This window comes from Stenotrophomonas testudinis (genome assembly GCF_024499815.1).
GTDB lineage: Bacteria > Pseudomonadota > Gammaproteobacteria > Xanthomonadales > Xanthomonadaceae > Stenotrophomonas.
Map to the genome: position 1 here is coordinate 1 of NZ_JAMOKY010000039.1, position 43,096 is coordinate 43,096.

The following is a 43,096-nucleotide window of genomic DNA, read 5'->3' on the forward strand; positions in this document are numbered from 1 at the left end:
GTTGGGCAGGACGCCCAACCCCGGTCTTGCCGTGTGCGCAGGACAGCGCACACGAGCAAGGCGCCATCGAGCCCCCATGGACGGGTTCACGGCGTGTCCTGCAGCGGCCCACCCATCCCGCCCATCACGTATCGAACAAGGCGCTGCACGGAGCGCTTGAAACCCAAAAAACTCACTCTTCGGCCAACATCTCCGTCAGCTTCGCGCGCGCCGACTTCGCCAGCTTCTTGTTCTCCAGCGCGAAACGGATCGTGGCTTCAACCAGGCCCAGATGGGTGCCGCAGTCGAAACGGGTGCCTTCGAAGCGATAGGCATCCACTTCCTCGGTCGCCAGCAGCGAAGCGATCGCATCGGTCAGCTGGATCTCGCCGCCGGCGCCGGTGCCGGTGGATTCCAGCAGCTCGAAGATCTTCGGGCTCAGCACGTACCGGCCGACCACGGCCAGGTCGCTCGGTGCGTCCTCCGGCTTCGGCTTTTCCACGATCTCCGAGATGCGGCCCTTGCGGCCGTCGAACGCCTCGGTCGCCACGATGCCGTAGCTCGCGGTGTTCTCGTGCGGCACGTCTTCCACCGCGATCACGCTGGCACCGCTGGCCTCGTTGAGGTCGGCCATCTGCTTCAGCGCGCCGTCGCCGCGGTTCCAGATCAGGTCGTCGGGCAGCAGCACGGCGAACGGTTCGTCACCGATCACCGCCTTCGCACACAGCACCGCATGGCCCAGGCCCAGCGCTTCGGCCTGGGTCACAAAGACCGCGCGCACACCCTCGGGCAACACGTGGCGGATCATCTCGAGCTGCTCGTGCTTGCCCGCACGCTCCAGCTTCTGCTCAAGCTCGTACGCCTTGTCGAAGTAATCGGCGACGGCGTGCTTGTAGCGGTTGGTGATGAAGATCAGGGTGTCACAACCTGCCTCGATGGCCTCATCAACGGCATATTGGATAAGCGGACGATCGATGATCGGCAGCATTTCCTTCGGAACCGTCTTGGTTGCCGGCAAAAAGCGCGTCCCGAGCCCTGCCACTGGAAAAACAGCCTTACGAATTCGCTTGCTCATTTAGTGCCTATTGGCCTCACGTGCCGGAAAGGGAACCACTTTAGCGGAGGAGATGTAAGCGTCCTGTTCAATCGGAGAGAACTCCGGCATGGTCGCGAACAGGATGTCCCGAATCGTATCAGTGTCGTACTCGGCGATAGCGTCACGCAGTCTCGGCACGTTGCCCAGCACGATGTCGCGCGAGAACGTGCGCACGCCGGCTTCCAGCACCTTGGGGTGCGAGGTCGGCCGGTAATCCTCGTCCGAATAGAACAGGGTCTCGTGCAGCTTCTCGCCCGGGCGCAGCCCGGTATAGATGATCGGAATGTCCTTGTACGGCTGCTTGCCGGCCAGACGGATCAGCTGCTCGGCGAGCACGCGGATCGGCACCGGCTCACCCATGTCCAGGGTGTAGATGGCACCGTGCGACGCCGATGCCGCCGCCTGCAGGATCAACTGGCAGGCTTCGGGGATCGTCATGAAGTAACGGGTCACTTCCGGATCGGTCACCGTGATCGGGCCGCCGCGCAGGATCTGCTCGCGGAACAGCGGCACCACGCTGCCGGCCGAGTCGAGCACGTTGCCGAAGCGCACGGTCACAAAACGGGTGCGCGTCGACTTCTGGTCCAGGCTCTGGCAGATCATCTCGGCGTAGCGCTTGCTGGCGCCCAGTGCGTTGACCGGGTCGACCGCCTTGTCGGTGGAGATGAACACGAAATGCTCGACGCCCGCTTCCATGCACGCCCGCGCCACGTTCTCGGTCGCCAGGATGTTGTTGCGCACGGCTTCGCGCAGCTGGCGCTCCAGCACCGGCACATGCTTGTACGCGGCCGCATGGAACGCGGTATCGACCGGGTGCAACGACAGCGCGTGGCGCATCACCGCCGGGTCGCCGACGTCGCCGAGCACGGCTTCGATCTCTACGTCTGGGAAGCTGCGGCGCAGCTCGGCCTCGATGGTCAGCAGCAGCAGCTCGCTCATTTCCAGCATGACGATGCGCCCGGCACCGTGGCGCGCGCACTGGCGGCACAACTCCGAACCGATCGAGCCGCCGGCACCGGTGACCATCACCGTGCGCCCGCCCAGCCAACCGCGGATCAGGTTCCAGTCCGGCATGATCGGCTTGCGGCCGAGCAGGTCCTCGATGGCCACTTCCTTCAGCTGGCCCGGCAGTGACTGGCCCTGGAGGATGTCGCTCAGCTTGGGCACGGTGCGGAACGGGATGCCGGTGCTCTCGCAGATGGCCACCACGCGTTGCATGCCCACCGCATCCAACGACGGAATGGCGATGACCAGCAGCTTGGCCGCGGTTTCGCGGGCCACGGCCGGGGCATCATCGAGGGTGCCCAGGATCGGCAGGCTCTGCAGCTTGGCGCCACGCAGGTGCGGGGCATCATCCAGCAGGCCGACCGGCTCGAAGTTGCCCGACCGGCGCAGGTCGCGCACGAGGGTCTCGGCGGCCTGGCCGGCGCCCAGGATCAGCACGCGACGCGCGGTCGAATCGGACTGCAGCGCCTGGTAATCCTTCCACGCGCGGTACAGCAGGCGCGGCGCGCCCAGCAGCGCCGACAGCGCGAACGGATAGATCACCAGCACCGACAGCGGCACGCCGTTGAAACGCTTCCAGGCCAATACCAGGACGATGGCGACCAGGCCGACGAAACTGGCCTTGAAGATGTTCAGCAGGTCGCTGACGCTGGCGAACCGCCACAGGCCGCGGTACAGGCCCACGCGCCAGAAGACGATGCCCTGCAGCGCCAGCACCAGCGTCGTATCCACGTTCCACAGGGGCAGCGACGGGGCGTCAGGCAGGATGGAGTAACGGCCGGCATGCAGCAGCTGCCAACAGGCCCAGACCATGAACAGGTCATGGCAGACGATGGCCGTGCGAGGCAACAGGCCAAGAATTCTGTCCCGCCAGGGTGAAGACATATTTCGCGTAATTCCTTATCGGTTGCGCAATCCATTGCGCAGGAGGAGCCAAAGCAGGGCCTGCGCGGAAATCCACGCGACCGCTACGACAGCCTCCCACCTAGGCTGCAATCTGGTGCAAACATAGAACACTGTGATGCTGAACAGGCCTACAACAAAGTACATCCCTGTTACCTGGGCGTGGCTGGCTCCTGCCTGCACCGCGCGTTGGTAGACGTGCTGGGTGTGGGGTTCCATCCAGCGCTGTCCGGAAAGGATGCGCGCCAACAGCGTGAAGCCCGCGTCCACGAGGAACGGGGAAATGGGCACCAGCAGCAGCAACCAGTTGATTTCCGTACGTAGCGCGGCCACGGCCAGCACCACCGAGACCGCATAGCCCAGCGCGCCACTGCCCACATCGCCCATGAAAATGCGCGCTTTCGGGAAGTTGAATGGCAGAAAACCCACGCAGGCCAGGCCCAGCACGATGGCGACAAGCGAATACGGCCACGGCAGCACGATGGCGAAGCCAAGTGCAGCAACGACCGCCTGGCTGCTGGCGATGCCGTTGATCCCATCCATGAAGTTCCAGATGTTGATCAGCGAGGCGGTGAACACCAGTACCAGCAGGGCCAGCAGCCAGCTGCCGCCCTGCACCTTGACCAGCGCGGCCAGCAGGCCGGCGGCGATGAAATGGACCAGCAGGCGGCGCAGCGCCGGCAGGGGCCGGTGGTCGTCCCACCAGCCGATGCCCGCCACCAGCACCAGGCCGAGGCTGGCGACCAGCAGGCTGGGCATCGCCACCGGCCACGCCCACATGGCAGCAACCGCGGCCACCAGCAGGCTGATGACGATGGCGATGCCACCGCCGCGCGGGGTCGCCACGCTATGGCTGCGGCGTTCGCCGGGCTGGTCCATCAGCCGGCGGCGCAGCGCGTAGCCACGCGCCGCCCAGGTCAGTGCGGCGCTGAGCAGGGCCAGCCCCAGCAGCGCGGCCATCACCAGCCAAGCCATGGCTCAGAGCACCGCGTAGTTCAGCAGCGGCTTGACCGTGCCCCATTCCTTGCAGCTCGGGCACTGCCAGTGGTGGGTACGCGCACCGAAGCCGCAGCGCGTGCAGCGGTAGGCCGGGTTGCGCACCAGCAGCTGGTCGGTGATGTGCTTGAGGTCGTGCAGGGTGGCGGTGGAGTCCGCGCCTTCGGCCAAGGTCAGGTCGATCAGCGCCGATTCGCCGCGCACCGACGGGCGATCCTTCAGCTGCCGGCCCAGGTAGGCGCGCGCCGGAGCCACACCCTCCTGCTCTTCCATCAGGCGGGTCAGTGCCAGCACCGGGGCGATGCCGCGGTAGTGCTCGGCCATCTCCGACAGGAACGCACGCGCGCCGCCGAGGTCGCCCACCTTGCGGTAGTTCTCCATCAGCGCCGGCAGCAGCTCGGGCAGGTACTCGGGATCGTTGCGCGCGGCACGCTCGAAGGCGCGCACGGCGGCCTCGGCATTGCCGGCATCGGTTTCCAGGCGGCCTTCGATGATGCCGGCACGCACCGACATCGCATCGGCCTGGTAGGCGCGGGCGATGGCCGCCCTCGCCTCTTCCAGTTTGCCGGCGCCACGGAAGCGCTCGGCCAGCTCGCATTCGAACTGCCCGATCAGCTTGCCCATCGGCTCGCCGGTGACATCCTCGAAGCGGGTGGCGTTGTCGATGGCCTTTTCCCAGTCGCGCTCGGCCTGGTAGATGCCGATCAGGTGCTTGAGCGCCTGCGGTGCACGCTGGTCCAGCTGGGCCAGTTCGGTGAACACGGTTTCGGCGCGGTCCAGCAGGCCGGACTTCATGTAGTCCTCACCCAGCGCCAGCAGGGCCTGCACGCGCTGCGCGTCGCTCAGGTCGTTGCGGTTGACCAGACCCTGGTGCAAGCGGATCGCGCGGTCCACTTCACCGCGACGGCGGAACAGGTGGCCCAGCGCGACCTGGGTCTCGAAGGTTTCCTTGTCCAGCTCGGCGATGTGCAGGAACAGCTCGATGGCCTTGTCCGGCTGCTCGTTGAGCAGATAGTTCAGGCCGCGGAAATAGGTGCTGGACAGGTGGCTGACCTGGTTGTCGCCATGGCGTTGCCCGCCGCGCCGTCCAATGACCCAGCCGGCCAGCGCCGCCAAGGGAAGGAACAGGAAGAACCAGAACCACTCGGAAACGAATTCCATCTTCGATCAACGTCCATCAAACGATTGGGAGGGGGCCACCGGCGCCGACGGTGCAACCGCCGACTTGTTGGCACGGCGCAGCTGGCTGTAGAGCGGAATGACCACGCTTACCAGCACCAGGCCAGCACCGACCACGACACCGATCAGCAGGGCGGCAATCAGCGCCACGCCGACGGACGTGTTCAATTGGGTAAACAGCAGGTTGATCGACATGGCCGTCATGTTGACGGCACCGATGATCAGACCAAGGATCAGAACAGCCAGCAGGACCAGCAGACGAAAAACTTTCATGCGACAGCTCCAGTGGCAGGAGGTCGTAGCTTATCCGACTCGCCGCGGTATTCGCACGCGGTGACGCGACGGGACACTCAGGCCGGATCGGCGTCCAGCGGCAGCACGCTGCTGACCCGCTCACGCAGTTCCTTGCCCGGCTTGAAATGTGGAACGTGCTTGCCCGGCAGGGCGACCGATTCGCCGGTCTTGGGGTTGCGGCCCAGGCGCGGCGGACGGTAGTGCAGCGAGAAGCTGCCAAAGCCACGGATTTCGATGCGATCGCCTGCAGAAAGGGAACCGCCCATCATTTCCAGCAACGACTTCACCGCCAGATCGACATCATCGGCCTTCAGGTGCGCCTGGCGGCGCGCGAGGATTTCGATCAGTTCGGATTTGGTCATTGCCGGCTCACATCAGGGGTCACTCACCCTGAAACGGCCCGGGCAGGATGCCCGGGCCGTCCAGGAAACAACGTACAGCGTAAGGCCGATTACTCGGACTTGTTGCCGCTCAGCTGTGCACGCAGCAGCGCGCCCAGCTGGGTGGTGCCGCTGGCAGCCGAGGAGGACTGGTATTCCTCCAGCACTTCGCGCATTTCCGCGTCGTCCTTGGCCTTGATCGACAGCTGCAGGGTGCGGCCCTTGCGGTCCATGCCAACGAACTTGGCTTCGACCTTGTCGCCGACCTTCAGGTGCTGGGTGGCATCGTCAACGCGCTCGTTGGCGATGTCGCGTGCCGAGACGTAACCTTCGATGCCGTCAGCCAGCTCGATGATCGCGCCCTTGGCGTCGACTTCCTTCACCACGCCTTCGACCTTGGAGCCCTTCGGATTGGCAGCCATGTACTGGCCGAACGGATCCTGCTCCAGCTGCTTCACGCCCAGGGAGATGCGCTCGCGCTCCGGATCGACAGCCAGAACGACGGCGTCCAGGGTATCGCCCTTCTTGAAGTTGCGAACGATGTCTTCGCCAGTGGTCGCCCAGCTGATGTCGGACAGGTGAACCAGGCCGTCGATGCCGCCGTCCAGGCCGATGAAGATGCCGAAGTCGGTGATCGACTTGATCTGGCCCGACACCTTGTCACCCTTCTTGTGGGTGGCAGCGAAGGTTTCCCACGGATTGGCGGCAACCTGCTTCATGCCCAGCGAGATACGGCGACGCTCTTCATCGACGTCCAGCACCATCACTTCGACTTCGTCACCAACCTGCACAACCTTGGACGGGTTGACGTTCTTGTTGGTCCAATCCATCTCGGAGACGTGCACCAGGCCTTCGACGCCCGGCTCGATCTCAACGAACGCGCCGTAATCGGTGACGTTGGAGACCTTGCCGAAGACGCGGCTGTTGGCCGGGTAACGACGGGCGATGTTATCCCACGGATCTTCGCCCAGCTGCTTCAGGCCCAGCGAAACGCGGTTGCGCTCGCGGTCGAACTTCAGCACGCGCACGTCCAGCTCGTCGCCGACGTTCACGACTTCGGACGGATGGCGCACGCGCTTCCATGCCATGTCGGTGATGTGCAGCAGGCCGTCGATACCACCCAGGTCCACGAACGCGCCGTAGTCGGTCAGGTTCTTGACGACACCCTTCAGGATCGCGCCTTCCTGCAGCTTGTCCATCAGCTGCTCGCGCTCTTCCGAGTGCTCGCTTTCGACGACAGCGCGGCGCGAAACCACGACGTTGTTACGCTTGCGGTCCAGCTTGATGAGCTTGAACTCGAGTTCCTTGCCTTCCAGGTAGGCCGGATCGCGCACCGGGCGCACATCGACCAGGGAACCCGGCAGGAAGGCGCGGACATCCTTGATGTCCACGGTGAAACCACCCTTGACCTTGCCGCTGATGCGGCCGGTGATGGTTTCGTTCTTTTCCAACGCTTCTTCCAGCTCGTCCCACACCATCGCGCGCTTGGCCTTCTCGCGCGACAGGACGGTTTCGCCGAAGCCGTTCTCGATGGAGTCGAGGGCGACCTTGACGATGTCGCCTTCGGCGACGTCGATTTCGCCAGCGTCGTTACGGAACTGTTCGATCGGCACGATGCCTTCGGACTTCAGGCCAGCGTTGATCACCACGACGTCGCCGCGGACTTCAACAACGGTACCGCTGACGATGGCGCCCGGCTTCAGCTTGGCCAGGTTGGCCTGGCTGGCTTCAAACAGTTCGGCAAATGATTCGGTCATTAGATTTACTCTGTTGGACACATGGGTCGGTTGGCTTCCTTCCGGGGACATGCCCCACTGAAGACCGTTACCGCCCGCCTGTTGGTCGACCCCGGAAAAGCAGGTCGTGTGTAGTAGGAAAACCGCCACGCATCATTGCGCGACGGAGCTGGTACAGCACTGCTATGCGCGACCACCACCGGTGTTGCTGGTGGCACTCCCGCGCGAACGGATCAGGCAGCCGGAACCGGAAGCAGATCCATCACTCGGGCAACGACATCATCGATGCCGATGCCTGTGGTGTCGATGAGGACAGCATCGTCTGCCGGCTTCAGGGGCGCCACGGTACGCTGGGCATCACGGGCGTCGCGGGCCATGATCTCGCGCAGGAGGTCTTCAAAGTTAACAGAAACCCCCTTGTCTTTCAACTGCTTATGCCGGCGTTCGGCGCGCTCCTCGGCACTGGCGGTCAGGAAGACCTTGTAGGGAGCGTCCTTGAAGATCACCGTGCCCATGTCGCGGCCGTCGGCGACCAGGCCCGGCAGCTCCCTGAATGCGCGCTGGCGCTCCTTCAGGGCTGCACGGACCTCAGGAATGGCGGCAATGGCCGAGGCCAGCGCGCCGGTGGTCTCCAGGCGCAGCTCGTCGGTGGCGTCGGTGCCGTTGACCATGACCCGCATCGATTCACCCTGTTCAACAAACTGAACGTGGGTGTCGAAGGTGCAGCGCACCAGTGCCGAGGCATCGGAGGTATCGATGTCGGCCCAGCTCGCGGCCACGCCCACCGCCCGGTACAGGGCGCCTGAATCCAGGTAATGCCAGCCCAGGCGGCGCGCCACGATGCGGCTGATGGTACCCTTGCCGGCCCCCGAAGGGCCGTCGATGGTCAGGACGGGAGCGAGTGGATTCATGGGGGTCCTAGCGCGTGTGAAGGGGCCATTCTAGCCCCTGCCCAAGGCCCCGCGCAGAGACTTTCGCGCAACCACTTGAAACGACGACAAAAAGCCCGGTAGAATGGCGGGCTTGAACGAGCGCCAACTGCCGATTGTCTTGCGCATATCGCGGCCACGCTCCACCCGAACAACTACTGTTTACGCCGAGGTATGCCATGAAAATCCTGTCCTCCCTGAAGTCGGCGAAGGCCCGTCACCGCGACTGCAAGGTCGTCCGTCGTCGTGGCAAGATCTTCGTCATCTGCAAGTCGAACCCGCGTTTCAAGGCGCGTCAGCGCTAAGCCTCACGGCCTCCGGGCCGCGGCTGGTCCCACGCGGGACCGACCCGATGCAAAAAACCGCCTTCGGGCGGTTTTTTGTTGCACGCAGCTTTTTTTCCTGCCGTTTTTTGCTGTAATCGCCTTTCTTGACCACTGGGGAGTAGATCGAGATGAAGCGTTACCTGAGCACGTTGGCCGTCCTGGCCACCCTGGCCGCCGCCACGCCGGCGCTGGCCGATACCCTGCTGGTCGACCGCGCCGCTGAAAAGCCGGCCGGTGCCCTGCCCGTCCGTGGCCAGAGCATGCAGCAGGTGCAGTCGCAGTTCGGCGCGCCGAGCGAGCAGCTGCAGCCGCGCGGCGGGCAGAAGCGCCAGTGGCCGACCATCAACCGCTGGGTCTACCCGCAGTTCACTGTCTACTTCGAGAAGCAGAAGGTGATCGACGTGGTGGCCAACAAGGCGGATCCGAACGAGATCGGCCCGAAGCCGCCGATCCGCTGAACCCCCTACCCGCCGCTGGCGGGCCTGTGTAGCGAGACCATGAACCAGACCCTTCGTTTTCCTGCCGAATGGGAAGCCCAGAGCGGCGTCCTGATTGCCTGGCCCACCGCCGACACCGACTGGGCCGACCGCCTGGGCCAGGTGGAGGAGACCTACATCGCGCTGGTCGCGGCCATCACCCGCTTCCAGCCGGTGCTGATCTGCGTGGCCGACGACGATGTGGAGACCTATGCCGAAATGCGGCTGCGCTCCAACCGCATCGACATGGAGCGGGTCCGCTTCACCACGGCGGCCTATGACGATACCTGGCTGCGCGACTCCGGCCCGATCACCCTGCGCCGCGCCGACGGCAGCTTCCAGCTGCTGGACTTCCGCTTCACCGGCTGGGGCGGCAAGTTCGACGCCACCCTGGACGACCAGCTGGTAGGCGCGCTCGACCAGGCCGGCGTGTTCAACGACGCACCGGTGCGCAGCATTCCGTTCGCGCTGGAAGGCGGCGGCATCGAGACCGACGGTGAAGGCACCCTGCTGACCACCTGGAAGTGCCTGCACGAGCGCCACCCGGACCGCGACCGCGCCAGCCTGACCGCGGACCTGGCCGACTGGCTGCAGCAGGACCGCGTGCTGTGGCTGGACCACGGCTACCTGGAAGGCGACGACACCGACGCCCACATCGATACCCTCGCCCGTTTCGCCTCGCCTGACAGCATCGTCTACCAGGCCTGCGACGACGAGGCCGACTCGCATTACGCCGAACTGCAGGCGATGGGCAACGAGCTGGCCGCGCTGCGCACCAAGGATGGCCAGCCGTACCGCCTGTTCCCGCTGCCGTGGGCACAGCCGGTGATCGACGAAGGCCGCCGCCTGGCTGCGTCGTACGCCAATTACCTGATCGTCAACGGCGCGGTGCTGATGCCGGCCTACGGCGACCCGGCCGATGACCTGGCACGCGACGTGCTGGCCCAGGCCCACCCGGGCCGCGAGATCGTGCAGGTACCCTGCCGCTCGCTGATCTGGCAGAACGGCAGCCTGCACTGCATCACCATGCAGCTGCCGGAAGGGCTGTTGAAGGCCTGACGGATGCCGCTGGGCCCCGCCCGGCGCTCCCCTTGTAGAGTCGAGCCATGCTCGACTGGCTTTTTGTAGAACCGAGCCCACGCTCGGCTGGCCGCTCGCGCGATCGAAGCAGAACGCAGCCGAGCATGGGCTCGGCTCTGCAACACCGGCCATTCAGCGCGCGACACGCCGTCGCCGTCCATCCGCGCTAACATGCTGGTTTTCCCCCGCAGGAACACCCCGCATGAACTCGCGCAGCCCCCTTACCGTCGCCCTGATCCAGGAGCGCAACCACGGTGACGCCGCCGCCAACCTGGCGGTGATCGAAGCACGCGTGGCCGAGGCGGCTGCGCAGGGCGCGAAACTGGTGCTGCTGCAGGAACTGCACAACGGCCCGTACTTCTGCCAGCACGAGTCGGTCGACGAGTTCGACCTGGCCGAGCCGATTCCGGGCCCGAGCACCGAGCGCCTGGGCGCACTGGCGAAGAAGCATGGCGTGGTGCTGGTCGGCTCGCTGTTCGAGCGCCGCGCCGCCGGCCTGTACCACAACACCGCCGTGGTCTTCGAGAAGGACGGCACCCTGCTGGGCAAGTACCGCAAGATGCACATCCCGGATGATCCGGGCTTCTACGAGAAGTTCTACTTCACCCCGGGCGACATCGGCTTCACCCCGATCGACACCTCGGTGGGCCGCCTTGGCGTGCTGGTGTGCTGGGACCAGTGGTACCCGGAAGCGGCGCGCCTGATGGCGCTGGCCGGTGCCGAACTGCTGCTCTACCCCACCGCCATCGGTTGGGACCCGGACGACGTGCAGGACGAGAAGACCCGCCAGCGCGATGCCTGGGTGCTGAGCCACCGCGGCCACGCCGTGGCCAACGGCCTGCCGGTGCTGAGCTGCAACCGCGTGGGCCACGAAGCCTCGCCGCTGGGCGCGTCGGGCATCCAGTTCTGGGGCAACAGCCACGTGCTCGGCCCGCAGGGCGAATTCATCGCCGAAGCCGGCACCGATGCCACCGTGCTGGTCTGCGACGTGGACCTGCAGCGCAGCGAGCATGTGCGCCGCATCTGGCCGTTCCTGCGCGACCGTCGCATCGATGCGTACGGTGACCTGCTCAAGCGCTACATCGACTGAGCCGGAGACCTGCCATGGCCGTCCTCATCCGTGATGCCGGCCCGGCCGACATCGCTGCGATCACCGCGATCTACGCGGTGGAAGTCACCGATTTCGTCAACACCTACGAGTACGACGTGCCCGACCAGGCCGAGATGCTGCGCCGCATGCGCGACATGCTCGACCGGGGCTTCCCCTACCTGGTCGCCGAGATCGACGGCCAGGTCGCGGGCTACGCCTACGCCAACACCTACCGCACCCGCGTCGCCTACCAGTGGACCGTGGAGAACTCGGTCTACGTCGATGCCGCCTTCCAGGGCAAGGGCGTGGGAACCGGCCTGCTGCAGGCGCTGATCGATGCCTGCGTGGCGCGCGGCTACCGGCAGATGGTGGCGGTGATCGGCGAGCCGACCAATACCGCATCCATCAAGCTGCACGAACGCTTCGGCTTCCACCTGGTGGGCGTGTTCAAGGGCCTGGGCCGCAAGCACGGCCGCTGGCTGGACACCGTGCAGATGCAGCGCGCGCTCGGCGATGGCGCCGACACCGCACCTTCCAATGAATGAATCCATGACTGAAACCCTTCCCGAAACCGGCGACGATCTGTTCGCCGGCCAGCCGGTGCGCGTCGTTGAACGCGACGGCGTGCGTTACACCCTGCTGGGCACCGCCCATGTGTCCCACGCCAGCGTCGAGGCGGTGGAAAAGGCCATCGACAGCGGCCGCTTCGATGCGGTGGCGGTCGAGCTGGACCCGCAGCGTCTGCAGGCGCTGAGCGACCCGGATACGCTGGCCAAGCTGGACCTGGTGGAGGTGATCCGCAAGGGCCGCGTGGCCCTGTTTGCTGCCAACCTGGCGCTGTCGGCCTACCAGCGCCGCCTGGCCGAACAGCTGGGCATCGAGCCCGGTGCCGAGCTGAAGCGCGCGGTGGACCTGGCGCGCGAGCGCGGCCTGCCGGTGCAGCTGATCGACCGCGAAGTCGGCCTGACCTTCCGCCGCGCCTCGCAGCGTCTTGGCTTCTTCGGCAAGCTGAAGCTGGTGGCCGGTCTCGGCGCCGGCCTGTTCTCCTCGGAGGAAGTGGGCGAGAACGAGATCGAGAAGCTCAAGCAAGGCGACATGCTGGAATCGAGCTTTGGTGAGTTCGCCAGCGAAAGCCCGGCACTGTACGAAACCATCATCGGCGAGCGCGACCGCTACATGGCCACGCGCCTGCGTGAGGAACACAACCCGCAGCTGCGCGAAGTGCTGGCCGTGGTCGGCGCCGGGCATCTGGCCGGCCTGGCCCGCTACCTGGAAACCGACACCGCCGAACCGGTGCCGCTGCGCGCGGAGCTGGAAGCGGTGCCGAAGAAGCGCAACATTCCGTGGTTCACCTTGGGCATCCTGGCCATCGTGATCACCGGTGTGGGCGTGGGCTTCTACCGTGGCGGCCTGGGCGTGGGCACCGAACTGCTGGCGACGTGGGCGATGTACACCGGCGGCCTGGCCGGCATCGGCTGCCTGCTGGCCGGCAGCCACCCGCTGAGCATCCTGACCGCGATCGCAGTGGCACCGTTCAAGCCGTTCCGCCTGAGCATTCCGACCGGTGCGTTCTCGGCGCTGGTCGAAGCGCGCCTGCGAAAGCCGGCCTACGAGGACTTCCTCAAGCTGCGTGACGATGCGCAGAGCCTGAAGGGCTGGTACCGCAACCGCGTCACCCGTGTGGTGCTGACCTTCATGCTGACCAACCTAGGCAGCATGCTCGGCCTGTGGCTGACCGCCGGCAAGGTATGGGGGAAGGTGGCGGGGTAACGCCCCGCCAGCGCCTGGTTACACTCGTTTCCAAAGGAGGAACACAGCGATGGATGCATACGACGCGCTGATGCGCGATGGTTACGTGGTGGTACGGCAGGCCATCGCGCCGGCCGTGGTTGAAGATATCAATGCCCGCATCGCGCTGTTCAAGCGGCGCAATGCGAAGGCGGTCTCGCGTAACCTGGATGACCACCAGCGCCTGTACCGCGTGGTCAACTTGCACCTGGTGGTGGATGCCATCACGGGGCTGCTCACCCACAACCCGGCGATCGACGTCTGCGACCGTTTTCTGGGCGAGGCCACCACGCTCTACACCAGCCTCTACTACGAACGCGGCTCCGAGCAGGCGCTGCATCGCGATACGCCGATGTTCTGCACCTCGCCGGGCGAGAAGTACCTGGGCGTGTGGACGGCGCTGGATGCGGTTGATGATGCCAATGGCCCGCTCCGCGTGGTGCCCGGCAGCCACCTGCTGCCGCCCATCGACCTGCAGGCGCTGCGTCGCGAGGTGTTCGGAGACGGGCCGGTCAGCCCGATGGCCAGCGAGGGCTGGAACGCCTACCAGGCAGCGGTTGCGCGCCAGTGCGAGGAAGCCGGCCTGCAGTCACAGCCGGTGCACGTACAGGCGGGTGATGTGATCGTCTGGCATCCGCAACTGTTCCATGGCGGCGCCCCGCATCCGTCCGCCGGCACCCGCCGCAGCGTGGTGATGCACGTGACCCCGAAGTCGATGCCGGTCGGCCACATGGATGTCTTCTATGGCCAGACGCCGCCGCCGGAAAAGGCGCCGTGGCGCTACTACCGGCGCGGCCGGCGCGAGATCGCCCGCTTCGGCCATGTTGATTTCGGGCATGAGTACACCCGGCGCACGCTGTTCCTGCGCAAAGCCTGAAAAAAAGGGGAGACCGCCCCACTACGACCGGTCTCCCCCCACCACAAACACGTTGTCGTGCGTTACACGCGGGCAGCGCCCGGTTCCACGATGTCCAGCCCGCGCGCGCGACGGATCAGGCGCGTGACCGCACTGCGCAGGTCATCCAGCACCGCGTAGATGGTCGGCAGGAACAGCAGGCTGACCACAGTCGAGAACGCCAGGCCGCCGGCAATCGCGCGCGCCATCGGGGCGTATTCCGGACCATCGCCGAACATCTGCGTGTTGGTCAGCGAGATCGGCACCATCGCCAGGATCGCCGTGCCCATCGTCATCATGATCGGCCGCAGGCGCTCGCGTGAGCCTTCCACCAGCGCCTGGGTGCGGCCCATGCCGCCGCGGCGCAGGTTGTTGATGTGCTCGATCATCACGATGCCGTTGTTCACCACCACGCCCATCAGCACCAGGATGCCGATGAAGGACATGATCCCGAACGAGGTACCGGTGATCCAGAACAGCCAGAACACGCCGAAGATCGAGAACAGCACGCCGCTCATGATCGCCGCCGGGAACAGCAGCGACTCGAACACCGCCGCCATCACCACGTAGATCATCACCAGCGCGATGAGCAGGTTGAACACCATCTGCTGCATCGCCTCGTTGTCGTTGCCGTAGTCACCGCCATCGAAAGTGAAGCCATAGCCGGCCGGGAAGCTCATCGGCGTGAGCACCGCTTCCATGGCCTTGCGGCCATCGGGTGCGGTGACCTTCTCGGCCAGGTTGGCCTTGATGGTCAGGGTGGTCTGGCGGTTGGTGCGGCCGATCTGGGTGGCCGAGGAACCCACGTCCACGCTGACCAGGCTGAGCAGCGGCACGCTGCGGCCATCACCGGTACGCACGCTGTAGCTGGCCAGGTCTTCGGGGCTGCTCTGCTCGGCGCCGGCAAAGCGCACCCATACCGGCACTTCATTGTCGCCACGACGGAACTCGCGCAGCGGCGCACCCCGCAGGGCCAGGCCGACGAAGCTGGCCACCTGCTCGGCGTTGAAGCCGAACGCCGCGGCGCGCTCGCGGTCGACGTGCACCTTCAGCTCGCCGCCCTTTTCGCCATTGTCGATGCGCACGTCGCGCAGCTCGGGGCGCTGGGCCAGCAGCGGCAGCACTTCCTGACCGATCTCCTGCAGCATGCTGCTGGAGTCACCCACCAGCTGCACCTGCACGCCCTGGTTGCCGTTGCCCCCATCGCCGCCCTGGTTGCCGACGAAGTAATCGGTACGCGCCGACTTCGGCAGGCCCTTGCGGATCTCCTCCTGCAGCGCCTTGATGTCCTTGGCGTACTTCTCGTCGATGGTCACCGTGGTCGAGCTGCCTTCCTGCTCGCTGTACCAGGAATAGACCTGCTGCACGTGCAGGCGCTCGCGGTTCTGTTCCACCCAGGCTTCGACGCGGGCCACTTCCTCGGACATCTGCCGGTAGGTGTAGGCGCCCTTCCACATGTAGCCGATGAAGATGTCCTTGCCACCACCGCCGCCGAACATGTCGACCTTGGTCAGCTTCATCGGCACCAGGCTGACCAGCACCACCAGCAGGATGCCGAGCAGGCTCCAGCCGCGATGGCGGAGCGACCAGTCCAGCAGGCGCGCATAACGGCGCTGCAGGCGGGCGATGACGCCGGTCTGAGAGTGCAGCAGCTTGGGCGTGGCCATGCGCGCGGACAGCATCGGGATCAGGCTGACCGCCACCAGCCACGAGGCCAGCAGCGAGACCGAGATGGTGATCGCGATCTGCGCCATGAAGATGCTGATGTTGTTGGTCTCGCCGAACAGGTTGGGCACGAACACGATACAGTGGCAGAGCGTGCCGGCGCTGAGTGCGATGGCCACGTTGCGGGTGCCGATGATCGAGGCCAGCCGCGGCTGCCCCGGCATGCGCTCGCGTTCCTGGTAGATGCTTTCCACCACCACTACGGCGTTGTCCACCAGCATGCCCACGGCCAGCAGCAGGCCCATCATGGTCAGGATGTTCAGCGTCACCCCGGCGAAGTACATGAAGCCCAGGGTGATGGTGAAGCAGATCGGGATGGCCAGGGTCACCATCAGGGTGGACGGCCAGTGGCGCAGGAAGAAGAACAGCACGGTGACCGACAGGATCAGGCCGACCGCACCGGCCTCGGCCAGTTCCAGCAGCGAGGAGGTGACCGCCTTGCCCTGGTTGTCGATGACCTTGATCTGCACGTCGCGCATCGAGTCCTGCGCGCGGATCGCTTCGACCTCGGCCAGGGCAGCGCGCGAGACATCCACCAGGTTGGCGCTGCGTTCCTTGAAGATGTCCAGGCCGATGGCCGGGTTGCCGTCGAGGCGACGCCCGTAGTTCATCCGCGCCGGCTTCAGCCGCACCTCGGCGATGTCGCCCAGGCGCAGGCCCTTGGCGTTGATCACCAGGTCACGCATTTCCTGCAGGTCGGTGATCTCGCCCACCGGCTGCACGCGCACGCGCTGGCCGTTGTCGTTGATCTGCCCGGCCGAGATCGAGAAGTTGAGCGTGCGCAGGCGGTCGCTGAGTTCGTTGATGCTCAGGCCGTGCGCGCTGAGCCGATCGGGATCGATGGCGATCTCGACCTCGTTCGGCGGTGCGCCGGTGATGTCCACGCGGGCCACGCCCGGGATGCGCTCGATGCGCCGCTTGAACTCGCGGTCGAGCATGTCATAGGCGGAGGTCAGGTCGGTGGCACTGGCCAGGCGCACCTTCAGCACCGGCTGGTCGCTGCTGGACCACTTGAACACGTTGTAGCGCTGCAGGTCGTCGGGCAGGTCGCTGCGGATCGCATCGATGCGTTCGCGGGCATCGGAGGCGGCGATGGCGATGTCGCGGTCCCAGTCGCTGAACTCGATGAAGATCGAGGCCGCTTCCGAAGTGGCCTGCGAGCGCATGCGCTTGATGCCGGTCATCGTCGCCAGTGATTCCTCCACCGGCCGGATAATGGTCCGCTCGACCTCTTCCGGGGTCGAGCCGCTGTACGGGATCTGCACGAACAGGAAAGGCGCGGAGATGTCCGGCAACGCTTCCAGCGGCAGCCGGAACGAGGCGATCAGGCCGACCACCACCAGCGACACGAAACACATGATGGTGGTGACCGGGCGGCGGATGGAGAACTCGGCGACGCTCATGCCGGTTCCTCCGCGCCGCCGCGGTGGCCACCCTCGGCCGCGTGCAGGCCTTCACCGGCATGCTTGCGGCCGCGCTCGCGGTAGTAGGCATCGCCGCGGCGGTCCATCAGGTCGTAGACCACCGGGATGACCAGCAGGGTCAGCAGGGTCGACACCAGCAGGCCGCCAATGACGGTGATCGCCATCGGCGCGCGCACTTCGGCGCCCTCGCCCATCGCCACCGCCAGCGGCAGGAAGCCGAACAGCGTGCACAGAGTGGTCATGATGATCGGCCGCAGGCGCGAACGCGCACCTTCCACCAGCGCCTCGTGCTTGGCCACGCCGGCCTCGCGAAGCTGGTTGACCTTGTCGATCAGGATGATGGCGTTCTTGGTGACCAGGCCAACCAGCAGGATCAGGCCGATGAACACCACCACCGAGATCGGCTTGCCGGTCAGCATCAGTGCCAGGATCGCGCCGACCAGGGCCAGCGGAATGGTGAACAGGATGACGAACGGATGCAGCAGCGATTCGAACTGCGAGGCCATCACCAGGTAGACCAGGAAGATGGCCAGGCCGAAGGCGAAGATCAGCGACGTGGCGGCCTGTGCCAGCTCCTCGCCCTGGCCGCCGATATGCAGGCCGACGCCCGCACCCAGCGGCTGCTCGGCCACCATGTGCTGTACTTCGCGCATGGCCGCGCCCAGGTCGATGTCGCGCAGGTTGGCCGAGACCACGGCCACGCGGGTCTGGTCGGCGCGATGGATCTCGCTGGGGCCGGTGGTGGCGACCACGTCGGCGACGGCGTCCAGGGTGACCGGGCGACTGCTGCCCGGGTTGACGATCAGCCGGCGGATGCTGTCCACGCTGGCACGGTCACCTTCCTGCGCGCGCACCAGCACGTCGATCTTGCGGTCGCGGAAGCTGTAGCGGGTGGCCACGTCGCCACGCACCTTCTTCACCACCACATCGGCGATCTGGCGGGTGGTAAGACCCAGCGCACCGGCGCGTTCCTGGTCGAAGCGGATCTGGATTTCCGGGAAGCCCTCTTCCACCGTCGACTTCACGTCGGCGTAGTGGGCATTACCGCGCAGCAGCGCGGCCAGACGCTGGCCGGCCTGCTCGAGGGTGGCCATGTCCTGCCCGCGCAGCTCGATTTCCAGCGGCGTGGAGAAGCTGAACAGTGCCGGCCGCGCGAAGTCGACCTGCGCACCGGGGTGCTGGCCCATGGTGTCGCGCAGGCGCTCGGTGATCTCCGCCTCGGTGCGGGCGTTGCCGCCGCCTTCCATCACCACGGTCAGCTTGCCGATGTTCTCGCCGCTCTCGGTCGGGCTGGCATCCAGCCGCGTACCGCTGCCGCTGACGCCGTACAGCGAGGCCACGCCTTCACCATTGCCGTGGGCCAGCTGCAGCTCGCGCACCAGTGCGTCGGTCTGCTTCAGCGGGGTGCCGGCCGGCAGCTTCACGGTCATTTCGAAACGGTCCTGGGCCAGCTGCGGAATCAGGTCGGCACCCAGCATCGGCACCAAGGCCATGGTGCCAACGAAGGCCAGCGCGGCCATCGACAGCACTTTGCCTGGGTGCGCCAACGCGTTGGGCAGCAGGCGCAGGTAGCCGCGTTCGGCACCGGCGTAGGGCTTCATCGCGATGTCGCTGGCCTTGCGCATGACCGGCCCGACCACGGCGACCACGCCGCGCCACACGCGCACCACCAGCCAGGCCAGGGCGAAGAAACTCCAGCGCACGCCGGCCACGAAGCCACGACGGCCCAGCGCCACCGGCTTCTGCCAGCGGCTTTCCGGACGCCACGCTTCGGCGGCGGCTTCTTCCGGGAAGGCCAGCGGCGGCCGGCCCTTCAGAGAGCTCAGCATCGGGATCAGGGTCATCGACACCAGCAGCGAGATCGCGATGGCGATGGCCACGGTCAGCGCCTGGTCGCGGAACAGCTGGCCGGCGATGCCATCGACGAACACCAGCGGCAGGAACACCGCGATGGTGGTAAGGGTTGAGGCGACCACTGCCATGCTGACTTCGCGGGTGCCGACGATGGCCGCCTGCAGGATGCCCAGGCCGCGTTCGCGCGCCTTGGCGATGCTTTCCAGCACCACGATCGAGTCATCCACCACCAGGCCGGTGGCCAGCGCCAGGCCGCCCAGCGACATCACGTTCAAGCTCAGGCCGAGCTGGCCCATGAAGAAGAACGTGGCGATGATCGAGACCGGCAGCGACAGGCTGATCACGAAGGTCGACCAGCCATCGCGCAGGAACAGGAAGATGATCAGGATGGCCAGCAGGCCGCCGATCACCGCATCCTTCTTGACGTCACTGATGGCGTGCTCGATGAAGCGCGACTGGTCCTCGATGGTGGTCAGTTCCGCATCGCCGGGGAAGGTGGCCTTGATCTGCTCCAGGCGCTTGCGCAGCGCCTCGGCGGTGGCCACGGTATTGGCGTCGCCTTCCTTGTAGATCGCCAGCTCGACCGATTCCTTGCCGCCCAGGCGGATGATGGCTTCGCGTTCCTTGTAGCCCTGGCGCACGCTGGCCACGTCCTTCAGGCGCACCGGCACGCCGTTGGCGACCACGCTGGAACCACCACCGGACGAGGCACTCTGCGCCGCCGACGCCGCAGCGACTGCCGCAGCCGAGCCGGTGGACGCGGCAATGTTGAACATCTGCTGCAGGGCCGAATCGGCCGCGCTGCCGTTGGACGACTGGGTGGTGACCAGCAGGTTGCGGATATCTTCCAGATCGGCGAACTGGTTGACGGTACGCACGAGGAAGCGCTGCGAGCCCTCCTCCAGGCGGCCGCCGGAGATGTTGATGTTCTCTTCCTTCAACCGCTTGATGACGGTGTCAATGGGCAGGTTCAGCTGGGCCAGCTTCTGCTGGTCGATGTCCACCTGGATCTCATCCTCCAGGCCACCGCCCACCTTTACCGCGGCCACGCCGGTCACCGGTTCCAGCTTCTTCTTCAGGTCTTCGTCGGCATAGCGGCGCAGGCCGGTCAGTTCGCGGATCGCGTCTTCATCGCTGGCCGGGGTGGCCTTGGTCGACAGCACCAGGCGCATGATCGGCTCGGTGGACGGATTGAAGCGCAGCAGCACCGGAGCCTTGGCCTCCAGTGGCAGGTTCAGCGCTTCCATCTTGTCGCGCACCTCCAGGCTGGCCTGGTCCATGTTGGTGCCCCAGGCGAACTCGAGCACGACATCGCTCTGCCCAGTGCGCGAGACCGACTTCAGCTTGCGCAGGTTCTTGACCACGCCCACGGCTTCTTCCACCGGCTGGGTGATCAGGCTTTCGATTTCGGTCGGTGCCGCGCCGGTGTATTCGGTGCGCACGGTGAGCGTGGGATAGCTCAGGTCCGGCAGCAGGTTGACCTTGAGGTTGCCCAGCGCGATCAGGCCGAACAGCAGCAGCGTGACCGTGCACATGGCGATGGTGACGCGGCGGCGGGTGGCGAATTCCACCAGGCCACCGCGCATGCCGGCAGCGGCGCCGTCGCCGGCCGGCGAGGCACCGTGGTCGTGTCCCGGGGCGCTCATTGCTGGCTCCCGGCCTTGTCTGCGGGCTTGGCGGCGGCGGTGACCGCAGCCGGCTTTGCCTTCGGGTTGGCCTTGGGATCGGCGATGACCTGCACGGCGGTGCCGTCACGCAGGGCGACCTTGCCGGCGGTGACGATCTGGTCGCCGGCAGCCAGGCCGTCGCGGATTTCCACCCACGGCCCTTCGGCATAGCCCAGCTTGACCGGCACGCGAGCCACCTTGCCTTCGCGCACGCGGAACACGGCCGGCTCGCCGTCGTCCAGCAGGGCCAGGCGCGGCACCACCAGGGCGTCGGCGCGCTGGTCGTAATCGATGCGGATGCGCCCGAACATACCCGGCTGCAGCGCGTGCTCGGTGCCGTTGAAGGCGCTGACCACGCGGAAGGTGCCGCTGCCCGAATCCACCACCGGAGCGATCCGGTCCACCGTGCCGGTGAAGCGCTTGCCCGGCAGTGCGTCGGCCGACAGCACGACCGGCTGGCCGGCGCGCAGGGTGGCCAGCTCGCGCTCGGGCACGTTCAGGGTGGCCTCCAGCTGCGAGTTGTCGACGATGCGGAAGATCGGCGTGTTGATCTGCACGAAGTTGCCGGTCTTGATCGACCGCGAGGCGATCACACCGGAGATCGGCGCCACCACCGTGGTGTAGGACAGTTCCAGCGTGGCCAGGCGGTACTGCGCGCGCATGTTTTCCAGGTCGTAGCGCAGCTGGTCGACGTCGGAGGCACTGACCATCTGCTGGCCAACCAGCTTCTGTGCACGCTGGTAGTTGTTTTCCAGCTTGCGCATCTGCGCCTCGCTCTGCGCGACGGCCAGGCGTGCGCGGTCCGGGTCCAGGCGCACCAGCGGCTGGCCGGCGGTGACCCGCTGGCCCTCCTCGACCAGCACGGCCAGGGCCACGCCGGAGGTCTTGGCCACCACCTGCGATTCGGCGCGAGGTTCCAGTGCGGCGGTGCCAGTGTAGCTGGCGGCTACGGCGCGGTGGCTGGCCACGGCCACTTCCACCGGCACGGCGTCGACCTTCTTCTCGTCCTTGGTTTCAGCCGCCTTGGCATCGGCGCTGGGGCCGGCAGCGCAGCCGCCCAGCAGCAGGGAGGTGGAGATCAGCAGGGCAGCGGCACAGAGTCCAGTGCGGCGGCCGGGCAGGAAGATTGGGTGCGACATCGTCAGATCCTTGGAGGATGCGTGGGCAGGTGTGGTAGCAAAGTAATGCACCACTTCACGGCAACACCATATCCCAAAGGTCATGGTGTCTTCACGCCGCTGGTCGGCCCGCCCCCCATTTCAGCTAGATGAAACCTGAGGCTATACTCGGGTCGTTCCGTACCCCACGCCGGAACGACCAGACCCGAATCCCCGGATAACGACATCATGCGCCCGCAGCCGCTCGCCGCTTGTCTCGCTCTGGCCGTCCTCCTGCCCCTCGGGGCCGCCGCACAGCCCGCTTCTGCTCCTGCAGCACCCGCCCCGGCTCCTGCCCAGGCCACCCCGCCCGCTGCCGTCGCTCCGGCCGGCAACTTCGACAATGGCCGGGTGCTCGCCTATACCTGCCAGGGCTGCCACGGCATCACCGGTTACAAGAACGCGTACCCCAGCTATCGGGTACCGAAGATCGGTGGCCAGACCCAGCAGTACCTGACCCAGGCCCTGACCGAATATCGCCAGGGCAAGCGCCGGCATCCGACGATGCAGGCGCAGTCGATGAGTTTCAGCGAACAGGAGATCGCCGATCTCGCTGTTTACCTGTCCACCGTCAAGTAAGGCCCGCCCATGTCGAAAGCCGCGCACACGATGCGTCACGCCATCGCCCTGTCCGTTGCCCTGCTGCTGGCGGCCTGCTCGCAGTCGCAGGTGGAAAGCAGTGAGAAGTCGGCCGGCGATCCCGGCCATGCCAGTGGCGAACACGGTTCGTCCTCCTCGGCCGGCCTGCCGCCGGGCCGCGAGGCCGCCGGTGAAGCCCGGGCCAAGGTGAAGGGGAAAGCGACCAACCAGAGCTGCATTGATTGCCACGGTGCCGACGGCAATGCGCCGATCGACCCGACCTACCCCAAGCTGGGTGGGCAGTACGGCGATTACCTGGCCCATGCCCTGCAGGCCTACCGTGCCGGCGACCGCCAGCATGCGTTGATGACCCCGCAGGCGAAGGATCTGAGCGACCAGGACATCGCCGACCTGGCCGCGTACTTCGGCAGCCGGCCGAGCCAGCTGCGGGATCTGCACGGGGTGAAGTAGCGCCGGGCGTATGCTCGGCTGCCCTTGGGTAGCGCCGGGCCATGCCCGGCGGAATGCAGGAGCGCCGCGCTGCGCGCTCGCGGGGCATGGCCCCGCGCTACCCGTATATCGCGTCGTGAACCAACACCGCGCCGGGCGGGCGCGGCGCGGCTCGGCTCGGCTCGGCAATCAGCCTTCCAGCTCTTCCCAGCGCGCGTACGCCGCATCCAGCTCGGCCTGGACCTTGGCCAGCTGCTGGGTATGCGCGGTCACTTCGGCGCTGCTGCGGGTGTAGAACGACGGGTCGTTCATTGCTGCGGTCAGGCCGTCCACGTCGCCTTCCAGCTTCTCGATGGTCTTGGGCAGCTGTTCCAGCTCGCGCGCTTCTTTGTAGGCCAGCTTGCGCCTGGGCGCGGCCGGGGCCGCCGCCGCAGCAGCGGCCGGCGCAGCAGCAGCCGGCTTGGCCACCGGCGCCGCCGCAGGCGCGGCCACGCTGGCGGCATAGCGCTGCCAGTCGGTATAGCCACCCACGTATTCGCCAATCACGCCGTCGCCTTCCATCACCAGCGTAGAGGTCACCACGTTGTCGATGAAGTCACGATCGTGGCTGACCAGCAGCAGGGTGCCGGTGTAGTCGCCCAGCAGCTCTTCCAGCAGCTCCAGGGTTTCCACGTCGAGGTCGTTGGTCGGTTCGTCCATCACCAGCAGGTTGGAGGGCTGCGCGAACAGCTTGGCCAGCAGCAGGCGATTGCGCTCACCACCGGACAGGCGGGTGATCGGCGCACGCGCACGCTCGGGGGTGAACATGAAGTCCTGCAGGTAGGCATGCACGTGCTTGCGCTTGCCGTTGAACTCGAGGAAATCGCGGCCTTCGGCCACGTTCTCGATCGCGCTCCAGTCTTCGCGCAGCACCGCACGGTACTGGTCGAAATAGGCGATCTGCAGGTTGGTGCCGGCGTTGACCTCACCCTTCTGCGGCTGCAGTTCGCCCAGCAGCAGCTTCAGCAGCGTGGTCTTGCCGCTGCCGTTGGGGCCGATCAGACCGATGCGGTCGCCACGCAGGATGGTGGTGGTGAAGTCGCGGACCATGGTGCGCTCGCCGAAGGCGAACGAAATGTCCTTGACGTCGATGACTTTCTTGCCGGAGCTGACGCCCTGTGCGGCTTCCATCTTGACGTTGCCGCTGAGTTCGCGGCGCTCGGAACGCTCGTTGCGCATCGCCTTCAGGCGGCGCACGCGGCCTTCGTCGCGGGTGCGGCGGGCCTTGATCCCTTGGCGGATCCACACTTCTTCCTGCGCCAGCAGCTTGTCGAAGCGGGCGTTTTCCTGGGCCTGCGCGTTCAGGCGTTCCTCGCGGCGGCGCTCGTAGTTGGCCCAGTCGCCCGGCCAGCTGGTGACCTGGCCGCGGTCGATCTCGACGATGCGGGTGGCCAGCGCGCGCAGGAAGCGGCGGTCATGGGTGACGAACACCACGCTGCCGCTCCAGCCCTTGAGGAAGGCTTCCAGCCAGTCGATGGCCTCGATGTCGAGGTGGTTGGTCGGTTCGTCCAGCAGCAGCACGTCCGGGCTGGACACCAGCGCGCGGGCCAGCAGCACGCGGCGCTTCATGCCGCCGGACAGGCGGCCGAATTCGGCCTCGCCATCCAGGTCGAGCTTGGTCAGGGTTTCGCTGACGCGCTGGTCCAGGCCCCAGCCGTTGGCGGCATCGATCTTGGCCTGGACGTTGCCCAGGGCTTCACCGTCGAAGACCTCGGCATGGCTGAGGTGGTGGAATTCGGCCAGCCACTGGCCCAGTTCGCCCAGGCCATCGGCCACGACGTCGAACACCGAGCCGGCCGCGCCATGCGGCACTTCCTGCTCCAGGCGGGTCACGCGGACGCCCTGCTGCACGCGGACTTCGCCGTCATCAGGCTTGTGGTCGCCGGACAGCAGCTTGAGCAGGGTGGATTTGCCGGCGCCGTTGCGGCCGATCAGGGCGATGCGTTCGCCCGGCTCGATCGACAGTTCGGCCTTTTCCAGCAACAACGGGCCGCCGACGCTGAAGTCGACGTTCTGTAGGGTAATCAGAGGCATCCCACTATTGTACGGGTTGGCGGGCGCCCGCCGGAATCTCGGCGGTAGAGTCGACCGTTGCATTCCCCCAGCCATGGCTGCAACCCGGTCAGGGCACACAGGTACAATGTGCCATGACTGACTTTTCGACCCTGCCGCTGAGCCCGGCCCTGCAGCCCGGCCTGGACGCCCTCGGCTACACCACCCTTACGCCTATCCAGGCGCAGAGCCTGCCGGCGATCCTCGATCGCCGCGATGTGATCGCCCAGGCGCCGACCGGCAGCGGCAAGACCGCCGCCTTCGGCCTGGGCCTGCTGCAGGCCATCGATCCCAGCCTGATCCGCGTGCAGGCGCTGGTGCTGTGCCCGACCCGCGAGCTGGCCGACCAGGTCGCCAAGCAGATCCGCAAGCTGGCCACCGGCATCCCCAACCTGAAGCTGCTGCTGCTGGTCGGTGGCGTGCCGCTGGGCCCGCAGCTGGCCTCGCTGGAAGGCCACGACCCGCATGTGGTGGTCGGCACCCCCGGCCGCGTGCAGGAACTGGCCCGCAAGCGTGCCCTGAACCTGGGCGCGGTGCGCACCCTTGTGCTGGACGAAGCCGACCGCATGCTGGACATGGGCTTTGAAGAGCCGATCCGCGAGATAGCCGGCCGCACCCACAAGGACCGGCAGAGCCTGCTGTTCTCGGCCACCTTCCCCGACAGCATCCGCGAGATCGCCCGCGACCTGCTGCGCGATGCGCTGGAAGTGACCGTGGAAGGCGCCGACCAGGCCCCGGCCATCCGCCACCTGTTCTGCGAAGTGGAACCGGCCCACCGGCAGAAGGCGCTGGCCGGCCTGCTGCTGAAATACACGCCGGAATCGGCGGTGGTGTTCTGCAACACCCGCAAGGACGTGGACGAGGTCGCCAACTCGCTGCAGCAGTTCGGCTTCTCGGCGCTGGCCCTGCATGGCGACATGGAGCAGCGTGACCGCGAGGAAGTGCTGCTCCGCCTGGCCAACCGCAGCTGCAACGTGCTGGTGGCCAGCGACGTGGCCGCACGCGGGCTGGATGTGGAAGAGCTGGCGGCTGTGATCAACTACGAGCTGCCCACCGACGTGGAGAGCTACCAGCACCGCGTGGGCCGCACCGGCCGCGCCGGTGCCAGCGGCCTGGCGATCAGCCTGGTGGCCGGTCGCGAGAAGACCCGCGCCGAGGCCGTCGAAGCCCATCTGGGCCAGCCGCTGGACTGGCAGAAGACGCCGCTGGCGACCTCGCGCCCGGCCGAGCTGCCGCAGGCGGCGATGCGCACCTTGCGCATCGATGGTGGCAAGACCGACAAGCTGCGCCCGGGCGACATCCTCGGCGCGCTGACCGGCGATGCCGGCCTGTCGGGCAAGCACATCGGCAAGATCGCGATCTTCCCGACCCGCTCCTACGTGGCCATCGCCCGTGAGCAGGTCAATAAGGCGGTTGCCAAGCTGGAAGCCGGCAAGATCAAGGGCCGTCGCTTCCGCGTGCGGATGATGTAACGATCAAGGTATCGGCCGGGCATGGCCCGGCGCTACCTGCAGGCTGTTGGTAGCGCCGGGCCATGCCCGGCTAAGCAATCAGAACACCAGTTCGGTGTGCAGCGGCAGATCCGCTTCCCAGCGGCCGCGGCCACCCAGGCCGTCCAGCTCGACCAGCACGCCGGCGCCGACCACTTCAACGCCCAGGCGGCGCACCAGCGACAGCGCGGCACCCAGCGTGCCGCCGGTGGCCAGCACGTCATCGATGATGGCCACGCGCGCGCCGGCCGGCAGCGCGTCGGCATGCACTTCGATGCAGTCGCTGCGGTACTCCAGGGTGTATTCCTCGCGCAGCACCTTGCCCGGCAGCTTGCCCGGCTTGCGCACCGGCACGAAGCCCACGCCCAGTTCCAGCGCCATGGCGGCGCCCAGGATGAAACCACGCGATTCGATGCCGACGATGGCATCCAGCTGCTGCCCGCGCCAGCGGTCGGCCATGGCCGTGATCGCGCCGCGGAAGTCCTCGCCGTGGGCGAGCAGCGGCATGATGTCCTTGAACAGGATGCCGGGCTTCGGGAAATCGGCGATATCGCGCAGGCGCGAGGCCCAGGCGGGGACAGCCACGGTGGCGTCGGTCATTGCAGCTACCAGCTTGTATGGCGGCATAGGGTAACCGGTTCGCCGCGACCCTGCCCGTTCCCGGCACCACCGCGCCGCTGCGTTCCACGCATGGCCTCGCAGCATCACACAAAAATCGCACACCTGTGCGATAATCGCCCTAACCGGTCATTCACCCCGCCTGCGTCATAAGCAGGCAGACGCCTGCCCGCCGCCATGGCCCGCAGCCGCCCGGGATGCCGACGGCCCCCGCCACGCCTGGCGCGCGCGGGGCTTTCCCGCCTCCGCGCGGGTTTTTCGCAATGAGGTTCATGCAACGTGGACGAGACGACGAAAGTTCCGGCCCTGTGCCGTGTGCTGGTGGTCCTGCTGGGCATCCTGGTGACCCTGTTCGGCCTGGTTCTGCTGGTCGGTGGTGTTCGCCTGGTAATGCTGGGGGGCAGTTGGTATTTCCTGCTGATGGGTGCGGTGTCGGCCGTGGCCGGCGTACTGCTGGTGATGCGCCGGCCGAACGGTGCGCTGCTGTACGGCCTGGCCTTCGTGGCCACGCTGGTGTGGGCGCTGGTGGATGCAGGCTGGGAGTTCTGGCCGCTGGTCTCGCGCCTGGTGATGCCGGCCGTGCTCGCCCTGCTGGTCGCACTGGCCTGGCCGGTACTGCGCCGCAGCCGCGGCCAGGTCGCCGGCCGTGGCGCCTACGGCGTGGCTGCGGTGCTGCTGATCGGCCTGCTGGGCACGGCCTTCTCCGCCTTCCAGCCGCGCCCGGTGCAGACCGCACAGGGCACCACGCCGCCGGTGGTGCCGGTGGCCAAGGGCGCTGAACAGCGCGACTGGATGCACTGGGGCAACACCACCGCCGGCACCCGCTTCGCCGCGCTGGACCAGATCACCCCGGCCAACGTGAAGGAACTGCAGGTCGCCTGGACCGCGCACACCGGTGACGTGCCCGAAAGCAACGGCTTCGGTGCCGAGGACCAGAACACCCCGCTGCAGATTGGCGACACCCTGTACCTGTGCACCCCGCACAACCAGGTGATCGCCATCGACGCCGACTCCGGCAAGCAGCGCTGGGCCTTCGATCCCAAGGCCACCGCGCCGAACTGGCAGCGCTGCCGTGGCTTGGGCTACTTCGACGCGACCACGGCACCGGCAGCTGCAACGTCGGCTGCGCCGGAACCCGCGCCGCAGCCGGCCACCGAGACCGCCAGCACCGGCCCGGCCCTGTGCGAAAAGCGCATCCTGATGACCTCCATCGATGCGCGCCTGTTCGCGCTGGATGCGAAGACCGGCGCGCTGTGCCCGGACTTCGGCAGCAACGGCGTGGTCGACCTGAAGACCGGCATGGGCGAGATCAAGCCCGGCTTCTACACGCTCACCGCCGCCCCGCTGGTGGCCGGCGATCTGATCGTGGTCGGCGGCCGTGTGGCCGACAACATCGAAGTGGGTGAACCGTCCGGCGTGGTGCGTGCATACAACGTGCGTACCGGCGCGCTGGCCTGGGTCTGGGACCTGTCGAAGGAAACGCCGGACGTGCCGTTGGATCCGTCGATCCACTACACGCGCGCCACGCCGAATGTGTGGACCTCGATGGCCTACGACCCGCAGCTGGGCCTGGTCTACCTGCCCACCGGCAACACCACGCCGGACCAGTGGGCCGGCGAGCGCACCCCGCAGGATGACAAGTACAGCTCGGCTGTTGTCGCGCTGGACGTCGCCACCGGCAAGGAGCGTTGGGTCTACCAGACCGTGCACCACGATCTGTGGGATTACGACCTGCCGGCGCAGCCGACCCTGACCGACGTGCCCGACGGCAAGGGCGGCACCCTGCCGGCCCTGCTGCAGATCACCAAGGCCGGGCAGATCTTCATGCTCAACCGCCAGACCGGCGTGCCGATCAGCGAAGTGCGCAACATCCCGGCGCCGCAGGGCAATGCCGAAGGCGAACGCTATGCCGCGACCCAGCCGCTTTCGGTGGGCCTGCCGCAGATCGGCGCACAGACGCTGACCGAGTCGGACATGTGGGGTGCGACCCCGATCGACCAGATGCTGTGCCGCATCCAGTTCAAGCAGTTCCGCTACGACGGCATGTACACGCCGCCGGGCGAAGACCTCGCGCTGCAGTGGCCGGGTTCGCTGGGTGGCATGAACTGGGGCAGTGCCTCGGTCGACCCGACCACCGGCTACCTGTTCGTCAATGACATGCGCCTGGGCCTGTGGACCAAGCTGATCCCGCGTGCACAGATGACCAGCGGCGCCGGTGGCGTGGAAATGGGTGCGGCTTCGCAGACCGGTACGCCGTACGGCTCGCTGCGCGACCGCTTCCTGTCCAAGCTGGGCATCCCCTGCCAGAAGCCGCCGTTCGGCACGATGTCGGCGATCAACCTGGCCACCCGCCAGCTGGTCTGGCAGGTGCCGGTGGGCACGGTGAAGGACACCGGGCCGATGGGCATCAAGATGGGCCTGCCGATTCCGATCGGCATGCCGACCCTGGGTGGTTCGCTGGCTACGCAGTCGGGCCTGCTGTTCTTCGCCGGTACGCAGGATTACTACCTGCGCGCCTACGACAGCCGCACCGGCGAGGAAGTGTGGAAGGCCCGCATGCCGGTCGGCAGCCAGGGCACGCCGATGACCTACGTCTCGCCGAAGACCGGTCGCCAGTACGTGGTGATTTCCGCCGGTGGCGCACGCCAGTCGCCGGACCGTGGCGACTATGTGATCGCCTACGCGCTGCCCGAGCGCAGGTAAACCGTGCCACGCGGTGCAGCCTGCCAGGCTGCGCCGCGTGGGTACCGGTTGCCGGTTCCAGCGCTTACCATGCAAGGTCGAACCTGATGAAAGCTGCTGCCATGCCTGCCGTTCCTCCCAGCCGTCGCCCCAAGCGCCCGCCTGCGCCACCGCAGGATCGTGGCCTGGCCCATGAGCTGATGCAGCAGATCCAGGACAACCAGGGCGATCCGGATTTCATGACCTCGCTCGGCCGCGGCCTGGCCGTGCTGAGCGTGTTCTCGCAGCATCCACGCGAAGTGACGATGTCGCAGATCAGCACCGATACGGGCATCTCGCGCGCAGCGGTACGGCGCGTGCTGTACACGCTGGAAAAGCTCGGTTACGTCGGCGAGCAGGGCCGTGGCTTCGTGCTGCTGCCGCGCGTGCTGGGCATGGGCGGCGCCTATGTCGCCTCGTCGTCGATGACCGCGGCGGCACAACCGGTACTGGATGCGCTGCGCGATGACGTGCACGAATCCTGCTCGCTGGGCGTGCTCGACGGTGATGACATCCTGTACGTGGCGCGCGCGGAAACCGTGCGCATCATGTCGATCGGCCTGCGTGCGGGCAGCCGCCTGCCGGCGTACTGCACCTCGATGGGCCGCGTGCTGCTGTCGGCGCTGCCGCGCGACACGCTGGAAGGCTACCTGGAACGCAATCCGCTGCGGCCGCGTACCGAACGCACGGTCACCCGCATGGACGATTTCCTCGACCTGCTGGAAAAGGTGCGTCGCGAAGGCGTTTCGCTGGTCGACCAGGAGCTGGAGATCGGTCTGCGCTCGATCGCTGTGCCGGTGCATTCGCGCAGCGGCGAGGTGGTGGCCGCGCTGAACATCGGCACCCAGGCGGGCCGCATCGGCCTGGGCGTGATGCAGACCCAGCTGCTGCCACGCCTGCGCGAGGCGGCACAGCGGTTGGGTACGTTGTTGAATTGAGGCAAAGCCGCCGGGCATGGCCCGGCGGATTCCGTATCAACGTTCCGAAGCCTGCTCTTCCAGGATCGGCTTGGCCAGCGCGAACGCGTGGTTGGCCGCGGGCACGCCGCAGTAGATCGCCGCCTGCAGCAGCACTTCCTTGATCTCCTCCGGCGTCACCCCGTTGTTGCGGGCGGCGCGGATATGCAGCTTGAATTCCTCGTCGTGGCCCAGCGCCACCATCATCACGATGGTCAGCAGCGAGCGCGTATGCCGCGGCAGTCCCTCGCGCGTCCACACCGTGCCCCACGCCGTGCGGGTGATGAAGTCCTGGAATTCAGTCGTGAATTCCGTGCGCGCCTGCAGCGAGCGGTCGACATGCGCCTCGCCCAGCACCTGGCGGCGCACCGCAAGACCGGCTTCGTAGCGTTCCTGTTCGTCCATCGTCGTGTACCTGTTGAGGGATGTCAGTGCTGCGCGGAAAGATGCGCGGCCAGTGCGGCGGTGAACGCCTGCGGCGATTCCAGGTTGCAGATGTGGCGGCCCGCAACGGCGGCATAGCGCCCCTGCGCCACGCCCTCGGCGATCGCCTGCAGCTCGGCCGGCACGCAGACCGGATCGTCATCACCGGCAATGGCCAGCATCGGCACGCCGATGCTGGCCAGTGCATCACGGAAGTCGGCCGTGCCCACCGCATTGCAGCAGCCAGCGTAGCCTTCGACGCTGGTGGCGAGGAAACGCTGCAGGATGTCCTCCACCTGGCTGGCATGGGTCTGTGCGAAGCCGGCGGTGAACCAGCGCTCGCGGGTGCCATCCACCAGCGGCAGCAGACCATCGTGCTGGACCTGGGCGATGCGCGCCTGCCAGCCGTCCAGCGTGCCGATCTTCGCCGCGGTAGCGGCCACGGTGAGCGTACGCAGACGGTTGCCGGCGTGCATGCCCAGCCACTGCCCGGTCAGGCCGCCGATCGACAGGCCGCAGAAGTGGCTGCGCTCGATGCCGAGGTGATCCCACAGGGCCAGCACGTCGGCGCCCAGCTCGGCCACGGTGTACAGCCCCGGCGGCGCACTGGACTGGCCATGGCCGCGGCGGTCATAGCGCAGGATGCGGTACTGCGCGGCCAGTGCATCCACCTGCGGCTGCCACATGCCCAGGTCGGTACCGAGCGAGTTGCAGAAGGTCAGCCACGGGCCATCGGCGCGGCCCTCGGTCTGGTAATGCAGGCGATGCTGCGGAAGGTCGAGGAAGGGCATGGGGGCTCCAGCGTTGAACGTAGGGATCAGCCGCGCGCCAGCACGCGGTCGATCCAGGTATCGGCCATGCCACGCCAGCTGTCGGCGGCGAACAGGGCATCCAGTTGTGCGGGTGAAAGCTGCGCGGTGACCTCCGGCGTCTGCGCCAGCACCTCGCGCAGGTGCAGCGACTGCGCCAGCGCCTGCTTGGCCGCCTGTTCCACCAGCGCATGCGCGGCCGGCTTGCCGATGCGCTCACCCAGGGTGACCGCCACGGCTTCGGCATAGAGCAGGCCGCCATGGCTGTCCAGATGCTGGCGCATGCGCGCGCGATCCAGCTGCAGCCCCTGCACCACCACGGTCACCTGGGCCAGGCTGCCGGCGCACAGGCGCACGATCTCCGGCACCGTGTCCCACTCGGCATGCCACTGCCCGGCCGCACGCTCGTGGGGCTGCGGCATGGCGCTGAACAGGGTCGACAACAGGCCCGGCACACGCGTGGCCGCGGCGATGGCGGCCACGCAGCCAACCGGGTTGCGCTTGTGCGGCATCGCCGAGGAACCGCCCTTGCCCTCGCCTGCCGGCTCGAAGGCTTCAGCAACTTCGGACTGCATCAGCAGCACGATGTCGGTGGCGATCTTGCCCAGGCTGCCGGTCAGCAGCGCAAACACGCTGCCGAACTCGGCGATGCGGTCACGCGCGGTGTGCCAGGGCAGCGCCGGCAACGGCAGCTGCAGCTCGGCGGCCAGCGCTTCGGCCACGTCCAGCCCACGCGTCTGCAGCGAAGCCAGCGTACCGGCGGCTCCGCCGAACTGCAGGACCATGGTGTCATCAGCCAGCGCATCGAGGCGACGCTGGCTGCGCTGCAGGGTATCGAGCCAACCAGCGGCTTTCAGGCCGAAGGTGACCGGCACCGCCTGCTGCAGCAATGTGCGCCCGGGCAGGCCGGTGCCGCGCTCGGCCTCTGCCAGCCGCGCCAGCGCGGTACACAAAACCTGCAGGCGCGCCTGCACGTGGCTGACCGCCGCGCGCAGCTGCAGCACCGCGCCGCTGTCGATGATGTCCTGGCTGGTGGCGCCCCAGTGCACCCAGCGCGCGGACTCGGCATCGCCCGCCTTTACCTGTGCGGTGAGTGCCTTGACCAGCGGAATGGCCGGGTTGCCGGCCAGTGCGGTCGCCGCCGACAACGCGGGAACCGCGTACAGATCGGCGCTGCATGCTGCTTCAATCGGGGCCAGCGCAGCGGCGGGGATCACCCCGCACTGTACCTGGGCGCGCGCCAGGGCGCGTTCGACATCCAGCATCGCCTGCAGGCGTGCTTCATCACTGAACACAGCGTCGACGGCGGGGTCGCCGAACAGACCGCCCAGCAGCGTTGGGGAGTGGCTCATCGGTGCAGTCCATCCTGGGTGGCCACAGCTTACCCGCGCCCGCTGCATGCGGGCGTGGAGTGGCCGGAAGGCGCGTTGGCCGCGCCGCGATCAGTAAGCGAAGAACACCGTCTCGTCCGGGCCCTGCATGCGCACGTCCCAGTGGTAGAGGCCCCTGCCCTGCGCCTGAGCCAGCAGGGTGTGGCGGCGCTCGGCGGGCACCAGCGCGAGAATGCCGTCCTCGCCGTTGCTGGCTTCATCACTGAAGTAGATGCGGCCACGGGTGGCCTGCAGCAGGCCGCGCATGAACACCAGCACCATCAGGTGCGGTGCCTGCGGCTCGCCACGCAGGCCCGGCACGCGGCCCGGCTTGACGGTGGTGAAGGCGAAGCGGCCCTGGTCGTCGGTGGGAACACGGCCCCAGCCATGGAAGGCCGGATCGTGGTCATCACGGCGCGGGTCTTCGCCATGGGCGTAGATGCCCTGCGCGTCGGCCTGCCAGATTTCCAGCACGGCATCGGACACCGGCGTGCCATTGCCATCGAAGACCTGGCCCTGCACTTCGATGCGCTCGCCCTGCGCGGTGGCCGGGGCGATTTCGGTGCGGTACAGCGGTTCCAGGCCCAGGCGGTAGTACGGGCCCACGGTCTGCCACGGAGTGGATTGGAAACTCATGGTCTTACTCCCAGACGGTCATCTTGCGACCGCGCAGCACGATGTCGAAGCGGTAGCCGAGTGCGAATTCGTTGGCGGTGTTTTCCCAGTCGAACGAGGACACCATGCGCTCGCGCGCCTTGGCGTCGTCCACGCAGTTGTAGATCGGGTCGAACGCCAGCAGCGGATCGTTGGGGAAGTACATCTGCGTGACCAGGCGTTGGCCGATGCCATCGCCATGCAGCGAGAAATGGATGTGCGCCGGGCGCCAGGCGTTGTAGTGGTTGCGCCACGGGTACGCGCCCGGCTTGATGGTGGTGAACCGGTAGCGGCCTTCGCTGTCGGTCAGCACCTGGCCGGTGCCCTTGAAGTTCGGGTCCAGCGGCGCATCGTGCTGGTCGCCCTTGTGCAGGTAGCGGCCGGCGGCGTTGCACTGCCAGACCTCGACAATGGTGTTGCGTACCGGGCGGCCGTTCTCGTCCAGCACGCGGCCGCTGACGATGATGCGCTCGCCCTGCGGCTGGCCGGGGAAGCCGGCGGTCAGGTCGGCGGCATGCTCACCCAGGGTGATGCGGTTGATGCTCGGGCCGGTCACTTCCGAGAGCGTCACCGGGATGGCGATCGGGTCGGTACCCGGGCCACGCAGCGCGGTGGAGGCATACGGCAGATGGATGCGCGGCGGCTGGCTGCCGGGGTACGGCTTGCGGTAGCCGCGCAGTTCGGTGGGATCGCTCATGGCGTACTCCTGTTGGCGAGCGGCCCGAAGGCCGCGGCTGTCTTGCAGATCATGGATACGGGCGAAGGCTTACACGCGTTCGATGGCCAGCGCCACGCCCTGCCCCACGCCGATGCACATCGTCGCCAGGCCGCGGCGGCCGCCACTGGCTTCCAGCTGGCGCAGCAGGGTCAGCGCCAGGCGCGCGCCGCTCATGCCCAGCGGGTGGCCCAGGGCGATGGCCCCGCCGTTGGGGTTCACGTGCGCGGCATCGTCGGCCAGGCCGAGCTGGCGCATGCAGGCCAGGCCCTGCGAGGCGAAGGCTTCATTCAGTTCGATGGCATCGAAATCGGTGATGGACAGGCCCAGCCGCGCCATCAGCTTCTGGCTGGCCGGCACCGGGCCCATGCCCATGATCGCCGGCTCGACACCGGCGCTGGCGAAGCCGAGGATGCGCGCGCGCGGGGTCAGCCCCAGCGCCTTCACCTGCGCGCCCGAAGCGAGCAGCAGTGCGGCGGCACCATCGTTGATGCCCGAGGCATTGCCGGCGGTGACCGTGCCCGGCTGGCGGAACAGCGGCTTGAGCTTGGCCAGCGCCTCGGCGGTGGTATCGCCGCGCGGGTGTTCGTCGCGGTCGACGGTCACCATCTCGCCGCGCTTGCGGCCCGGCACGTCCACCGCCACGATCTCGCCGTCGAAGAAACCGCGCGCCTGCGCAGCGGCGGTGCGCTGCTGGCTGCGCAGGGCGAACGCATCCTGGTGCTCGCGACTGATGCCGTAGCGCTCGGCCACGTTCTCGGCGGTCTGGCCCATGGTCTCCACCCCGTGCAGCTCACGCAGGCGCGGGTTGATGAAGCGCCAGCCCATGGTGGTGTCTTCGATCTGCTGGTCGCGGGCGAACGGCGAAGTCGCCTTGCCCATCACGAACGGCGCGCGCGACATCGATTCAACGCCACCGGCAATGGCCAGGCCCAGTTCGCCGGCGGCGATGCCACGGGCCACGGTGCCGATCGCATCCAGGCCCGAACCACACAAGCGGTTGATCGTGCTGCCCGGCACCGTCACCGGCAGGCCGGCCAGCAGCAGGCTCATGCGGGCGACGTTGCGGTTGTCTTCGCCGGCCTGGTTGGCACAGCCGAGGTAGACATCCTCGACCAGCGCCGGGTCCAGCTGCGGGTGCCGCGCCAGCAGCGCCTTCAGCGGAACCGCGCCGAGGTCGTCGGCGCGCACACCGGACAGCGCTCCGCCGTAGCGGCCGATCGGGGTGCGGATGCCATCGATGATGTAGGTTTCGTGCAGGCTCATCTCAGACTCCCACGGCCAGTGCCAGCGGCAGGCCGGTCAGTTCACGCAATTGTTCGATGTCCATGCCCTCGACCATTTCCAGCACGGTCGCGCCGTCGGCGCCGAGGTCGAACACCGCCACATCGGTATACACGCGCGATACGCAGCGCAGGCCGGTCAGCGGGTAGCTGCATTCGGCCACCAGTTTGCTTTCACCCTTCTTGGTGAACAGGTCCATCATCACGAAGACCTGCTTGGCACCGATGGCCAGATCCATCGCGCCGCCCACGGCAGGAATCGCGTCGGGCGCACCGGTGCTCCAGTTGGCCAGATCACCGTGTGCCGACACCTGGAAGGCACCAAGCACGCAGATGTCGAGGTGGCCGCCGCGCATCATCGCGAACGAATCGGCATGGTGGAAATAGCAGCCACCGGTGAGCAGGGTGACCGGCTGCTTGCCGGCGTTGATCAGGTCCGGATCTTCCTGGCCGGGGGTCGGCGCCGGCCCCATGCCGAGCAGGCCGTTTTCCGACTGCAGGAAGATCTCCTTGTCGGCCGGCAGGAAGTTGGCCACCGTGGTCGGCAGGCCGATGCCCAGGTTGACGTAGGCACCTTCGGGAATGTCGCGCGCCACGCGCGCGGCCATCTGTTCGCGGCTGAGCTTGTTCATGCCTGCACTCCTTCTGCGGCCACCGGCACCACGCGCTGCACGAAAATGCCCGGGGTCACCACGGCCTCCGGGTCCAGTTCGCCCAGCGCCACCACTTCACGCACCTGCACGATGGCGCAGCGTGCGGCCATCGCCATCAACGGGCCGAAGTTGCGTGCGGTCTTGCGGTACACCAGGTTGCCCCAGCGGTCGCCACGGTCGGCCTTGATCAGTGCGAAGTCGGCGTGCAGCGGGTATTCAAGCACGTAGTGGCGGCCATCGATCTCGCGCGTTTCCTTGCCCTGCGCCAGCTCGGTGCCGTAGCCGGTGGGGGTGAAGATCGCGCCCAGACCGGAACCGGCCGCGTGGATGCGCGCGGCCAGGTTGCCCTGCGGCACCAGCTCCAGTTCGATCTCACCGGCGCGGTAGGCCGCATCGAAGTGCTGCGAATCGGCCTGGCGCGGGAAGGAGCAGACGATGCGGCGCACGCGCTTGTGCTTGATCAGCGCGGCCAGGCCGGTATCGCCGTTGCCGGCGTTGTTGTTGATGATGGTCAGTTCGCGCGCGCCCTGTGCAATGAGCGCATCGATCAACTCATCGGGCATGCCGGCGGTACCAAAGCCGCCGATCATCACGGTGGCACCATCATGGATATCGGCCACCGCTGCTTCCACGCTGGCCAAGGTCTTGTCGATCACTGCATTGCTCCTTGCCCTGCCTGCCGGCGGTCATCGCCGCCACGCTGCAGGGCCACTGCGAAGGGAAAACACGACCCGGACATGGTCGCCACGGCGCTCCGTCCGGTCAATGCGATATTCGGCCAGGTGATTCGATAATCGCACATTGAGTGAACTGCGTTGGCCATCGGTTCAACGCCGGTTCTGGCCGACGCCCACCCGCAGGCCGAGGCACGCCCACGCAGCCAGCAGCAGCGGCAAGGCGCACAGCACGTACAGCGCCGACGGCTGCCAGTGGCCATCCACCAGCACGCCCACGGTGAGCGGCGAAAGGATCGCGCCGACACGGCCGATGCCGATGGCCCAGCCGAGGCCGGTGGTGCGCACTTCGGCGGCGAACACCACCGGCGCTGCCGCGTACAGGCCGGCCATCGCCGCGAACAGGGCCGCACCGATCACGAAGGCCAGCGGGAAGGCCACGCCCAGCTGCGTGTTGAACGCCGCAAAGCCCAGCATCGACACCATCGCCAGCAGCAGCGCGCCAGCGGTCAGCTTCGACAGCGACCAGCGCGAAGCCAGCCAGCCAAACAGGCTGCCGCCTACGATGCCGCCCAGGTTCAGCAGCACGCCACCGGTGATGCCCTGCTGCGCCGACACGCCGGCCGAGACCAGCAGCTTCGGCGTCCAGCTCAGCACGAAATAGAAGGCGAACATGTGCAGGAAGAAGGCGAGCGCGATCAGCAACGCGACGCGACGCAGGTCGCCGACGAACAGCGCGGCGTACCCTTGGCGCTGGCCATCACGCACCGGCACCGGCGGCAGTGCCTGCAGTTCCGGCATGCGCATGCGCGACAGCAGCGCGTTCAGCCGCGGCAGCGCGTTGGCCGGGCGACGTGCGACCAGGAAATCCAGCGATTCCGGCAGGCACTTCAGCACCAGCGGAATGCACAGCAGCGACGCGCCTGCACCGATCAGGAACACGCTGTGCCAGGACCAGTGTTCCAGCATCCACGCCGCCAGCAGGCCGCCAGCGGTGGCACCGATCGGATAGCCGGTGGCCTGCAGCGCGACCGCCGTGCTGCGCCACTTGGCGTTGGCGTACTCGGCGGTGATCACCCCGACACCGGCCAGCATGCCGCCGATGCCGACGCCGGTGTAGACGCGCAGCGCGCCCAGCTGCCAGGCGTTGGCGGCCAGCGCCGACAGCGCCATGCCGCTGGTCAGGATCAGCAGGCAGCAGACGATCATCGGCCGCCGACCCCAGCGGTCCGCCAATGGCGCCAGCAGGAACGAACCCAGCGCCATGCCGACCAGGCCGGCACTGAGCATCAGCCCCAGCACCTTGCCCGACAGTTCCCAGTCTGCCGACACGTGCGGCGCGGTGAAGGCCATGACCATCACATCGAAGCCATCGAGCATGTTCAACAGCACGCAGATGGCGATGGCGGTCCACTGGAACGGACTCATCCGTTCAAGGACAAGCGGCGGTGCAGCGGCGGAGGCGTGGCTCATGGTGCGGTTTCCTGCAACAGCGTGGTGCGGTGGAACGTCCGGCGGGGAAGGTCTCAGTGACCGGCCTGGCTGGATGCATGGATGACCTGCAGGACGTCCTGCAGGCGATCGACCTCGACCTGGCCCGGCGCCGACGGGGTGCCGATCATGCCGAAGGTGAGGGCCTGGCCGAAGGTTTCGCCGGCCAGGCGCGAAACCACGCCGGTGCCGCCCATCGACATGGTCAGCAGCGGCTTGTCGCTCTGCTGGCGCACCTGCCAGGTGGCATCGAGCAGGGCCAGCACGTCGCCGGCATCACGCGGCATCACCGCGATCTTCAGCACGTCGGCGCCGAGTGCCTGCTGCTTCAGCAGGCGCGCTACGATCTCCTCGCGCGGCGGCGTGGCATGGAAGTCATGGTTGGACATCACCACCTTGACCCCGGCCTTGTGCGCCTGTGCCACCAGCGACTGCACGACCTTCGGGTCGCGGAACATCTCCACGTCGATCAGCTGGGCGACGCCGCCGCGCAGCAGCGTGGCGTACAGCGCACCATAGTCGGCATCGCTGATCGGCTTGGCACCGCCTTCGGCCTGGGTGCGGAAGGTGACGATGACCGGCTTGCCGGCCAGCGTGGCCTGGATGCGCTGGCCGAGTGCGACCAGTGCCTTGCCATCGGTGGCGATGTCCAGGTAGTCGATGCGCCACTCGGCGATGTCGGTGGACTTGCTGGCGGCAATGGCGGCGGCCTGCTGCAGGGCGACCTCAGCGGTGGCGCCGGTGATCGGCACGATGGTGCGCGGGCTGCCCTCGCCGATGCGCAGCTGGCCGACCTGCAGCACCGCCGGCGGCGGTGCGGCCAGGGCCAGCAGGGGGGAGGCGCTGAGCGCACCGGCGAGGACAACGGAAGCCAACGGGAATTTCATGGCAGTCACCAGAGCATGGAGGGAGCGCGCGGCCATCAGAAGGTCACCTTGGCCTGGACACCGACGGCCCAGGCGTTGTCGGTACCGCTGTAATTGAACGTGCCCGGGTTGACGATGTACTGCACGTCCGGGCGGATCATCAGCCACGGGTTCACCTGGAAGCTGTAGGACAGTTCGAACAGCTCCTCGGCCTGGCTGAGGTTGTACAGCGGCGAATCGGTGGGCACGCCACCGCTCATCAGCGTGGCCCGGCGCGCATCGACCAGGCGGTCGTTGATGTCGGCGCCGACGTAGCCCAGCGCGATGCTGTCCTGCGCGCGCGAGCCGATGCCCTGGTAGACGCCACCCAGCGCGTACCAGCGTTTGATCTGCGCGGTATCGGTATCGGACACCATGTACTGCGCGAAGGCGGTGAGGCCGCGGCTCGGGTCGGCCGATTCCTGGGTCAGGCGCTGCTCGGCCAGCACGTAGGCGCCGTGGCGGCCGGTGGTCGGCGAGGTGTCCAGGCCGCGCTTGTCCACGCGCGAGGTGTCGTAGTAACCGCCGAACTTGTACACGCCTGCGTAGCGGCTGCCCTTGGCCGGGGTCCAGGTCACTTCCACCGGGAACAGCGAACCGGTGGTACCCGAGACGAACGGACGGAACGCGTTGCGCTCGATGTTGCCGCCCAGGTTCGGATTGACCTGGAACCAGCCGGTACGCACGTTCACCGCCGGGCTGATCTGCTGCGCGAACTCGCCGCCCCACCGTGCCATCGGGTAGTTGTACCAGCCGCTGTTGCCGGACATCGCCAGCGGGTGCGCGCAGAAGGCGGCGTTGACGAAGTGGGTCAGCAGGCTGTGCAGGCCGAACTGGTTACCCATCGCGTAGTAACCCAGCTTGTAGTACGACTGGCCTGCGTTGAAGGTCTGGTCGTAGCTCAGCTCGGTCAGGCGCGTGTACTGGCCGCCGTACGCTTCCTGGATCGGGAAGCGGTTGCCGACGAAGTCCACCGAGGTGCTGCGGCCGCGACGGTCGTTGAGGGTGAAGTGGAACGCACCGCCGTCCCAGCCGGCCAGCTTGCCCATGTCCAGGTCCATGCCCACGCGCACCTGCTGCGCATAGCGCGCGCCGGTCTCGCCGTAGCCCCCATCGACCACGCCCATGGCCTCGCCCACGTAATCGCCGCGGAAGGCGATGCCGCGCTCGAACAGGTCGGTGCGGGTGCCGCCCCAGTCGCCGGTGAGCGTCTTGCCTTCATAGCGGTTGCTGGACTGCGCGCCGGCGAGGGCCGGCAGCAGCGCGGTGGCCAGGATGCCCAGGGACAGGCCCAGTGACGGGGATTTCGCAGGATTCATGATCGCGGTCTCGTGGAGGTGATCAGCGCAGCGACAGCGGCGCGCTCAGGGGGGAGGTGGCGCCCTGCGCCGAGGTGACCGTGGCGGTCAGGCTGCCGGCAGCGGCAGCATCTGCCCCCGCACCGAGCGGGAAGGTGAAGCTGCCGTGCCCCTGCGCATCGGTGCGGGCTTCGACGCTGCCCAGCACCAGCTCGGCCTCGCTGCCGTTGGCGGCGCGGTTGCCGAACACTTCCACCTGGTAGCGGGAATCCGGGGCACCCTGGAAACGACCGTTGAGCTGGCGCTGCGCGCCCTTGCCCTGCACGGCGGTCAGCTGCGGCGCGGCCTGGCCCAGGTTGGGCAGCGGCTGGCAGTCGGCCTGGCCGGCGGCGGTGCAGATGCGCGCACGCTTGGACGGATCGTTGTTGACGCCACGGCCGCGCGAGCCGACGAAGCTGGCGTGCTCCAGGCCCGGCACACCGAACACGATGGCACCGCGCGGCTGGCCCTTCACGCAGGCGCCGCCGGCCTCGCAGCGCTCGATCGGCAGGCCGTTGCCATGGATGCGGTTGGCGGTGAAGCGGTTCGGCGCACTCATCGGCTGCGGGCGCACGCCGATGCCGATGCCATTGCCGGTGATGGTGTTGCCATCGACCACGTTGCCACTGCCGGTGATGCTCAGGCCCAGCGAGTTGCCGGTGAAGGTGCTGGCGGCGATGTAGTTGCGGTTGCCCCAGTTGATCTGCAGGCCATCGGAATAATCGACGAAGCGGTTGTGGACCACGCTGTTGTCGTTGCCCCACAGGATCTCGATGCCCTGTGAGGGTTCCGGGTTGGCGCGGGTGGACTGGAACAGGTTGTCGGCCACCAGGTTCCAGGCCGCGCCACGGGTCAGCTCCAGGCCGTCGCCGTTGTCGAGGAATTCGTTGCGCACGATGCGGTTGTGCACGGTGGTGGTCGCGGTGGACTGGCCCTTGCCGTCGTCGCCGGTGAGCATGATGCCGGCGCCGCCCTTGTTGGCGACGATGCGGTTGTCATGGATCTCGTTGTGGCTGGAACGGTTGACCAGCACGCCGATGCAGAAGTTGCGGATCTCCAGGCCGGCCAGCTCCACGCCCTGGGTATCGCGCAGGACCAGGCCCGGCAGCGTGGTGGTGCGCACGTTGGTACCGGACTGGCCGGGTTCGGCGCCCGGGCAGGCATCGGTGCCGGTGCCGGTGACGTAGGCCGAGCCGTCGATGGCGACGTACTGGCCATCGCGCGCCCACGACGTGCCGATGATCTGCACCGGGCCCTTGATCTCCGGCAGCGGCGCGGCCGGCTTGATGACGTAGGGCGCGGCGCCGACGGCATCGATCTCGATGCGGTAGCGGCCCGGCGCGGCGTTGGCGGTGGTGATGGCCCAGCGCAGCGAGCCGGCGTTGGCATCGTCGGCATAGCGGTCCACGCGCAGGACCTGCAGGGCTTCGCGCGGCGGTTCGGCCTGGTAGGCCAGCGCCAGCGACGGCAGCACGGCAAGCAGGGACAGGGAAACAACGGACAGACGACGGCGCATGCGAGCACTCCGCACAGGTGAAGGGAAATCCGGCGGTCTTCCCCTGCACCTGGCTTCAGCACCGGACCGGCTGCTGCCCTCGCCCCGCCAGGGGTGGATCGCTTGGACTGCTATGAAACTGTGGGAGTGAAATTAGGTTTATCGCACTGCACCATTCAAGTGCGGTAATCGACTACGTGTGCGAATACCGCACTGAATGGGTAATACCATCGTTGTAGAGGGGGTGTTGTCGGCAGGGCTGCCGCCCTGCACCTGCCAGGAGCAAAGGCAAGGTCAAAGGCCAGAGCGGCTCCGGTTTTCTGTGTGTTGGGCGGGGCGGTGTGGGGGGGGGGGGGGGGGGGGGGGGGGGGGGGGGGGGGGGGGGGGGGGGGGGGGGGGGGGG

The 43,096-nt window shown here is 67.4% G+C and carries 37 protein-coding genes; 12 read left to right on the top strand and 25 right to left on the bottom strand.

Annotation, left to right across the window (positions count from 1 at the left end):
• Positions 1–172: 172 nt before the first annotated feature.
• The 8 genes from galU to cmk form a co-directional block, all read right to left on the bottom strand.
• A complete protein-coding gene (gene galU / locus NQ204_RS16460; protein WP_256644436.1) occupies positions 173–1,054 on the bottom strand; it encodes a UTP--glucose-1-phosphate uridylyltransferase GalU in 882 nt (293 codons plus the stop codon).
• Positions 1,055–2,965: a polysaccharide biosynthesis protein gene (locus tag NQ204_RS16465; RefSeq protein WP_256644437.1), complete on the bottom strand. Its 1,911-nt coding sequence runs from the start codon at positions 2,963–2,965 to the stop codon at positions 1,055–1,057. It lies immediately after the preceding gene.
• A gap of 15 nt (positions 2,966–2,980) precedes the next feature.
• On the bottom strand, positions 2,981–3,958 hold the full coding sequence (locus NQ204_RS16470) for an MraY family glycosyltransferase (RefSeq protein ID WP_256644438.1): 978 nt from the start codon (positions 3,956–3,958) through the stop codon (positions 2,981–2,983).
• Positions 3,959–3,961: 3 nt separating this feature from the next.
• Positions 3,962–5,140, bottom strand: coding sequence for a lipopolysaccharide assembly protein LapB (gene lapB / locus NQ204_RS16475; RefSeq protein ID WP_256644439.1), 1,179 nt, complete (start codon positions 5,138–5,140; stop codon positions 3,962–3,964).
• A gap of 6 nt (positions 5,141–5,146) precedes the next feature.
• Positions 5,147–5,431 carry a lipopolysaccharide assembly protein LapA domain-containing protein gene (locus NQ204_RS16480; RefSeq protein WP_099821260.1) on the bottom strand — a complete coding sequence of 95 codons (285 nt, stop codon included), beginning with the start codon at positions 5,429–5,431 and terminating at the stop codon, positions 5,147–5,149.
• Between the two features lie 77 nt (positions 5,432–5,508).
• Positions 5,509–5,814: an integration host factor subunit beta gene (locus tag NQ204_RS16485; RefSeq protein ID WP_005409286.1), complete on the bottom strand. Its 306-nt coding sequence runs from the start codon at positions 5,812–5,814 to the stop codon at positions 5,509–5,511.
• 89 nt (positions 5,815–5,903) lie between these two features.
• Positions 5,904–7,589 carry a 30S ribosomal protein S1 gene (gene rpsA / locus NQ204_RS16490; RefSeq protein ID WP_012510790.1) on the bottom strand — a complete coding sequence of 562 codons (1,686 nt, stop codon included), beginning with the start codon at positions 7,587–7,589 and terminating at the stop codon, positions 5,904–5,906.
• 212 nt (positions 7,590–7,801) lie between these two features.
• The gene (gene cmk, locus NQ204_RS16495; RefSeq protein ID WP_116864432.1) at positions 7,802–8,479 is read right to left on the bottom strand and encodes a (d)CMP kinase; all 678 of its coding nucleotides are present in this window, start codon (positions 8,477–8,479) and stop codon (positions 7,802–7,804) included.
• 197 nt (positions 8,480–8,676) lie between these two features.
• Between cmk and ykgO the strand changes: the two genes are divergently transcribed.
• The 7 genes from ykgO to NQ204_RS16530 all read left to right on the top strand — a co-directional run bounded on the left by ykgO (position 8,677) and on the right by NQ204_RS16530 (position 14,134).
• The gene (gene ykgO, locus NQ204_RS16500; protein ID WP_054656844.1) at positions 8,677–8,802 is read left to right on the top strand and encodes a type B 50S ribosomal protein L36; all 126 of its coding nucleotides are present in this window, start codon (positions 8,677–8,679) and stop codon (positions 8,800–8,802) included.
• Positions 8,803–8,951: 149 nt separating this feature from the next.
• Complete coding sequence (locus NQ204_RS16505) at positions 8,952–9,281, top strand: hypothetical protein (RefSeq protein ID WP_108746517.1); 330 nt, start codon at positions 8,952–8,954, stop codon at positions 9,279–9,281.
• 39 nt (positions 9,282–9,320) lie between these two features.
• The gene (locus NQ204_RS16510; protein ID WP_116864431.1) at positions 9,321–10,358 is read left to right on the top strand and encodes an agmatine deiminase family protein; all 1,038 of its coding nucleotides are present in this window, start codon (positions 9,321–9,323) and stop codon (positions 10,356–10,358) included.
• Positions 10,359–10,581: 223 nt separating this feature from the next.
• Positions 10,582–11,469, top strand: a complete 888-nt coding sequence (locus tag NQ204_RS16515; RefSeq protein ID WP_108768610.1) for a carbon-nitrogen hydrolase — start codon at positions 10,582–10,584, stop codon at positions 11,467–11,469.
• A 14-nt stretch (positions 11,470–11,483) separates the two neighbouring features.
• Positions 11,484–12,014 carry a GNAT family N-acetyltransferase gene (locus NQ204_RS16520; RefSeq protein ID WP_108768609.1) on the top strand — a complete coding sequence of 177 codons (531 nt, stop codon included), beginning with the start codon at positions 11,484–11,486 and terminating at the stop codon, positions 12,012–12,014.
• A gap of 4 nt (positions 12,015–12,018) precedes the next feature.
• On the top strand, positions 12,019–13,239 hold the full coding sequence (locus NQ204_RS16525; RefSeq protein ID WP_488192371.1) for a TraB/GumN family protein: 1,221 nt from the start codon (positions 12,019–12,021) through the stop codon (positions 13,237–13,239).
• 49 nt (positions 13,240–13,288) lie between these two features.
• Positions 13,289–14,134 (top strand): phytanoyl-CoA dioxygenase family protein, encoded by an 846-nt coding sequence (locus tag NQ204_RS16530; RefSeq protein WP_256644441.1) that lies wholly within the window; start codon positions 13,289–13,291, stop codon positions 14,132–14,134.
• Between the two features lie 62 nt (positions 14,135–14,196).
• Here the strand turns inward: NQ204_RS16530 and NQ204_RS16535 are convergent, their stop codons facing one another.
• From NQ204_RS16535 to NQ204_RS16545, 3 genes are read right to left on the bottom strand one after another with little or no spacing between them, the layout of a single operon-like run.
• On the bottom strand, positions 14,197–17,280 hold the full coding sequence (locus NQ204_RS16535) for an efflux RND transporter permease subunit (RefSeq protein WP_116864428.1): 3,084 nt from the start codon (positions 17,278–17,280) through the stop codon (positions 14,197–14,199).
• Positions 17,277–20,801 carry an efflux RND transporter permease subunit gene (locus tag NQ204_RS16540; RefSeq protein ID WP_116864427.1) on the bottom strand — a complete coding sequence of 1,175 codons (3,525 nt, stop codon included), beginning with the start codon at positions 20,799–20,801 and terminating at the stop codon, positions 17,277–17,279. Before NQ204_RS16540 ends, NQ204_RS16535 begins: the two co-directional genes overlap by 4 nt.
• Entirely contained in the window at positions 20,798–21,961 is a 1,164-nt protein-coding gene (locus NQ204_RS16545) for an efflux RND transporter periplasmic adaptor subunit (protein WP_256644442.1), read from the bottom strand. Before NQ204_RS16545 ends, NQ204_RS16540 begins: the two co-directional genes overlap by 4 nt.
• Positions 21,962–22,168: 207 nt before the next feature.
• Between NQ204_RS16545 and NQ204_RS16550 the strand changes: the two genes are divergently transcribed.
• Together NQ204_RS16550 and NQ204_RS16555 are read left to right on the top strand one after the other, a co-directional pair.
• A complete protein-coding gene (locus tag NQ204_RS16550) occupies positions 22,169–22,558 on the top strand; it encodes a c-type cytochrome (RefSeq protein ID WP_116864425.1) in 390 nt (129 codons plus the stop codon).
• A 9-nt stretch (positions 22,559–22,567) separates the two neighbouring features.
• Positions 22,568–23,029 (top strand): c-type cytochrome, encoded by a 462-nt coding sequence (locus tag NQ204_RS16555; protein WP_079221603.1) that lies wholly within the window; start codon positions 22,568–22,570, stop codon positions 23,027–23,029.
• A 168-nt stretch (positions 23,030–23,197) separates the two neighbouring features.
• Here the strand turns inward: NQ204_RS16555 and NQ204_RS16560 are convergent, their stop codons facing one another.
• Positions 23,198–25,081, bottom strand: a complete 1,884-nt coding sequence (locus NQ204_RS16560; protein WP_256644443.1) for an ATP-binding cassette domain-containing protein — start codon at positions 25,079–25,081, stop codon at positions 23,198–23,200.
• A gap of 113 nt (positions 25,082–25,194) precedes the next feature.
• On the opposite strand from NQ204_RS16560, the gene dbpA reads away from it, so the two are divergent.
• On the top strand, positions 25,195–26,571 hold the full coding sequence (gene dbpA / locus NQ204_RS16565) for an ATP-dependent RNA helicase DbpA (RefSeq protein ID WP_116865428.1): 1,377 nt from the start codon (positions 25,195–25,197) through the stop codon (positions 26,569–26,571).
• A gap of 78 nt (positions 26,572–26,649) precedes the next feature.
• On the opposite strand, the gene NQ204_RS16570 is transcribed toward dbpA, so the two are convergent.
• Positions 26,650–27,189 (bottom strand): adenine phosphoribosyltransferase, encoded by a 540-nt coding sequence (locus tag NQ204_RS16570; protein WP_108768603.1) that lies wholly within the window; start codon positions 27,187–27,189, stop codon positions 26,650–26,652.
• A gap of 297 nt (positions 27,190–27,486) precedes the next feature.
• Here NQ204_RS16570 and NQ204_RS16575 point away from each other — a divergent pair, with 297 nt between their 5' ends.
• Together NQ204_RS16575 and NQ204_RS16580 are read left to right on the top strand one after the other, a co-directional pair.
• The gene (locus tag NQ204_RS16575) at positions 27,487–29,910 is read left to right on the top strand and encodes a membrane-bound PQQ-dependent dehydrogenase, glucose/quinate/shikimate family (protein WP_256644444.1); all 2,424 of its coding nucleotides are present in this window, start codon (positions 27,487–27,489) and stop codon (positions 29,908–29,910) included.
• Between the two features lie 101 nt (positions 29,911–30,011).
• Positions 30,012–30,866, top strand: coding sequence for an IclR family transcriptional regulator domain-containing protein (locus NQ204_RS16580; RefSeq protein WP_116864825.1), 855 nt, complete (start codon positions 30,012–30,014; stop codon positions 30,864–30,866).
• Between the two features lie 36 nt (positions 30,867–30,902).
• On the opposite strand, the gene pcaC is transcribed toward NQ204_RS16580, so the two are convergent.
• The 12 genes from pcaC to NQ204_RS16640 all read right to left on the bottom strand — a co-directional run bounded on the left by pcaC (position 30,903) and on the right by NQ204_RS16640 (position 42,714).
• Positions 30,903–31,289: a 4-carboxymuconolactone decarboxylase gene (pcaC, locus tag NQ204_RS16585; protein WP_108768600.1), complete on the bottom strand. Its 387-nt coding sequence runs from the start codon at positions 31,287–31,289 to the stop codon at positions 30,903–30,905.
• 23 nt (positions 31,290–31,312) lie between these two features.
• On the bottom strand, positions 31,313–32,098 hold the full coding sequence (pcaD, locus tag NQ204_RS16590; protein ID WP_256644445.1) for a 3-oxoadipate enol-lactonase: 786 nt from the start codon (positions 32,096–32,098) through the stop codon (positions 31,313–31,315).
• Positions 32,099–32,124: 26 nt separating this feature from the next.
• On the bottom strand, positions 32,125–33,468 hold the full coding sequence (locus NQ204_RS16595) for a 3-carboxy-cis,cis-muconate cycloisomerase (protein WP_256644446.1): 1,344 nt from the start codon (positions 33,466–33,468) through the stop codon (positions 32,125–32,127).
• Positions 33,469–33,558: 90 nt separating this feature from the next.
• Positions 33,559–34,122, bottom strand: a complete 564-nt coding sequence (gene pcaG, locus NQ204_RS16600; protein WP_256644447.1) for a protocatechuate 3,4-dioxygenase subunit alpha — start codon at positions 34,120–34,122, stop codon at positions 33,559–33,561.
• Positions 34,123–34,126: 4 nt separating this feature from the next.
• Positions 34,127–34,837, bottom strand: a complete 711-nt coding sequence (pcaH, locus tag NQ204_RS16605) for a protocatechuate 3,4-dioxygenase subunit beta (protein WP_116864821.1) — start codon at positions 34,835–34,837, stop codon at positions 34,127–34,129.
• A gap of 69 nt (positions 34,838–34,906) precedes the next feature.
• On the bottom strand, positions 34,907–36,115 hold the full coding sequence (pcaF, locus tag NQ204_RS16610; RefSeq protein WP_256644452.1) for a 3-oxoadipyl-CoA thiolase: 1,209 nt from the start codon (positions 36,113–36,115) through the stop codon (positions 34,907–34,909).
• Between the two features lie 7 nt (positions 36,116–36,122).
• Positions 36,123–36,770 carry a 3-oxoacid CoA-transferase subunit B gene (locus NQ204_RS16615; RefSeq protein WP_256644448.1) on the bottom strand — a complete coding sequence of 216 codons (648 nt, stop codon included), beginning with the start codon at positions 36,768–36,770 and terminating at the stop codon, positions 36,123–36,125.
• Positions 36,767–37,447 (bottom strand): 3-oxoacid CoA-transferase subunit A, encoded by a 681-nt coding sequence (locus tag NQ204_RS16620; protein ID WP_116864819.1) that lies wholly within the window; start codon positions 37,445–37,447, stop codon positions 36,767–36,769. The genes NQ204_RS16615 and NQ204_RS16620 overlap by 4 nt, the downstream gene beginning before the upstream one ends.
• 171 nt (positions 37,448–37,618) lie before the next feature.
• Positions 37,619–38,938, bottom strand: coding sequence for an MFS transporter (locus NQ204_RS16625; protein WP_256644449.1), 1,320 nt, complete (start codon positions 38,936–38,938; stop codon positions 37,619–37,621).
• 53 nt (positions 38,939–38,991) lie between these two features.
• Positions 38,992–39,843 (bottom strand): type I 3-dehydroquinate dehydratase, encoded by an 852-nt coding sequence (aroD, locus tag NQ204_RS16630; protein ID WP_243402760.1) that lies wholly within the window; start codon positions 39,841–39,843, stop codon positions 38,992–38,994.
• Positions 39,844–39,878: 35 nt separating this feature from the next.
• The gene (locus NQ204_RS16635) at positions 39,879–41,180 is read right to left on the bottom strand and encodes a carbohydrate porin (RefSeq protein ID WP_256644450.1); all 1,302 of its coding nucleotides are present in this window, start codon (positions 41,178–41,180) and stop codon (positions 39,879–39,881) included.
• A 22-nt stretch (positions 41,181–41,202) separates the two neighbouring features.
• The gene (locus NQ204_RS16640) at positions 41,203–42,714 is read right to left on the bottom strand and encodes a right-handed parallel beta-helix repeat-containing protein (RefSeq protein WP_256644451.1); all 1,512 of its coding nucleotides are present in this window, start codon (positions 42,712–42,714) and stop codon (positions 41,203–41,205) included.
• Between the last annotated feature and the right edge of the window lie 382 nt (positions 42,715–43,096).

Excerpts from the sequence above, each read along its gene's own strand:
- NQ204_RS16505 (WP_108746517.1), top strand. The coding sequence starts at position 8,952 with ATGAAGCGTTACCTGAGCACGTTGGCCGTCCTGGCCACCCTGGCCGCC.
- pcaH (WP_116864821.1), bottom strand. The coding sequence starts at position 34,837 with ATGAGCGATCCCACCGAACTGCGCGGCTACCGCAAGCCGTACCCCGGC.
- NQ204_RS16555 (WP_079221603.1), top strand. The coding sequence starts at position 22,568 with ATGTCGAAAGCCGCGCACACGATGCGTCACGCCATCGCCCTGTCCGTT.
- lapB (WP_256644439.1), bottom strand. The coding sequence starts at position 5,140 with ATGGAATTCGTTTCCGAGTGGTTCTGGTTCTTCCTGTTCCTTCCCTTG.
- NQ204_RS16525 (WP_488192371.1), top strand. The coding sequence starts at position 12,019 with ATGACTGAAACCCTTCCCGAAACCGGCGACGATCTGTTCGCCGGCCAG.
- cmk (WP_116864432.1), bottom strand. The coding sequence starts at position 8,479 with ATGAATCCACTCGCTCCCGTCCTGACCATCGACGGCCCTTCGGGGGCC.
- NQ204_RS16520 (WP_108768609.1), top strand. The coding sequence starts at position 11,484 with ATGGCCGTCCTCATCCGTGATGCCGGCCCGGCCGACATCGCTGCGATC.
- NQ204_RS16640 (WP_256644451.1), bottom strand. The coding sequence starts at position 42,714 with ATGCGCCGTCGTCTGTCCGTTGTTTCCCTGTCCCTGCTTGCCGTGCTG.
- NQ204_RS16615 (WP_256644448.1), bottom strand. The coding sequence starts at position 36,770 with ATGAACAAGCTCAGCCGCGAACAGATGGCCGCGCGCGTGGCGCGCGAC.
- NQ204_RS16595 (WP_256644446.1), bottom strand. The coding sequence starts at position 33,468 with ATGAGCCACTCCCCAACGCTGCTGGGCGGTCTGTTCGGCGACCCCGCC.
- NQ204_RS16545 (WP_256644442.1), bottom strand. The coding sequence starts at position 21,961 with ATGTCGCACCCAATCTTCCTGCCCGGCCGCCGCACTGGACTCTGTGCC.
- NQ204_RS16635 (WP_256644450.1), bottom strand. The coding sequence starts at position 41,180 with ATGAATCCTGCGAAATCCCCGTCACTGGGCCTGTCCCTGGGCATCCTG.
- NQ204_RS16535 (WP_116864428.1), bottom strand. The coding sequence starts at position 17,280 with ATGAGCGTCGCCGAGTTCTCCATCCGCCGCCCGGTCACCACCATCATG.
- NQ204_RS16465 (WP_256644437.1), bottom strand. The coding sequence starts at position 2,965 with ATGTCTTCACCCTGGCGGGACAGAATTCTTGGCCTGTTGCCTCGCACG.
- NQ204_RS16510 (WP_116864431.1), top strand. The coding sequence starts at position 9,321 with ATGAACCAGACCCTTCGTTTTCCTGCCGAATGGGAAGCCCAGAGCGGC.
- NQ204_RS16470 (WP_256644438.1), bottom strand. The coding sequence starts at position 3,958 with ATGGCTTGGCTGGTGATGGCCGCGCTGCTGGGGCTGGCCCTGCTCAGC.
- pcaD (WP_256644445.1), bottom strand. The coding sequence starts at position 32,098 with ATGCCCTTCCTCGACCTTCCGCAGCATCGCCTGCATTACCAGACCGAG.
- NQ204_RS16570 (WP_108768603.1), bottom strand. The coding sequence starts at position 27,189 with ATGACCGACGCCACCGTGGCTGTCCCCGCCTGGGCCTCGCGCCTGCGC.
- NQ204_RS16480 (WP_099821260.1), bottom strand. The coding sequence starts at position 5,431 with ATGAAAGTTTTTCGTCTGCTGGTCCTGCTGGCTGTTCTGATCCTTGGT.
- galU (WP_256644436.1), bottom strand. The coding sequence starts at position 1,054 with ATGAGCAAGCGAATTCGTAAGGCTGTTTTTCCAGTGGCAGGGCTCGGG.
- NQ204_RS16485 (WP_005409286.1), bottom strand. The coding sequence starts at position 5,814 with ATGACCAAATCCGAACTGATCGAAATCCTCGCGCGCCGCCAGGCGCAC.
- NQ204_RS16560 (WP_256644443.1), bottom strand. The coding sequence starts at position 25,081 with ATGCCTCTGATTACCCTACAGAACGTCGACTTCAGCGTCGGCGGCCCG.
- NQ204_RS16540 (WP_116864427.1), bottom strand. The coding sequence starts at position 20,801 with ATGAGCGCCCCGGGACACGACCACGGTGCCTCGCCGGCCGGCGACGGC.
- aroD (WP_243402760.1), bottom strand. The coding sequence starts at position 39,843 with ATGAAATTCCCGTTGGCTTCCGTTGTCCTCGCCGGTGCGCTCAGCGCC.
- rpsA (WP_012510790.1), bottom strand. The coding sequence starts at position 7,589 with ATGACCGAATCATTTGCCGAACTGTTTGAAGCCAGCCAGGCCAACCTG.
- pcaC (WP_108768600.1), bottom strand. The coding sequence starts at position 31,289 with ATGGACGAACAGGAACGCTACGAAGCCGGTCTTGCGGTGCGCCGCCAG.
- NQ204_RS16625 (WP_256644449.1), bottom strand. The coding sequence starts at position 38,938 with ATGAGCCACGCCTCCGCCGCTGCACCGCCGCTTGTCCTTGAACGGATG.
- NQ204_RS16580 (WP_116864825.1), top strand. The coding sequence starts at position 30,012 with ATGCCTGCCGTTCCTCCCAGCCGTCGCCCCAAGCGCCCGCCTGCGCCA.
- NQ204_RS16515 (WP_108768610.1), top strand. The coding sequence starts at position 10,582 with ATGAACTCGCGCAGCCCCCTTACCGTCGCCCTGATCCAGGAGCGCAAC.
- NQ204_RS16550 (WP_116864425.1), top strand. The coding sequence starts at position 22,169 with ATGCGCCCGCAGCCGCTCGCCGCTTGTCTCGCTCTGGCCGTCCTCCTG.
- ykgO (WP_054656844.1), top strand. The coding sequence starts at position 8,677 with ATGAAAATCCTGTCCTCCCTGAAGTCGGCGAAGGCCCGTCACCGCGAC.
- NQ204_RS16530 (WP_256644441.1), top strand. The coding sequence starts at position 13,289 with ATGGATGCATACGACGCGCTGATGCGCGATGGTTACGTGGTGGTACGG.
- pcaG (WP_256644447.1), bottom strand. The coding sequence starts at position 34,122 with ATGAGTTTCCAATCCACTCCGTGGCAGACCGTGGGCCCGTACTACCGC.
- dbpA (WP_116865428.1), top strand. The coding sequence starts at position 25,195 with ATGACTGACTTTTCGACCCTGCCGCTGAGCCCGGCCCTGCAGCCCGGC.